This is a genomic window from Flavobacterium potami (genome assembly GCF_020026915.1).
GTDB lineage: Bacteria > Bacteroidota > Bacteroidia > Flavobacteriales > Flavobacteriaceae > Flavobacterium > Flavobacterium potami.
Window position 1 is genome coordinate 57,672 of record NZ_JAINUY010000008.1, and the last position, 57,671, is coordinate 115,342.

The following is a 57,671-nucleotide window of genomic DNA, read 5'->3' on the forward strand; positions in this document are numbered from 1 at the left end:
TTCAAAAACAAAATGTCCTACAATTCCAGTTTGTAATAAATACGCAACATTTTCATTTCCATGTTCCGCTTCAATCGGAACAAAAACATCAGGAACGATTCCGCCACCGCCGTAGACGATTTTTCCTTTTGGTGTTTTAAATTTTAATGAATCTGCCACTTTTATACTGTCTTTTGCGTACAATTCACCCGTTTTAACTCTGGCTTCAGATTCTTTAAAATATTCTTCATTCCCTTTTTTATAGGGCTTCTGAATAGACCTTCCAGTTGGAGTATAATAACGAGCAACTGTCAATCTTACTGCAGATCCGTCGTTAAAATCCATTTCTCTCTGAACGAGACCTTTTCCAAAAGAACGACGTCCAACAATAGTACCGCGATCATTGTCCTGGATTGCTCCCGCTAATATTTCGCTCGCAGAAGCACTGTTTTCATTAATTAAAACATACACTTTTCCAGTTTCAAAACTTCCTGCTTTTGTCGCATATGTTTTCTCTATTGAACCGTTTTTACTTTTTGTAAAAACAATCAACTGTTTATCTTTTAAAAATTCATCTGCAATGGCAATTGCCTCTTCCATATAACCTCCGCCGTTGTCACGAAGATCAATCACAAGAGATTGAATGCCTTTTTGCTTTAATCTTGTTAAACCCGTTTTGAATTCGTTGAAAGTAGTTTCTGCAAAACGGTTTATTTTGATGTAACCCGTTTTTTCTCCAATCACTATAGAAGCATCAACACTTTTAATTGGAATGATATCTCGTTTAACCTTAAACTTTAATTTCTTCTTTTCTGATTTTCTAAAAACTGTGAGCTCTATTTCAGAACCTTGAATTCCTTTCAGTTTCGAAAACAAACTATCTGAAGGCAATCTTCTTCCGTACAATTTTGTTTTTCCAGCAAATAGAATTCTATCTCCAGATTTTAGTCCCGCTTTCGCTGAAGGTCCGTTTTCGATTGGTTTTATAATCGCAACCGAATCTTTGTACATATAAAAATTGATTCCGATTCCAACAAAATCACCTTTCATGCTTTCGGCAACTTCGGCCTGTTCGCTTGGCGGAATATAAACAGAATGTGGATCTAATTTGGAAAGAATATTATCGACCGTAAGATTTACAATCGAATCGGTATTGACACTATCTACATATTCTGTATTGATAAAATCAATAAGTTTGTTTAGTTTGGTTTTAGAGTAATTTTTAGCCAAAAGCTGGTCACTTGCAGGAGCGTTCATAAAGCTTCCGGCAATGGTGCCAAGAGCAAAAGTTGCTCCGATTACTATTGGTAAATATTTTAAATTAAATTTCATCTTCTTCTAAAACAGGAATATGTTGTACTTCAACACCTGCTTTTATTAAAAACTGAATTCCAGAATCATCACGATAGCCATCTTTATAGACTACTCTTTTTATACCTGACTGATGAATTAACTTACTGCATTCTTTGCAAGGTGAAAGTGTAATATATAAAGTTGCACCTTCGCAAGATTGTGTTGATCTTGCTACTTTCAGAATAGCATTCGCTTCAGCGTGCAAAACATCCCAGCGTGTTAATCCGTCTTCGTCTTCGCAGCAATTTTCAAATCCTGATGGTGTACCGTTGTATCCATCAGAAATGATCATTCTGTCTTTTACGATAATCGCGCCGACTTGTTTACGTTTACAATAAGAAAGCTGACTCCACTCTTTTGCAATTCGCAGATAGGCTTTATCGTATTTATTCCCTTTTTTTACTTCCATTTAATTTATCTGTTCCAAATTGGGCTTTCGATAATCATCGGAACTACAACTCCAATAATAAAAGCCGACATTACAAGTGCCCAGTCGCGTTTTGAAAAACGAAAAACGGTCTGCACTATATATGAAATTACCAAAACAACGAAAACCACAACTAGCTGAGCAGCTTCAATTCCTAAGGCGAATTCTCCCAAAGGTAATAATTTTGAGGTTGCAGAACCTCCTAAAATTGTTTTGAAATAATTAGAAAATCCTAAACCATGAATAATTCCAAAGAATAGCGTTATAAAAAACACCAAATTTACGCCAGAATCTTTTGAGGTTTTTCCAGCAGTAAACAAATGATACAGCGCTGTCACTAAAATTGTAATCGGAATTAGAAACTCAACAATATTTACTTTTATCGCAATAATTCCGTAAACAGAAAGAATCAAAGCCAGTGTATGACCGATTGTAAAAATGGAAACCAAAAGAAAAATCTTTTTCCAATCTTTAAATAAATACGGAACGGTTAAAGCGATTAAAAAAAGAACGTGATCGTAAGCATTGATATCTAAAACGTGTTTTAATCCTATTTGAAAATAAATCCAAAATTGTGACATAGGTATACTTTAATTTATAATTAGGGGTTGTAAACTTACGATTTATTTTCAGAATTAAACTTTTATGAACCCAAATCCTTCATGAAAAATAAGTTAAATTTTATGAGAAATTTAAAATCAAAAATTTAAAAATAGGATTATATTTGTTGTTTAAAAACTAATTAATTATGCCATTTTCAGAATTATTTGATAACGAATTCAAACAAAGAAACAGAGGTCATTTCTCTGCAATTGTGCGTGTAGCTTTTGCTGACGGAAAAATAAGCCAGGAAGAACAAGAATTCCTGAATAAAATTGCTTCAACATTACAGATTTCTGAAGAGGAATATAAAGAAATCCTTTCAGATCCTTGGAAACACCCGATAAATCCTCCTTATTTATATACTCAACGTCTAGAACGTTTATACGATTTAGCAAGAATGGTTCACGTTGACCACCATTTAGGAGATTTACAAGAAGTAATGCTAAGACGTATGGGATTAGCTTTAGGATTTACTCCAGGAAACGTTAATTACATTGTCGCAAAAGCACTTTCTTTAGTAGACAAAAAAGTAGATTTGGATACTTTCTTGTTTGAAATGGAGAATATGAACAAATAAAAAAGTTTTCGGTCTCAGTGGCAGTTTTCAGTTTATGTTGGATGCTTTGAAATTGAGATTTTATAAAGAACAAAAAGCCCGACAGATTTTAAATAATCTGTCGGGTTTGTTTTTATATTTACACATCTATCCAAACCGGACAATCATTAACAATCGCACCATCCAGCCATCAACAATTAATCATCACAACCAACTGGACTGAAGTCCAGTTTGTGATATCGATTAGAAATTAGACCAATAAATCGTGTTTACATCAAATGAAAAACCCGACAGGTTTTAAAACCTGTCGGGTTTGTTTTTATAGCTTAGCCTGAAAACTGAGACTGCGACTGAAAACTCAATTAGCCTCCGCCATAAACTCCTCAGCTTTTTCTACCATATTATAGCTTCCGCAGAAAAAAGGAACTCTCTCGTGCAGTTCTGTTGGTTGAATTTCCATAATTCTTCCAAAACCGTCTGTTGCTTTTCCTCCTGCTTGTTCTGCTAAAAATGCCATTGGGTTACATTCGTATAACAAACGTAATTTTCCTTTTGGCGCTTTTGAACTTGTTGGATAAATATACACTCCACCTTTAATCATATTTCGATGAAAATCGGCTACCAAACTTCCAATATATCTAGAAGTATAAGGTCTGTTTTCTTTTTCTTCCTGGCAGTATTTAATATAATTTTTTACTCCCTGCGGAAAATGAACATAATTTCCTTCGTTTACCGAATAGATATTTCCTTCTTTAGGAAACGTCATATTTGGATGTGAAAGATAAAATGTACCGATAGCCGGATTTAACGTAAAACCATTTACACCATGTCCAGTTGTGTATACCAACATCGTCGAAGTTCCATAAATTACATAGCCTGCTGCCACTTGATTGATTCCCGGTTGTAAAAAATCCTCGCTTGTTACCGGAGTTCCGATTGGAGTAATTCTTCTAAAAACAGAAAAAATAGTTCCAACAGAAACATTTACATCAATGTTTGAAGATCCGTCTAGCGGATCCATTAAGATCACGTACTTATTATTATGACAGTTGTCGCTCCCCTGAACTGTAATAAAATCGTCGTTTTCTTCAGAAGCGATACCACAGACAATCTCACGGTTTATTAACGTCTGGATAAATACTTCGTTGGCATAGACATCTAATTTTTGCTGGTCTTCTCCCTGAATATTTTGTTCGCCGGCGGCGCCAATTATATCCACAAGCCCAGCTTGGTTTACTTTGTGATTCACAACCTTGGCTGCCAATCGAATAGAGTTGATAATTCGAGAAAGTTCTCCCGAAGAATACTGAAATGCTTTTTGGTTCTCAATAATAAACTCTCCCAGTGTTTTATTGCGTTCTTCCATTTCTAAATCGTTATAGTTTTGTTTTTAAGTCACAAATATCGTCTATTTTGTGAGAATGATTCAAAAATTATTTTGTTAGTTTGTTACTATTGTATATTTGCTAATAATCAGCGAAAAGCAACAACTAAAAAAATGCTTTTTTAGATAATAAATACTTAAAAATACAGAATACAAAAAATTGTTTCTTCTATACATCGCAAGTGCAAATCTGATAAAGGACAAAGCGATACTATAAAGGACAAAAAGTAAAAATGAATTGATTATGAATATTAGAAAAGGGAATCCTGAAGACATGAAATCGGTGTTGGGACTTATTCAGGAGCTGGCGATATTCGAAAAAGAACCTGAAGCGGTTGTCATTACAGAGGAAGATTTAATACGTGACGGTTTTGGAGAAAAACCATTATTTCACGTTTTTGTCGCAGAGATTGAAAATGACGAAAAACAGAAAGAAATTGTTGGAATCGCGCTGTATTATTACCGCTATTCTACTTGGAAAGGAAAAACAATACACCTTGAAGATTTAATTATAAAAGAAAAAATGCGCGGTACTGGTTTAGGTTCTGCACTTTATGCTGAAATTATGAAGCAAGGAAAAAGAGACAATGTTAGAAGAGTTGAATGGAATGTTTTAGACTGGAATACTCCAGCCGTAAAATTCTATGAAAATTCAGGTGCCAAAATCCTTGAGGAATGGAGAGTTGTGCAAATGGATGAAAATGGAATTAATTCGTTCTTAGAAAAATTATAAAAAATAGTTTGCCACGAATTACACTAATTCACACCAATTAATTCGTGAAAATTCGCGGAATTAGTGGCAGAAAAAAAACAAAAACAAGATTTCGCCTCAAATCTGAAATCTAAAAATCTAAAATCTATAAATTAATAATGAGAGTATTTAAATTTGGAGGAGCATCGGTAAAAGATGCAGATGGAATTAAAAACGTGTACGACGTTTTACAAAAAGTAGGTTACGAAGACGTAATTCTTGTAGTTTCGGCTATGGGAAAAACAACAAATGCTCTTGAAGTTGTCATTAAGAATTATTTTGAAAAATCAACAGAATTGAGTTCTTCTGTACAGGAGATAAAAAAATATCACAATCAGATTTTATTAGATTTGTTTGAAGATGAAAATCATGCTGTATTTGCAGCTGTAAATGCACAGTTTGCCGAATTGGAATATTTCTTGGCACACAACAAATCACCGAATTACAATTTCGTTTATGATCAGGTAGTAAGTTTTGGTGAATTGATTTCTACAAATATTTTAAGTCATTTTATGAATTTCATGGGAATTCAGACGCAATGGCTTGATGTTCGTAATTTCATTAAAACCAATGCAAACTACAGAGATGCAGAAGTAGATTGGGAAACTACTCAACAAAATATCAGCAAAAACGTTCCAAGAAAACAATTAAATATTACACAAGGTTTCTTAGGTGCAGACGAAAATAATTTCACAACAACTCTTGGCCGTGAAGGTTCTGATTATACTGCGGGAATTTTTGCTTATTGCTTAAACGCAGAAAGTGTAACAATATGGAAAGACGTTCCTGGAGTTATGAATGCCGACCCACGCTATTTTGAAAATGCAAGTTTGTTGAATCAGATTTCGTATCGTGAAGCAATCGAATTGGCATTTTATGGAGCAACGGTTATTCACCCAAAAACATTACAACCTTTACAGAAAAAAGAAATTCCGTTGTATGTAAAATCTTTTGTGAATCCATTATTAAAAGGGACTTGCGTTTCTAAAGGTGTTGACTTGGAACCACAATATCCATGTTTTATTGTAAAAAGAGAACAGCTTTTAATTTCGCTTTCTTCTATTGATTTCTCTTTCATCATGGAAGAAAACATCAGTGAGATTTTTGGATTATTCCACGAATTTAAAATCAAAGTAAACTTGATTCAGAACTCTGCAATTAGTTTCTCTGTTTGCGTGGAAGATAAATTTGGAAATTTCCCAGAATTGAATGCTATTCTTTCTAAAAAATTCAAAGTAGAATACAGCGAAAATGTAACTTTATATACAATCCGTCACTTTACAGAAGAGGCAGCAGAAACCGTTGAAGCTAACAAAGAAGTTTTATTGAAACAAGTTAGCCGCGAAACCATGCAGATTGTTACTAAAGAATTAAGTTAATATTGCTTTTAAAAGGTATTATTTAATTCAAATTATAAAAAAGGGCTTCATTTAATATGAAGCCTTTTTAATTTGTTCCTTTATTCAAATGTCTTATAATCGCTTTAAGATCTTCAATTTGTAACTCATATTGTTTTATTATCTTCCTGTAAGAACTGAGTGCTTTATTTTCCCTTTTATTTATTAGACTTTCATAAACGGCATCTCCCACTTCTTTTCTTATCAACTCTTCTGGAGTAATTGCAAACATTTTACAAATTTTACTAAAATGAATCGTCCAAGAAGTACTTTCTCCACGTTCCATCCGAGCATAAGCAGATTGTGAAATTTGCAAATGATCTGCCGCCTCTTCTTGAGACATATTTTTTGATTTTCTCAGAACTTTTAGATTATCTCCTACAATTTTATTCATAATTAACAATTAAAAAACAAATATAAACATAAGAATTATTTTACAATTATTCGAATTTAGGTTTTTAATAACCGATTTTCGACTAAGAGTTTTTAGACATCTCATATAATTTTGTCTGTATTATTAATTATTCAATCATAGAAGAAAATGAGCCTTGTTAATAATAAAGGTAAATTAACGAAAGAGGAAATGGAGAATGTTATGGCTGGGAGTACAGGAAGAAATTGCTTTCTGATGGGATTCGGAATTGGGTTTATGGGTACCGCATCTGCTATCGGTGGAAGTGTCGGATTGCTATTTGCAGATGGTGCTATTGGAGGATTTTACTCAGCTGCAACTTCTAGTTGCTTTTAACCCAAATACTATGAAAAAGGGATCAAAATTGTTTATAATTTCATTTAACATTGTTGCTTCAATATTAGTTTTTAGTAATGAGAAATTGCTTTTTCAAATAGACAATATTTGGATTCATTTTTTACTTATAATGCTTGTAATATGGAACATATTATTATTGTATATAATCTTTAAAGAAACTAAATCTTAAAATTCAAAACACAATTATGGAAACAAGAAAGATAAAAAAATTATGCCTTGACAGTAGCCAATTCCAAATCGTTTTTTCTTGCTGTTGCTTTAATCCAGATTTTAATGATTATATCTGAAAGTGTAAAAAGATAATTTTAACCATTTTTAAAAATTATAAGATGACTCGAAAAAATTTTACAATCATTCTTCTTCTTTTTATTTTTACATTCCTCTGCATCACTTTAAGTCCTGTTTTTACAAAAGATCTAAAAGACATTTCTTATTCCGATTTCCGATTAGCTATTGGACCATTTCTAAGTGGAATCGGCGTTTTTTTAAACTATATAGCAATAATTAAAAAAGAAAAAAACGTCGAGAAACAGGAGAATTTATAAATTTAAAACTCCAAATTCACTTTCCAATTTTCCCAATTATAAATACTACTTTTGACTTTTTAGAGTTAAAGTATTTATGTTGAAAAAATTACTGTTTTTGACGGTTTTCTTCTGGTTTTCTGCAGTTCAAGCGCAGGACAAGGAATCGCTGTACAAAACCAAAAAAGTAGTAGTTTCAAAAGATACTATTCGACTCGAAAAAGTCAGTATCAACTCTGGATTTTTTCAGCTTTTAAATACCAAAAACGAACCAATCGATTCGACATTTTATAAAGTCGATTTTCAAAAAGGTTTTCTGCTTTTAAATGAAAAATTCCTGTCGCCTTCAGACACTTTAATTGTCAATTATCTACAATATCCAGATTTCTTAACCAAAGAATATAGCCTCTACAAATCGGATCAAATTGTAACCAGCGATGTTGGAACCGAAAAATTGTACCGAATCGACAACAATGCCAATACTAAAAAAGTCACTCCCTTTGATGGCTTAAATACTTCCGGAAGTATTACTCGAGGCATTACTATCGGTAATAATCAGAGTACGGTTTTAAATTCCAATTTAGATTTACAGATTACGGGCAAAATTTCCGAAAAAGTAAGTTTGAGAGCTTCCCTTCAGGACAGTAATATTCCGCTACAGGATGGTGGTTATTCTCAAAAACTGGATCAGTTTGATAATATTTTCATGGAACTTTTTAGTGATGATTGGAACATTCGCGCAGGTGATGTCTTTTTAGAAAACAGGAAAACACAATTTTTAAGTTTCAATAAAAAAGTTCAAGGAATTTCTGCCAGTTTTGATTTTGATACTCAAAAAAGTAAAACCAATGTTTTTGCATCTGTTGCTTTTGTAAAAGGTCAGTACGCCAAAAGTACCTTTACGGGTCAGGAAGGAAATCAGGGACCTTATAAATTAAAAGGTCAAAATGGCGAATTGTATGTACTTGTTATTTCGGGTTCTGAGCGTGTTTATGTTAATGGTGTTTTACTAAAACGTGGCGAGAACAACGATTATGTAATTGACTATAATGCGGGTGAAATTGTTTTTACATCACTTTTTCCGATAAACTCAGAAATGCGTATTAATATTGAATACCAATATTCTGAACGAAATTACAATAGACTGGTGACTTATGCGGGCGCCACGCACGAAAACAAAAACTGGAGTTTTGGCGGTTACATTTACTCCGAAAATGATATGAAAAATCAGCCGTTACAACAAAACCTTTCACCCGAACAAGTTCAGATTCTAGCTCAGGCCGGCGATGATACTAACTTAATGAAAGCGCCATCGGCATACGAAGACAAATATGCCGACAATAAAATATTATACAAAAAGACCATAATCAATTCGGTTGAAGTTTATGAATATTCCAACAATCCTGCCGACGTTTTATACAATGTAAGATTCAGTCTCGTTGGCGCAAATGCTGGGAACTATATCATTCAAAACAATAATTCTGTTGAACGCATTTATCAATATGTTGAACCTATAGATGGTGTTTTACAAGGAAACTACGAACCAATAATACAGCTTGTTGCACCGATAAAACTTCAGGTGGCAACTTTCTTAGGAAAATACAATCCGAACGAAAAGACTTTAGTCGATTTTGAATTGGCGGTTAGCAATAACGATCAGAATTTATTTTCGGGAATTGATGATTCCAATAATGAAGGAATTGCTTTTAAAACCAAACTCAAAAAACGTCTTTTTTCTAGAAGCTGGACTTTAGATGCTTTTGCTAATTATCAATTTGTGCAGCAGGATTTTAAATCGGTTGAACGTTTGTATAATATCGAATTTAACCGTGATTGGAATTTAACGGGAACACTTTTGGGCAATCAAAGTCTTGTGGTAACTGGTTTTAATTTTGATTTATTTTCTAAAAAGAAAACTTCAAACATCGGTTTACTAACCTATCAATTTGAGAAACTAGATTTTAGCGAAAGCTATTCTGGCGCAAGACATACTACAAGCGCTTTATTCAAACTCAAAAACTGGACAATTGAAAACAATGGCAGTTTTTTGAATTCTGATGCTACTACGTCTACTTCAAAATTTATTAGAAATCAGACCAGAACCAAGTATCATTTTGACAAAAACTGGATTGGTGGAAGTATGCAATTAGAAGACAATCAGGAAAAGGACAAGATTACCAATCAGTTTTCGACTTTAAGTCAGAGATTTTCAGAATACGGTGTTTTTGCCGGACGAGGAGATAGTACCAAAGTTTTTGTTGAAATTGGTTATTTACAAAGACGCAACGATAGTTTGCAAAACGGATTATTGCAGCACGTTAATAATTCACAGACTTATTATTTAAAGTCAAAACTAATTCAGAACAAAACAACCGATTTGGCGGTTTATGCCAGTTATAGAAATTTGGATTTTACAGATCAAACCCGAAAAAACGAACCGTCTTTAAATTCAAGGGTTTTATATAATGATCGTTTTTTCAATCAGCTGATGCAAATTGAAACTACTTATGAAACCAGTTCAGGAACCATTGCCCAACAGGAATTTACTTATGTAGAAGTTCCGACAGGACAAGGTGTTTACACCTGGAATGATTATAATGGAAATGGAATTCAGGAATTGGAAGAGTTTGAAGTGGCCGTTTATCAAGACCAAGCAAGATATGTTAGAATCTTTTTGCCCAATCAAGTTTATATTAAAACCAATCAGAATAAGTTTTCTCAATCTTTGACTTTGAATCCGCTACAGTGGCAAAATGAAAAAGGATACAAAAAGGTATTGTCCTATTTTTACAATCAAACTTCTTTTATTTTAGATCGAAAGGTTAGAAACGAAGGCGAATTAGATCTTAATCCGTTTAGCTCTTCCGAAGAAAATGTCTTAGGACTGAACTCAAGTTTCAGAAACAGCTTATTTTACAATCGTGGACGACAAAAACATTCTGTCACTTATTCGTACCTGATCAATAAAGGAAAAAGCCTGCTTTCTATTGGTTCACAAAACGTTCAGAATTATTCGCATCAACTTCAATATACCCATTTGTATCAAAAAAGCTGGCTGTTTAATTTATTCACCAAAACCATTAAAACCGATTTGGTTTCTAAAGATTTTGTAGAAAAAAATTACGACATTAATGGATGGCAGATTGCACCTAAAGTGAGTTATCTGTTTTCCAAAAATACTAAACTTGATTTCTTTTACGAACTTCAAAACAAGAAAAACCAAATAGGGAATTTCGAAACTTTAGACCAAAACAGAATTGGAACTTCTTTTTCTTATGCGGGTGAAAAGAAAGTTACCGTAAACGGAGAATTTTCTTTTTATGAAAACAAATTTAACGGAAACGAATTTTCATCTGTAGGTTTTCAAATGTTGGAAGGACTTCAAGCGGGATCAAATCTGGTTTGGAAACTGCTTTTGCAAAAGAACATTACGACATTTTTGGATGTCAATTTAAATTATCAAGGACGTAAAAGTGAAACGGGAAATACAATTCACACAGGAAACATTCAACTTCGTGCATATTTTTAATGCGATGCGAAAAAGATGATCATAAATTGTTTAATTTTAATTGAAATTTAAACGTATAACCTTATGAAAAAATTATTATTGTTCTGTTTTATAGTTGTTTTCTCATCTAATTTCTACGCCCAAGAAACAACTGCAAAAGCTGCTAAAAGCAAAACAGAAACCTCAGCTAAAAAAGCCAAATCGACTGCAGACAAAGCTTCGGCTGATGCAAAAAAAGAAGCGGCAAAATCGAAAAAAGCAGCAGATGACGCCAAAGAAGCATCATCAAAAGCAAAAAAAGAAACAGCAGATAAAGCTAAAAAAACAGCTGACAAAGAAGCGACAAAAGCAAAAGCCGACGCTAAAAAAGCAACAGCAGAATCTGACAAAGCAACAAAAGCAGCAGACAAAGCTAAAGCAGACGCAAAAAAATCAACTGCAAAAGCTGACGCAGCTAAGAAAGACGCCGCAAGTGCAAAAAAATCTGCTACAAAAACTGTAAAAGAAACAAACGAAAAAGCACCTGCTGTTCCGGACAAAGTTACAGGAGAATACAATGGTAAAAAAGTATATACTGGTCCGAGAGGTGGTAAATACTATATCAATAAAAACGGTAACAAAACTTATATTCAGGATTAATGTTTTTAGGTTCTGAGGTTCTAAGTTGCTAAGGCGCTAAGCTTCTCGGCTATATTTAGAATATTCCAATCATAAGGAGCTGTCTCAAAAGGACAACTCCTTTTTTTTAAGCTTCAGCGAAGCTAAATATTTATAGAAAAAAGCGATCCAAAATATTAAGCTCCAGCGGAGCGACATTTTTCTATGTTGGTATATATCGCTCCGCTGGAGCTTGTTTATTTATCTTATTGAAATTCTATAAATATTTCACCCCGCTGGGGTTTTACCGCTCAGAAAGTTTTCTTTTTTTCAGACTGCTCATTATTTCTATTATAAACAATCTCACAAATTTCCTGATTAAGGTCATTTCAAAAAATCAAAATCGCTTAACATAGGGATAATCTTATTGACAGAAACTAAATTATTTTTAAAATACCCCTCGAAAATTCTAGTGTTTTATAAAATCTAGAGTTAATAATTTAGTAATACCCTCTAAATATCATCCAAAACATATTTCTTTATCTTCGTTTTTAAAATGTGTTAAAAAATGAGTATTGATTATTCTGCGAATAAAACTATTTTAGTAGCTCCATTAAATTGGGGTCTGGGCCATGCTACCCGATGTATTCCTATTATTAAGGCGCTTCAGGAAAACAATTACATTCCCATTATTGCTTCTGATGGTGTTGCATTGGCATTATTACGAAAAGAATTTCCTTATATACAAACTTTAGAACTGCCTTCTTATCATATTGAATATGCTAAGAATGGTAAAAATTTTAAATGGAAGCTCATTAAAAACCTTCCAAAAATGATCGCTGCCATTTTAGACGAGAAAAAAATGGTAAATGGTTGGATTAAAAAACATGGTATTGATGGAATAATTTCTGATAATAGATTAGGAGTTTTCAGCAAAAAAATACCTTCTGTTTTTATGACACATCAATTAAATGTGATGACAGGAAACACAACTTGGTTTACAAGTAAATGCCATCAGTATTTTATTAAAAAATACAATCAGTGCTGGGTTCCCGATACAAACGGCGAAGTGAATCTTACGGGAGACTTAGGTCATTTAAAAGACAACCATCTTAATCTAAAATATATCGGACCGTTGAGTCGCATGAAGAAAAAGGACACTCCAAAAGTATATGATCTTATGATTATTTTATCAGGACCTGAACCTCAGCGTACTTTTTTAGATGAAAAACTTCAGGAACAAGCGGCTAAATTTCCAGGCAAAGTGGTTTTTGTGCAAGGTCTTGTTGACAAAGCACAAGAAAAATGGGAAATTGGAAATGTTACCTATTATAATTTCATGAACTCCAAACAACTGGAACAAACTTTTAACGAAAGTGAATTTGTTTTATGCCGATCTGGTTATACAACTGTAATGGATTTGGCGAAGTTGGGTAAAAAAGCCTTTTTTATTCCAACTCCAGGACAATACGAACAAGAATATTTAGCAATCAAACTTCAAGAAGAAAATCTGGTGCCGTATGCTCTGCAAGACGATTTCAAAATTGAAGATTTATCAAAAGTAAAGTCGTTTAAAGGATTGAATCAATTTAAAAATGATATAGATTGGGATTCCTTATTTAAAGTTTTTGAAGACAAAACTGCATGATTGCACGCAGATGACATGGATTTGCTATCTTAAAAAAACGGATAAAAACTGATTTTTTCACATAAAATTAAAAACCTCCAGCTTCTAACTGGAGGTTTTTTATAGGAAAAGACAATAAATAAAATCTGTGTCTTCGCAAAAGCGAATCTGTTTTATCTGTGTCCTCTTTTCTAGAAATTAAATTGTGCCTGTAATCTAAGCACATTTCCTTGTTGTCTGTTTATTGGAAGCGCACTGTCTTCAAAAGTCCTGTCTGCAATTACATATTCTGCTGTAAGTTCGAATGCCTTGAATGGCTGCCATTCGATACCAATTTCGTAATCTCTTACTACGTAACTTCTAGCATCTTTTTCATATTTCTTTCCTCCATCATAATATTGGAATTTAGCAAAAGGATAAAGATGCTGCTTTTTTAAATCCCATTTGTAGTTTAATAAAACGTAACCTCCATTCAAATCTGTTTCGTCAACTGTATTTGTTAACGTGTTGTAACGAGGTCCTGTTCCTATATTATATTCCGTCTGGATTCCGAAAGGTCTTGGATACAAAACAAAAGTCGCTCCTACCCTTTGGTCCTTTACATATTGAGGATCATTTACAATAACTCCAGATGAAATTTCTCCAGTAAAAGCCCATTTCCCAGTATATGCCTGAATACCAGGTTCGATAATCTGACTTCCAATTACGAATGGATAACTCAATCTAGTAACAACATTCAAATCTCTATTTCCATCTAACTTATTTGCAATCTGTCCGTTATAAACTCCAAAAGCAAAAACCCCAAAATCTCCAGAACCTTTGTAACCGTCTGCAACCAGCATAGCAAAACGCTCTCTAATTTCGGCTGGAGCCCAATAAAAGAAGATTCCTAAATCACGCTCATTTAAGATTGATGAGTTAATTCCATCTGCACGATCTAATGTTAAACGCTGAGAGCTAGATTGCATATTTTCAAATCCATAAGGAATTTTACTTTGTCCAACTCGCACACGATATTCTTTTTTCTTATCGAATGAAAGATCAAAATACAAGTCACGAATTTGCACAAAATTCTGAACCCCAGTGCTTGGAGAACTTGCAAAATCGGGCTGAAAATAGAAGAATAAATTTGGATGAACTTGTCCAGAAAACACAAAACGAGCACGGCGAATAAAAAGTCCGTTGTTTGCTTTTGCATCTGGAGCTGTAGAAGTTGTTCCCCAAGATTTATCACATTGTTCGCAGGAAACTTTATCATTTGTAGAAAACAAACCATTGTATCTGATTTGTGCATACCCTCGAAGAGATATTCTATCATACCAGTGGTCTGAATTGCTAACTCCAGAATTGGTTTCTGGAAGTTTTGCTTTATTTATAGAATCTAAAATACGCATTACCTCGTTTTTTACATCCTGCTTATTTAATTCCTGCGCATTGATACCGCAACTGACTACCAATAAAACTGAAACAACTATTTTTTTTATCATTTTTTTTAATGCCCTTAATTTCAGGATGCAAAGATGGGTCACCTGTGTTAAGAAATCATTAACCAGATGTTACTATAATAAAAATTTAATGTTACGGCAGAAATCCGTATGTTTATTTATTGTTAAAAGTCACATTATACGACTTTTAGCAAAAACGAAATTACGTTTACTTAACGTCTATTTTCGTCAATTTATGTGCTTTTTCAAGTGTAAAAGAGAACTCAGAACCTATTCCAAATTCACTTTCTACATATACTTTCTCTTTGTGCGCTTCAATAATATGCTTTACAATCGCCAAACCTAAACCAGAACCACCTTCAGAGCGAGTTCCACTTTTATCAACTCTGTAAAAACGTTCAAAAAGTCTTGGAATATTTTGTTTTTCAACTCCTTCTCCATTATCACTTATACGAATTAAGACTTTTTTCTTGGTTAGATTTACAACCCCAACCTCGGTTAGACCACCTTCTTTTCCGTACTTGATAGAGTTTACAATTAGGTTTTCCAGAACCTGCTGGATTCTGTCCTGATCTCCACGAATCATAACCGACTGGATATTTTTACTTTCAAAGGCCAATTTGATTTTCTTTTTGTCGGCTTTCATTTCCAGCAATTCAAAAACATTCTGAATCAATTCAACCACATCAAAATCAGTCATATTTAAATCTAAATCTCCTGATTCTAATTTGGTAATCATATCCAAATCTTCTACTATATAAATAAGACGTTCCACACCTTTTTCGGCACGTTTTAAATATTTTTTTCGGATGTGTTTATCATCCATTGCACCGTCAAGTAAAGTAGAAACGTATCCTTGAACAGTAAATAATGGGGTTTTCAACTCGTGCGAAACGTTTCCTAAAAACTCTCTTCTATACTGTTCACGAATTTCGAGCATTTCGATTTCGAGTTTTTTATCTGTTGCAAACTTTTTCACTTCGCGCGAAAGCGTTTCCATATCCGTATTAATCGGCTGATTGATGAGTGTTGTTGATTCTAACAAAGAAACCTCATCATAGATTTTCTTAACTCTTCGATAAATAAAGCGTTCTACACGATATTGTAGAACCAAAAAAGAGAATATATAAATGACAATAATGAAAATTATTCCAAATGCTACTTGATGTTTTAACTGATTTTTATAAAACAAAGACATCAGCATAAGCACAAACGCTGTTGCAAATAAACTGATATACAATGCCGACTTAATAGCAAATTTGTATGTTTTTTTAAAATTGATTTTCATTGAAAAAATTGAACCATTAAGAAATTAAGAAAATTAAGTTTTGTTTTTAAACTGCATTCCTTTGAGTAAATCAAAAAACAAAAAATGATTAACTCAAAAACCATATAAGAAAATGAAGACCGTACGTCTTCAATTCTTATATGGTTTAAATGTATTGAATATTTTAAGATAATTTGAATATATTTAATATTGTCTAAAGTTACAGCTAAAAAAACTTAGAATCTTAGCATCTTAGGAACTCTAAAAAAAATTAAACTTCAAATTTATAACCAACTCCTTTTATAGTTTTGAAAAGGTCTTCGCCGATTTTTTCACGTAGTTTTCTGATGTGAACATCGATTGTTCTTCCTCCAACTACCACCTCGTTCCCCCAAACCTTATCTAGGATTTCATCTCTTTTAAAAACTTTTCCTGGTTTTGAAGCCAATAGATAAAACAATTCGAATTCTTTTCTTGGCAAAGCAATTTCTACATTGCCTTTTATGATTTTGTATTCCTCACGGTTAATCTCGATTCCGCCAACATTCAAAGTATCTGTAACAACTTCTTGTTCTTTTAACCTTCTTAACAAAGCCTTTACTTTAGAGACCAATAATTTTGGTTTGATTGGCTTTGTAATATAGTCGTCAGCACCAGCGTCAAAACCAGCTACTTGCGAATAATCTTCACTTCTTGCCGTAAGAAATGTTATGATAACATTATTTAATTCAGGAATTTTTCTAATATGCTCGCAAGCCTCCATTCCGTCCATTTCTGCCATCATCACGTCCATAATGATTAATTCTGGCAGCTCTTTCTGCGCCTTTGCTATCGCATCTTTTCCATTAGATGCCGTAACAATCTGGTAGCCTTCCTGAGCAAGGTTATAGCCAACGATTTCTAAGATATCTGGTTCGTCGTCAACTAATAAAATCTTAGTTTGTGTTTTTTTCATAAATAGCAAAAATTGAGATTTTTATATCGAAACTTCTTCATTTAACATTCGATATTTCTTATTTCACAGGGTAAATATACTAACAAAAGAACCTTTAAAAAATGGTGTTAACCGTAATTTAATCTCGTAACAATTTGATAATCTTAACAACACAAAAACATAACAAGTCCGTAACATGGACTTTACAGCGCGGTTCTTTCTTTGCACCAAAATAATAAACACAACACTGAACAATGAAATTCAATTTAAGATTTCTCTTTATTGCATTATTTATCTGTACGATTTCGATCGCACAAAACAAAGGTACGATTTCTGGAGTTCTAACCGACAAAGATGCGAACAACCAATCTTTACCTTTTGCAAATGTACTCATTAAAGGTACGAATATTAACGCAAACACCGACGTTGATGGAAAATATTCCTTAAGCGTAAATCCAGGAAATTATACTTTAATTTTCAGTTTCCTTGGATATGAATCTGTAGAAGCTCCAGTTACCGTAAAAGCAAACGAAACTGTAGTGATCAATCAAGCTCTTACTTCTGGAAGTTACACACTTAAAGATGTAGTTGTACAAGCAACTGCTGTGAGCAAACAAAAAGAAACGGCTTTACTTTTAGAACAAAAAAATGCCGTAGACATTAAGCAAACTATCGGTGCACAAGAACTTTCTAGAAAAGGAGTTGGAGATGTTGCTGCCGCTGTAGCAAAAACATCTGGTGTTTCTAAACAAGAAGGAAGTAACAGCGTTTACGTTAGAGGTTTGGGTGACCGATACAACTCGACTTCGATGAACGGATTGCCAATTCCATCTAATGATCCACAAAGAAAAAATATTGCTCTAGATCTTTTCTCTACTGATATTGTTGAATATATTTCTATTGACAAATCATACGGAGCAAAAATGTATGGTGACTTTGCCGGAGGAAATGTAGATATCGTATCTAAAGATTACCGTGGAAAAGGAATGTTTGAAATCTCATTAGGATCAAAAGTGAACACTAATGCAGTATCAAATTCAAGCAATTTCTTATTACAACAAGGACCAAACAAATCTGGTTTTGTTTCTTACGGAGTTCCAAAAAATCCTTTAACTAGTTTTAGTTTTGAAAACAGCTTAAATCCTAAAAAAGAATCTCCATTTGGCGGAAACTTTAACCTAAAAGCAGGTAAAACTTTCAATATTGGCGAAGAAGGAAAATTAAGCCTTTTTGCTACTGCAGGATTTAGCAACGGTTACGAATACAGAGAAGGGCTTACTCAAAGTGTAAACGCTCAAGGTGCTTCATTGAAATCTTTCAACCAAGAAAAATTCACTTACAACACCAATACTACTGGAATGTTCAATGCTAACTACCGTTTGAACAAAAACCATAAAATTGGATACAACTTTTTATATGTTAACTCATCTGAGCAAACTAGAGATACTTACCTAGGAAGTGATCGTGATTTTGACAACTCTGACGCAAGTCTTCTAGTTCAAAGAGGTACGTTTACACAAAATACCGTAATGATCAATCAGCTTTTAGGAAACAGTAAAATAACTGATAAAATTGATATGGATTGGGGTGTTTCATACAATACTGTAAAAGGTAATATGCCAGACAGAACACAAAACAAAATGTTCTACAACCCAACAACTGATATTTACACACTTGCTCAAAGAACGACAACTGATAACCAGAGATATTTTCAAGATCTAACAGAAAATGAAGCTGCTGCGAATCTTGCTTTCTCTTACAAATTACAAAATGCAGATGGCGAGCAAAAAGGAAAAATTACTGCTGGTTATAATGGTAGATTTAAAAAACGTGAATTTGAAGCTATTCAATTCAACTTCAACATTAGCCAAGCTGGTCAAAACACAAGTGTAGATCCAAACAATTTAGATGCATTCTTCAACCAAACTAACTATAGCAATGGTTTATTCTCAACTTCTTCTTTTGCAGGAATGACTCCTCAAACTTATGACGGACAACAGGATATACATGCAGGTTTTGGTAATTTCGAATACAAATTTACAGATAAATTCAGCTCTGTTATTGGTGTGAGATACGAAAGAATCTCTCAAACAGTTAACTGGAGAACACAGCTTGATGCAGGTGGAGGAACAAATACTTTTGATAGAAACGAAGTTTTACCAAGTGCTATCTTAAAATATGAATTAAACGAAAAACAAAATCTACGTTTAGCAATTAGTAAAACGTACACATTGCCACAGTTTAAAGAACGTGCATTGTTTATTTATGAAGATGTAATGGAATCTGTAATTGGTAACCCAAGTTTATATCCTTCACAAAATTACAATCTTGATTTAAAATGGGAAATGTTCCCAAAAAGCGATGAGTTATTCTCTGTTACTGCTTTTGGAAAATACATCATGGACCCAATCAACCAAATCATTATTGCTTCTTCTACAAATGATATTTCTTTTGTTAATATCGGAGATACTGGTTATGCATATGGACTTGAGTTAGAAGCAAGAAAAAATATTTTTGAAATTGAAGGAGAATACACTAACAAGCTTTCTTTCGGATTCAATGCTTCTTTAATGAAAACACATCAAGACATCGATGCAGAAAAAGTTAGAGATGAAACAGACGGAAGATTAAACATCAATACTACAGACAGCAGTTCAGGATTTACTGGAGCTTCAGATTTGATTTTAAATGCTGATTTGTCTTACACTAAAAACTTTACAACCGATTCTGGAATTATGGCAACTCTAGCTTACAACCATTATTCTGACAAACTTTATGCAATTGGAAACGAAGGAAAAGGAAATTTAGTTGATAAAGCTATGGGAACTTTAGACCTTATATTAAAAACAAAATTGACTAAAAGCTTTGGAATTGATTTTGGAGCAAGAAACTTATTGAATCCACAATTCAAAAGAGTTCAAGAAAATGCAGGTGGAGACGTATTAGTATTCAACTACAAAAAAGGTCTGACATTCGGATTGGGAATGAACTACCAATTCTAAGAAACACACAGGAAATATTGAGTTATCAATTCCTTAACGTTAGAATAAAAAACACATAACAAATAGATGACAACGGCTTAACGTTGATTAAAGCTTAAGTTCTAATCTTTGCATAAACACAAACTAATTATTAAAGTAATGAAAAAAACAATTTCAACAATTTTCGGTTTAGCGGCATTATCGCTTGCAACACTTACAACATCTTGCTCAAGCGATGACAACAAAAACGACGGACCAAAATCTGATTTCGTAGTAGTAAGAGACAACTTACAAGGAGAAATCAACAGTGGTGAGGTAGTATTAGAATCTGGAACTTATAAACTAACAGGAAAATTAGTAGTTAAAAACACTGCTAAACTTACAATCAGACCTGGAGTTATCATCGAAGCAACTGCATTACCTTCTGATCAATTAGCAGCTGTAAGATATATCGCTGTAGCACAAGGAGGACAAATTGACGTTCAAGGAACTGCAACTAGCCCAGTTATCATGACTTCAGAAACAAAAAAACCAGCTGCTTGGGGTGGTTTAGTAATCTGTGGAAAAGCACCTATCAACAAAGGAGCTTCTGCTAGTGCTGAAGTTTCTGAATTAACTTACGGTGGAACTGACGCTAATGACAACTCTGGATCAATCAAATATTTAAGAATTGAGTACCCAGGTTTCTCTTACAGCAGTGATAAAGAATTCAACGGAGTTTCTTTCTTCGGAGTTGGAAAAGGAACTGTTGTTGACTATGTACAAGTTTACGAAAGTTCAGATGACGGATTCGAGTGGTTCGGTGGAACTGTAAACGCTAATCACTTAGTAGTTTCTAACAAAGATGCTACAGCTGTAGGTGATGATTTATTTGACTGGACTGAAGGATGGAATGGAACAGGAGAAAACTTCTACGGAATTAGAACTAACGCTGGTAACAGAGGTATCGAAGCTGATAACAACTCTAACAACCACTTAGCTACTCCAATTTCTTTCCCAACTATCAAAAACTTAACTCTAATTGGAGCTGGTGTTAATGATACAAGTGCAGAATCTCAAGCATTCAAATTAAGAGTTGGTACTAAAGGTAAATTTGACAACGTTGTATTAAAAGGTTGGAAAACTGGATTTGACGTTCAACACGACGAAAGCATCGGATACGCTGGAACTGATTTAATGGCTACTAATGTTAAATTCGAAGAAGTAACTCTTAAATCTAAATCTACAACTACTGCAGGAGTTGCTAATAACGACTTTACTAAAGTTTACACAGAATCTACAACTGCAACTGGAGCAGGAAACGGATCAGGAGTTCCTACTTGGACTGCTGGATGGACAAAAGGTCTATAATCTCGTAAAACATAAAACATTTAAAAACACTCTAATTTTATTAGGGTGTTTTTTTTTGAAACCTCTCGTTTTTATTGAGATCTTCCCTAATAACTTCGGAAACAAAATGTTAAAAACATCCTAAATCTTAGTGATGTTTTTTTTTGGCGTACTTTTTGTAATTTTTTTTGTATATTTACAATAACTAAAATATTGCGATGGCAAAAAACTACTTTTATATTACTTTCTTATTGGCTTTTTTCTTTACTGTAACCAACGCTTCAGCGCAGGACAGCAAGCAATTACCAAAGACTCAGGAGATGACTTCAATTGAGGGACTTAGCTTGTACCCTAACCCTGTTACTAATGGAAAAGTCTATATCTCTACTAAAAACGATTTAGAGAAGGAAATTATTGTGTTTGATATTTTAGGAAAAAAAGTACTGCAAGCACATTTGGCCTCAAGAGAATTAAACGTCTCTGAATTGCCTCCAGGAGTCTACATCATTAAAATCAATGAACAAAACGCATCGGCAACCCGAAAACTCATTATAAGATAAAAGCTCCTTTTGGAGCTTTTTTTAGTTTTCAGTCGCAGTGACAGTTTTCAGTTATATAGTTTGTCGAGAACCGAGACTGAAAACTGAGACTGAAAACCGAGACTGAAAACCGAGACTGAAAACCGAGACTGAAAACCGAGACTGAAAACCGAGACTGAAAACCGAGACTGAAAACTGAGACTGAAAACTGAGACTGAAAACTGAGACTGAAAACCGAGACTGAAAACTGAGACTGAAAACTGAGACTGAAAACCGAGACCGAAAACTAAAAAAAAGTATCTTTGCAAAAAAAAGTTTTGATCACAGCCAACGATATATTTACCATTTCTAGTCAGAAACAATTTGAGAAAATAGCACTAAAAGTGTTTCGTTTTCAGCACGAGAATAATAAAGTTTACCGCGATTTCTGTGATTTTTTAAAAGTGAATCCGCAACAGGTAAAATCTTTGCAGCAAATTCCTTTTCTACCTATTCAATTTTTCAAAAGTCACGATGTAGTTTCTAATACAGATCCTACACAAGTTACTTTTACAAGTAGTGGAACTACCGGAATGATTACAAGCCGACATTTAGTGACCGATATTTCCCTATACGAGGAAAGTTACCGCAAAGGATTTTCTCAATTTTACGGCAACATCGAAGATTACGTTGTTTTAGCTCTTTTACCGTCTTATTTAGAACGAGAAGGCTCTTCGTTAATTTACATGGTAGAAGATTTAATAAAACTCTCTAATCAGCCTGAAAGCGGGTTTTATTTACACAATCATGACGACTTAATCAAAAAACTTCTGGAATTAGATGAAGCCGGTCAAAATGTAATCTTAATTGGTGTGACTTACGCTCTTTTAGATTTAATCGAAAAACATTCTTTCAACCTTCAAAACACCATTATTATGGAAACTGGTGGAATGAAAGGAAAACGTAAAGAAATGATTCGTGAAGAATTGCACGAACAACTTTGCAAAGGTTTTGGCGTTTCTTCCATTCATTCAGAATACGGAATGACCGAACTTTTAGCACAGGCGTATTCTTTAGGCGAAGGTGTTTTCGAATGTCCTTCTTGGATGAATATCTTAATTCGTGATCCGGAAGATGCACTTACTTATGTCGACAACGGAAAGACAGGCGGAATCAATGTTATCGATCTAGCTAATATCAATTCTTGTTCTTTTATTGCCACACAAGATTTAGGCAAAAAATATCCCAACAACTCTTTCGAAGTATTAGGACGTTTTGATAATTCTGATATTCGTGGTTGTAATTTGATGGTGCTTTAATTTGGTTTAACCGTTGATTGGGTTAATCGTTTAATCGGTCTTTTTGTTTAACCGTTAATTCGGTTAATCGTTCACAATCTCAAAAAAATAAATCACTCGGTTTATTAAATATATTTAATAAAAAACCCAATATTCTTTCGAACATTGGGTTTTTATATTTTAAGTTTAAAGTCTCTCTGTCGATTAAACAATTAACCGATTAAACAGTTAAACAACTCTTATCACAAAGTAATTTTTCTTTCCGCTTTGCAGCAACACAAACTGATTATTAATTAAATCATTTGCAGTCAGCACAAAATCTTCTTTAATTTTTTCTCTGTTTACAGAGATAGAATTTGCAGTTAACGCTCTTCTCGCTTCTCCGTTAGATTTAAAGAAACCGGTTTTTTCATTTAAAACCGTAATAATCTCCAATCCGTTTTCTAAATCAGCTTTTGCGATTTCAGCTTGAGGAACTCCATCGAAAACTTCTAAGAAAGTAGCCTCATCCAATTTTTTCAAATCTTCTGCAGTAGAATTTCCAAACAAAATATTCGAAGCCTGAATTGCTTTTTCTAATTCTTCTCTATTATGAACAAAAACAGTAATTTCTTCTGCTAATTTCTTTTGTAAAACTCTTAAATGCGGAGCTGTTTTATGCTCTTCAATTAATGCATCAATTGTATCTTTATCCAAGAAAGTAAAGATTTTAATATATTTCTCAGCATCAACATCAGTAGTGTTTACCCAAAATTGGTAAAATTTGTAAACAGAAGTTTTATCAGCATCCAACCAAACGTTTCCACCTTCCGATTTTCCGAATTTAGATCCGTCAGCTTTTGTAATTAATGGAGTTGTTAAAGCATACGCTTTTGCGTTTTCTCCACCCATTCTACGTACCAATTCTGTTCCCGTGGTAATATTACCCCATTGGTCAGAACCTCCCATTTGCAAAACGCAATTGTTGTTTTTATATAAATGATAAAAATCGTAACCTTGAATCAATTGGTATGTAAACTCTGTAAAAGACATTCCCTCACCTTCACCGCTAAATCTCTTTTTTACAGAATCTTTAGCCATCATATAATTTACGGTGATTCTTTTTCCAACTTCACGCGCAAAATCGATAAAAGAGAAATTTTTCATCCAATCGTAGTTATTTACCATTACTGGCGCATTAACTTCAGTTGAATTAAAATCTAAGAAACGAGACAAAACACTTTTGATTCCCGCTACGTTTTTAGCCAAAGCTTCTTCATCAAGCAAGTTTCTTTCATCAGATTTACCAGAAGGATCACCGATCATTCCTGTTGCTCCACCAACTAAAGCAATCGGTCTGTGCCCGAAATTCTTTAGGTGAACCAATAAAATAATCTGAACCATGCTTCCGATATGCAGTGAATCTGCCGTTGGATCAAAACCAATATACGCAGCGGTAGCTTCTTTTAGTAATTGTTCTTCCGTTCCAGGCATACTATCATGATATAACCCGCGCCATTTTAATTCTTCAACTAGATTCTTCATTTTTTTCTAAAATAATTTGCGCAAATATAATCAATGGCAATGGCAATGTCAAAAAAACAATATCAATATCAATGACAATGACAAAAGACAATTTCAAAAAATAATAAAAACTTAGAACCTTAGTATCTCAGAATCTTAGTATCTTAAAAAAACCTTTGCAACTTTGTCCCTCTGCCACTTTGCACCTTAAAAGCAAAAACTTATCTTTACAAAATGGTATTAGTAACTGGAGGAACTGGTTTAGTCGGCGCGCATTTATTACTTCATTTAATTGAAAATGGAGAAAATGTTCGGGCAATTTACAGAAGCGAAAACAATATTCAGAAAACTAAATCGGTTTTTGATTTCTATAAAAAAACAGATTTGTTTGAAAAAATCAATTGGCTTGAAGCTGATATTTTAGACGTTCCTTCGCTTGAAAATGCTTTTATCGATATTACTCACGTTTACCATTGCGCCGCTCTAATTTCATTCGACCCAAAAGAAGAGGAGAAACTTAGAAAAACCAATATTGAAGGAACGGCCAATATGGTCAATTTTTCGATTGCAAAAAGCGTTCAAAAGTTTTGCTTCATCAGTTCAATTGCCGCATTAGGCGACATTGCTTCTCACGAAACTCATATTACTGAAGAAACGGAATGGAATCCTGAAAAACCACACAGTGATTATGCCATCTCTAAATATGGAGCCGAAATGGAAGTTTGGCGCGCACAACAAGAAGGTTTAAATGTAATTATTGTAAATCCCGGAGTTATATTAGGCCCCATTCCTATGATGGATGTTTTTGAACAAGGAAGCAATGAAGTTTATAAAAAAGTTTCCAAAGGATTATCATTTTACACACTCGGAAACACAGGTTTCATTTCTATTGGTGATGTTGTAAAAACAACTTTTCAATTAATGAAAAGCGAAATCAAAAACGAACGCTTCACACTTATTGCTGACAATATTGTTTTCAGAGACATTTTGAACACAATTGCAGATACTTTAAAAGCAAAAAGGCCGCATATTCATGCAAAACCTTTTTTCATGAACTTTCTATGGATTTCAGATGCCCTATTTTCAACCATATTTTTCAGAAAAAGAAGCATTACCAAAGCAACGGCAAAAGCTTCTTACTCGACAAATTTATATAGTAATGAAAAAATAAAAACCGCTCTAGGAACGGTTTTTAGTGATATTCATCAATATATTAAAGATAGTTCTAAACTATAATTATCTTCTTTGCTGCATTTGAATTCTTTTTATAGAATCAATATTAATTTTTCTGGCAACTTTTTTTACAGAGTCTTTCGAGTCTTCTTTCAATTCCTGTTTTAAAGTATTCTTTTTCGCTTTAGCTGCTTTTTTTTCGTCAATTTTAGCCAAAGAATCTGCTGCTCTCTGATTCACAGCTATCTTTTTGTTTACTTCATCAAACATATCTTTATAATTATCGTAATCTGAAGCATAATAAATATTATTCTGAGCAAACTGAAGACTGTCTACTTTATATTTTCTGAGAATAAATTTTGTAACGTCACCGTCTACCGAATCTAAAGACAAAGGTTTTTGATATCTTATGGCCTCCAAAATTGATAAATCATACATAATATCAACCATCTTTTCTCTGTCAATAAGTTTTTCAGGCTTTTTTACAAGTTCTTTTTTACAACTTACAGAAAGAAACAAAACCAATATTATTACTATAAAATTCTTCATAGCCGCTTTTTATCTGTCAAACAATAATCTTTTTCCTGCTCTGGTATCTTTTACTTTAAAATTATTATAAACCAGTTCTCCATTCACAAAAGTGTGCGTAATTCTCGATTTGAAAGTAAAATTTTCAAAAGGAGACCATCCGCATTTGTATAATATATTATCCGGTTTTACACTCCAAGGCAAACTTGGATTCACAATTACTAAATCGGCGTGGTAACCTTCTCTAATAAAACCTCTTTTCTCTATTTTAAAAATCTTAGCTGGATTATGACACATTTTCTCCACAATTTTCTCGACACTGATTTTACCTTGATGATGTGCTTCAAACATTGCTACAACCGCATGCTGAACCAAAGGTCCTCCAGAAGGCGCATTCAAATAAGATTGCATTTTTTCTTCTTTTGTATGAGGTGCGTGATCTGTTGCAATAACATCAATTCGCCCGTCATTTAATGCCTTCCAAAGTTCTGCACGATCTTCTGCAGTTTTAACCGCAGGATTCCATTTAATGAAGTTTCCTTTTGTTTTATAATCTTCATTTGTAAACCAAAGATGGTGTACACAAACCTCAGCAGTAATTTTTTTATCTTCTAATGGGATCTTATTGGTAAATAATTCCATTTCTTTTGCAGTAGAAAGATGGAAAATATGCAATCTAGCGCCCGTTCTTTTTGCCAAAGCCACTGCTTTTGAAGAAGAAATATAACAAGCCTCTGCACTTCTGATTAAATTGTGTGCCGTCACCGGAACGTCATCACCATATTGCTCTTTAAAAGCGGCAAGATTATTTTTAATTGTCTCTTCATCTTCACAGTGAACCGCAATTAACATTGGTGTACTTGAGAAGATTTTTTCTAAAGTCTCTTCTCTGTCAACCAACATATTTCCTGTTGATGAACCTAAGAAAATCTTGATTCCAGCAACATTTTTCGGATTTGTTTTTAAAACTTCCTCCAAGTTATCATTTGTCGCTCCCATCATAAACGAATAATTCGCAAATGATTTTTCAGCGGCGATATCATATTTATCTTGTAAAATTTCCTGCGTTACTGCATTAGGAACCGTATTGGGTTGCTCGATAAAAGAAGTAATTCCGCCCGCAACTGCTGCACGCGATTCCGATTCTATATCGCCTTTATGAGTCAATCCAGGCTCTCTAAAATGCACTTGATCATCAATTGCACCAGGCATTAAGTAGTTTCCTTCTGCATCGATCACAATACAATCTGATGTTTTTAATGAAATACTATCGGCAATTTCAACGATCAAATCGTTTTCAATTAAAACATCACCTTCAAAAATTGTCCCTTCGTTTACAATTTTGGCATTTTTTATTAAAATCCTGTTCATTCTGGTTGGTTTATAATGAATTGACTAATTTTCTTAATCTTAGCGAAATTACTCCAAGTATAGCTTCTTTAATAATGGCATTACTCATTTTAGAAACTCCTTTTGTTCGGTCTGTAAAAATAATTGGGACTTCTGTAATTTGAAATTTACCGCAATAGGTTCTGTATTTCATTTCAATTTGAAACGCATATCCGACAAATTTTATTTTATTCAAATTGATTTTCTCCAGCACTTCTCTTTTGTAACATACAAAACCTGCAGTTGCATCATGAATTTTCATGCCGGTGATAAATTTAACATAAACAGATGCAAAATAAGACATCAAAACCCTACTCAATGGCCAGTTGACCACATTTACGCCGGTAACATAACGCGATCCGATAGCTAAATCGGCTCCCCCAAAATGACAAGCATCATATAATTTTTCTAAATCATTCGGGTTATGAGAAAAGTCGGCATCCATTTCAAAAATAAATTGATACTCGCGCTCCAAAGCCCATTTAAAGCCGTGAACATAAGCAGTTCCTAATCCTGATTTTTTAGCTCTTTGTTCTAAAAAAAGTTTTCCCGGAAACTCTTCCTGTAACGCAATTACTTTATTTGCGGTATGATCTGGAGAGTTATCATCAATAATCAGCAGATGAAAAGATTTATGCTGTGAAAGTACTGCTCTTACGATACTTTCTATATTTTCAATTTCGTTATAAGTGGGAATTATGACAATACTATCATTCATTTTTTCATGGTAATTTCACCGCAAAAGTAAACTTTTTATAGCATTTGATTCATAATAAATATATAATAAAACTATTGCATCAAAAAATTGCTAATTTTGTAACGCTATGATTGAACAACTTCATCCTCGAATTCTGGAAAACAAAGACTGGGCAACGCTTTTATTTGTGCTGACCTTTGCTGTTGTTGCCATGACGAAATCTGCTTACGAAACAAGATTCAGTGAGTTTAGTAAACTTATTTTTTCTGATAAATACGCTAAGATTTATCGCGACAATAATCATTTAAAAAGCAGCTTTACAGTTGGTTTGTTTTTTGTACAAATTATTTCGTATGCATTCTTCATATTGCTTACGATGAATATTTTTGGTCACGCATCAAAAACAGACTGGATTTTATTTATTCAGATTGCTACTTTCCTACTTTATTTCATTTTAGGAAAATATTTAATTGAAAAAATTGTAGCGACTTCCTTCAATATTGATGAATTTGTAGAGTTATTTAACTTACAAAAAGTGACGTATCGAACTTATATTGGCGTTTTAATTCTTCCGATTAACGCTATTTTGTTCTATTACAGCAATATTTCACAAATTGTACCCCTAGTAATCATAGGCATTTCGCTGTGTATTAGCGTATACTCTTACTTTATTTCAATTAAAACATATCAAAACGTAATTATCGGTAAGTTATTTTATTTTATTTTGTATCTTTGCGCTCTTGAAATAGCCCCTTATTATTTTCTTTATTATTGGATAACAAAAGGGAGTGCTTAGAAAATGTTTATAATATGAAAGTGAAAACAATTTTGGTGTCACAGCCTGAACCTAAAGTGGAGAATTCTCCTTACTTTGAGCTCCAACAAAAACACAAAATAAAAATTGATTTCAGACCATTTATTCATGTGGAAGGGGTTAGCGCAAAAGAGATTCGATTACAAAAAATCGATCTTAATCATTACACTGCGATCATTTTAACAAGTCGAAATGCTGTAGATCATTTTTTTAGAGTTGCTGATGAAATGCGTTACAAAGTTCCTGAAGGATTGAAATATTTCTGTCAATCTGAAGCTGTTGCGTTTTACCTTCAAAAGTATGTTGTGTATAGAAAACGTAAAATTTACGTTGGGGCAAAAGATTTTGCAGATTTATCTCCGCTAATTAAGAAGTACAAAGACGAGAAGTTTTTACTTCCAGCATCTGACCAGTTAAACGCAGATGCTCCTGTAACATTAAACAGTCTAAAAGTAGATTGGGCGCAAGCTATTTTTTACAGAACCGTAATGAGTGATTTATCTGATTTAGCAGACGTTTATTATGACGTTTTGGCTTTCTTCAGTCCAACCGGAATCAAATCATTGTTTAAAAACTTCCCAGATTTTAAACAAAATGATACCAGAATTGCTGTTTTCGGAAGCACAACTCAGAAAGAAGCTTTAGATCATGGTTTAAGAATAGATATTCTTGCTCCAACTCCTGAAACTCCTTCTATGACAATGGCTTTAGAAAAATACGTTGCAGAAGCAAACAAAGGAAAATAACCTAACCAAGAGGAAAAAATATACAAGTTTTAAAATTCCAAATTCCAACTTAATCAATTGGGATTTGGAATTTTTTGTTTTACAAATAATCAAAATGTAAAATTTGGAATTTGGAATTTAAGTATTGGAATTTTTTGTTTTACAAATAATCAAAATGTAAAATTTGGAATTTGGAATTTAAGTATTGGAATTTTCTTTTCCACAGCATTTTAACTACATTTGATTTCTATTGCAAACCCAAATCGCAAAAAACAGTTTCAAATTGTAAGTTATGAAAATCAACTCCCTATTAATTGAAATTGACGGAATCGACAAAGAAATTCTTCGTTATTTAATGGATGACGCCCGAAAACCAATTTTACAAATCGCTAATAAAATCGGAATTTCAGGTGCCGCTATTCACCAGCGACTAAAAAAACTGGAACAATCTGGCGTTATTTCAGGTTCGAAGTTTACAGTCAATCCGAAAGTTCTAGGATACAATACTATGGCTTTTGTGGGAGTTTATCTAGATAAAGCTTCTCGAAATTCTGAAGCTGTAAAAGATTTAAAGAAAATTCCAGAGGTTTTAGAATGCCATTATACCACAGGAAACTGGTCCGTTTTAATCAAAATCATTTGTCGCGACAACGAACATTTGATGCAGCTTTTAAATACTAAAATTCAAGCTATTGAAGGAGTTTCAAGAACAGAAACGTTTATTTCATTAGACCAGCAGATTGATAGACAGATTCAACTTTAGAATTAGAAAATGTGGCAATTCGATAATCTATTCAATTAGAAAATCCGGCAATTTGATAATTAGATAATTCCTAAAAAATAAAAAGCCCGACAGGTTTAAAAATCTGTCGGGTTTGCTATAAATTATCTAATTGACTAATTATCTCAATTAACTAATTAGTTCCTCCTGCTACCTGAATAAATCGATATATAGTACAACAACGTTGCTATAGATCCGATTGCGGCAACCACATATGTTCTTGCTGCCCATTTTAAAGCATCTTTTGCTCCTGCCTGTTCTTCTTGTGTGAGCATGTGCTTATTTTCTAGCCATGCCAAAGCACGGTTACTTGCATCGTACTCTACAGGAAGCGTAATAATCGAAAACAAAGTTGTTGCTGCAAAAACGATAATTCCCACCAATAATAATTGAGGAAAAACTTTAATCATCAGAATTCCGGCAATTAAAATCCATTGCACATAGTTTGAAGCAACACTTACAATTGGCACCAATTTAGAACGCATTGTCAGCCACTCGTAGCCAATTGCATGTTGAACTGCGTGCCCGCATTCGTGCGCTGCAACTGCTGCCGCAGCTGCGTTACGATGACTGTAAACCGCTTCACTTAAATTTACCGTTTTATCTGAAGGATTATAATGATCGGTTAACTGACCTGGTGTTGAAATAACACGAACATCAGTAATTCCGTTATCTGCAAGCATTTTTTCAGCGATTTCGGCACCGCTCATTCCGTTTCTTAATTGTAATTTAGAGTACAATTCAAATTTACTCTTTAGCTGAGAACTTACCAGCCAGCTGAACAACATAATAGCTCCAGCAATAATTAGATATCCAGATCCCATGTTTTTTACGTTTTTAGATTGATTTTTAAATTTACAAAAGAAACCTCAAATTACGAACCATTTTAACAAAATGCCATTTTGACATTTTTTTTTCCGAATTTGTATCAGTTCAGCATGTTATTTTTCAATAAAAAAGCGATTAATTCTGCCACATTTTTCATTTTGTATTTCTGAAGGATATTTCGGCGATGCGTTTGTACCGTCAGAAAACTCAAAAACAGATTATCAGCAATTTCCTGAGTCGATTTTCCTTGCGAAAGCAATAGGGCAATATCTCGTTCTCTTCTACTTAATCCCGGAATTCGCTCTAAATCTTCAGACAAAGGCTGACTGATTATTGTCTTTACTTCTTCACTAAAAACAATTTCGCCGTCGATGGCTTTATAAATACAATCTTTAAATTCATCAAAAGAAGCATTTTTAAGGATATAACCGTTTCCGCCATTCTGAATAAACTGCATCACAAGACTTCTTTCAGACTGACTGCTCATTCCGATAATTACGATTTTAGGATGTTTCTGTTTAATTGTTTTACAAAGATCGACTCCGTTTATAATCGGAAGAAAAATATCCATTAAAATCAAGTCTACTTTATTATCCTCGATGTAATCCAAAAGTGCCACACCAGACTCAAATTTCTCTACAATTTCAATATTTTCTAAATCGGTCAGCAAACCTGCAATACCCGAAATTACAATCGGGTGATCGTCTACTATAACTGTTCTGTATCTCATGATTTAACTTAGGGTTATACTTTCAATTCTATATAAGTAGAAGTTCCTTTATTTGGAATTGAATCAATTTCTAATTTTCCGTTCAAAAAAGCCACACGATTTTTAATATTCCTCAAACCCATTCCATCTCTTTTTTCAGCATGTTTAACATTAAACCCAACACCATTATCTTCCACCGTAATAAAAAACACATCTTTATTCTGCGAGCAGGAAACCAAGATTTGAGAAGCTTTGGCATATTTTAAAGCATTATTCAAAAGTTCCTGAATAATTCTATAAATCATAATTTTGATATGCTGAGGAAAGCTAGATTTTTTAATCAGATATTGAAATTCGATGATGGTTTCTGAAGTAGAATGCGAGGCACATAAATCTTTTAAAGCATGTTCGAGTCCTAATTTCATTAAACTTTCAGGCATTAAATTTTGCGAAATATTACGAAGCTCTTTAATCGAATCATTTAGCATTCCGTTGATATTGGGGCTGATTTCCTTATTTTCCCGATCAGCCAAATTCAGGTGCATTTTCAAACCAGAAAGCATACTTCCAAGTCCGTCGTGCAATTCTCTTGCAATTCTTTTTCTCTCAATTTCTTCTCCTTCAATTAAAGCATTTGAAATGGATAATTTCTGCTGATTTTCAAGAGCCGATAATTCTTGTTTATGATTTACCTCTTTTTGAAAACTCAGTTTCTTTTGATAATTGCTGTATAGCCACAAAAACAAAACCGTCAAAAACAATAAAAACGAAAGCACAGCCAAAAGCATCGAATTCAATCTGTCGTTATTACCTTGTAAAACCGCTTTTTCATTCTCTGACTGAAGCAAATTAATTTTCCTCTCGCTTTCTGCTTTTTTATACTTTGCTTCGAGCTCTACAATTTCACTTTTTAATTTCGCATCGGTAAGACTATCATTGATAACATTGTATTTATTGGAATAGAAATAGGCCTTTGGAAATTCTTTTGTCGCATTATAAACTTTAGACAATTCCTTGTAATAATTCTTTTTATCTACAATAAACGGCGTTTTTGCTATTAGATATTCCAAATTACTCTTTGCTTTATCGTAATTTTTAAGCTTAAAAAGCACTTCATATTCAGCAAATTTTAATCGGTTTAAAGCAATGGCATTTTGATGATTTTCGGCAGATTTAATTCCTTTTCCAAAACTCACCAATGCTTCACTGTGTTTATTCTGTTTGGCAAAATAAATTCCTTCCGAATAAAAATAAGAATCATTTAAGTTCGATTCTGGATATTTCTCTAAAGTAGCATACGCTTTATCTAGAATTTCTTTAGCATCATAAAAGTGCTTCAATTCCACTAAATTTTCCGCATTTATAATATAGGTTTCCATCTTAGACTCTGCTAAAGTTGCAGACTTCTTGGTGGTATTTTCAATATATTTTTGCGCTTGATCCAGATATTCTGCAGCTTTTTCGCGCTCGTTATTGTTCATGAATATAATGGCGACTGCTTTATTTAACGCACTGATGAGCTCATAATCTCCACTTTTTTTCGCAATCGGAATTGCCTCGTTTACCAGCAGTTTCATATAAGCATTTTCATTATTCTTGCGTTGCTGCATAATCCCATAATTCTGAAGAATGACAGCACGAAGTTTATAAGCTTCTTTATTACGATACTTTTTCAATTTGGTATTAGCTTCGAGCAAAGCTTTTTCAAAACCTTCCACATCACCTTTTACAAGAAAATCAGAGGCGTTATAAAAAATAGAAGCATCTTTCAAAAAAGGAAACTTCATTTTTAATCTATTCGCTTGCTGTAAATATTCTTTAGAACTTTTCGCATCCTGCGCCATTAAGAATAGCTTAGACAATCTGAAACTATTCAAACTTTTAACACTATCCGATTTAGTATTTTTTGTGATTTTCACAATGCTGTCAATATACACAGTATCGTCATCTAATGAAAGAATTACCTGAGAATTGGCAATTGCAGAGAAAAGTAAAAAAAACAGTAAGGCTTGGATTTTATTCATAAATATGGGGCATTTACTCAAAGTTATTAAAGCTTAATGACTTTCGAAACAAAAAAGAGCTCTTTTACCTGAAATCAGGTAAAAAAAAATACATTTTATCAGGTATTGTACTCCGCTTTATAAGCTTCTAACTTTGTTTTAATCAGATTTTAAATATAAATAATTAAAGATTTTACTCATGAAAACACAATTGAAACAAATAATGCTAATGCTGACACTTGTATTTACATTTGCTTCTTGCAGCAGCGATGACGATGATAAAGGCGCAACTAACTCAAGAGCTGTTAAATATGAAGTAACAGGAAACTTTTCTGGACAGATGGATGCTGTTTATATGGAGTCTGGAGATTCTGGACAAAGTGTAGATATCACCAAATTACCTTGGACTAAAGAATTTACTGCTGCTTCAGGTACTACTGGCGCTGCAGTCCAAGTTTCAGGGCATGGAGGTGTTGTTGATCAAACTTTAACTGTGAAAATTTACATTGGAGGAAAATTAGAAAAGGAAACAACTGCGAAAGCAAAAAGTGACGGAACAATCGTTGCAATTCCTGGAACTTATATATTTCCTCTATAATATTAAAGATTAGGATTTAATTTTTTTGTTTTTGGTAAAAGAAAGCTTCGTAATTATTTACGGAGCTTCTTTATTTTATCTTATTGCCTAAAGGTGACATATTTCTTCGAATTCCATTTTGCGATTTATTTTGCTCGCAAAGGCTCTAAGTCACAAAATTTTTTCTCAATATTGTCAGTCTGAGCGAAGTCGAAGACCCGCAATCTAAATCGCCAATCTTTGTAGCGCTGATTCGGGTAATTTTCCGCCACGAATTCACGAATTAATTGAACAAAAATTCGTGAATTCGTGGCGGAAAAAATATTACACAAAAAACAAATCCCAAACTCCAACAAAATTGGAATTTGGGATTTTAAATATTTGAAATTTAAATATTAACCAACAAGGTTAATTATTTTGCCAGGAACAATAATCACTTTATTTGGCGTTCTACCGTCTAATTGTTTTTGCGTTCTTTCGTCTTTCATTACAATTTCTTCGATTTGTTCTTTGGTTAAATCCAAAGGCAACTCGATGGTGAAACGCATTTTTCCGTTGAAAGAAACTGGATATTCTTTATTGGTTTCAACCAAATGTTTTTCTTCAAAAATTGGGAACGCAACATCAGAAATTGAAGTTGTGTGCCCTAATTGCGACCATAATTCTTCTGCAATATGAGGAGCATAAGGCGAAACCAAAATTGCTAAAGGTTCTAAAATCGCTCTTGAATGGCAATTTTGAGAAGACAATTCGTTTACGCAAATCATAAACTGAGAAACCGAAGAATTGAAAGAGAAATTCTCGATATCTTCCGCTACTTTTTTGATTGTTTTATGCAACGATTTCAAATTGTCTTTTGTTGGTTCGTCGTTGTTTACGATTAAGCCATTATCATCAAAATACAATCTCCATAATTTTTTAAGGAAACCAAAAACTCCCGAAATTCCGGCTGTATTCCAAGGTTTTGCCTGCTCTAATGGACCTAAGAACATTTCGTATAAACGTAATGTATCAGCACCGTATTCTGCACAAATATCATCTGGCGTTACCACATTATAGTATGATTTTGACATTTTTTCAACCTCACGACCTACAATGTATTTTCCGTTTTCATCAAAGATAAATTCAGCTGTATTGAAATCTTCTCTCCAAGCTTTGAACTTTTCGATATTTAATTCATCCGAAGAATTAACAAAATTAACGTCAACGCGAATTGGCTGTACTTTTTGATCTGCAATTTTATTTTTAGACACAAAAGTATTAGTTCCTTCTAATCTGTAAACATAAGCCGTTGTTCCCAAAATCATTCCCTGATTAATCAGTTTTTTGAATGGTTCTTCGGTTGGAGCTAAACCTTTATCTTTCAAGAATTTGTTCCAGAAACGAGAATACAATAAGTGACCCGTTGCGTGCTCACTTCCTCCAATGTATAAATCTACACTTTCCCAATATTTCAAAGCTTCTTTAGATGCAAATTCATTTTCATTATGCGCATCCATGTAACGCATCCAATACCATGAACTTCCCGCCCAACCTGGCATGGTGTTTAATTCTAAAGGAAAAATCGAAACATTGTCTACTAAATCTGTATTGACAACTTTATTTTGTTTGGTATCCCAAGCCCAAACTGCAGCGTTTCCTAATGGAGGCAAACCGTCTTCAGTTGGTAAATACTTCTCTACTTCTGGTAAAATAATTGGCAAATGTTGCGCATCAATCATTTTTGGAAGTCCATTCACATAATAAACCGGGAATGGCTCACCCCAATAACGCTGACGAGAGAAAACAGCATCACGCAAACGGTAGTTGGTTTTTCCAGTTCCCTGACCAATTTCCTCCAATTTTTCGATTGCTTTTTTAGTTCCCTCTTTATAATTTAATCCGTTTAAGAAATCAGAATTTGCGATTTCAACGTTGTCTTTAGAACCGTAAGCTGCTTCAGAAATATCAACATTGGCAAAAATGTTTTTAATTTCCTGCATTCCGTTCTGACCTTTAAAGAAATTAGCAAAAGCATAATCTCTTTCGTCACCGCAAGGAACCGCCATAACCGCTCCTGTTCCGTAACCTGCCAAAACATAATCTCCAATCCAAACCGGAATTGGTTCTTTTGTAAATGGATGCTCAGCATAAGCTCCTGTAAATGCACCAGAAATCGTTTTTACATCGGCCATACGCTCGCGTTCAGAACGTTTAGACGTTTTTTCGATATAGGCTTCAACTTCTGCTTTTTGCTCTGGAGTTGTAATTTTAGCAACCAAATCGTGTTCTGGCGCTAAAGTCATAAATGTCACTCCGAAGATTGTATCAGGGCGAGTTGTGAAAACTTCAATAAAATTTGTTTCAGGTTTCACGTTTAAAGTTTTCCCACTTTCCGCATCAACCTGTGACTTGGAACTTGAAACTTGAAACTTAACTAAAGCACCAACCGATTTACCAATCCAGTTTCTTTGCGATTCTTTGATCGATTCACTCCAATCGATATCATTTAAACCATCAAGCAAACGTTCGGCATAAGCAGAAATTCGCATGCTCCATTGTGTCATTTTTTTACGAATAACCGGGAATCCTCCACGCTCAGAAACTCCATTTACGATTTCGTCATTTGCCAAAACAGTTCCTAAACCTGGACACCAGTTTACTTCTGTTTCTGCCAAGTAAGTCAATCTGTATTGTAAAAGAATTTGTTCTTTACGATCTTCTGAATAAGAATTCCATTCGTCAGCTGTAAAAATTGCTACATTATCATCGCAAACAGCTTCTACCAATTCATTTCCACTTTCTTCAAAAACAACTACAAGCTCTGAAATATCAAATGCTTTTCCTTGTTTTTTGCAGTACCAAGAATTGAATAATTGGATAAAAATCCACTGAGTATGTTTGTAATAATCAGGATTTGATGTACGAACTTCACGTCCCCAATCAAAAGAAAATCCGATTTTATCTAATTGTTTTCTATAACCAGCAATTTGTTTTCCTTCTTTATCAACTCCTCCGTCAATATTTACGCGAGTTGTATCTTCCGGACGTTGACCTGTCTGAATTGCATATTGCTCAGCTGGTAATCCGAAACTATCATATCCCATTGGATGCAAAACATTGAATCCTTGGTGTCTTTTGAAACGAGAATACACATCTGAAGCAATATAACCAAGAGGATGCCCAACATGCAGTCCTGCTCCTGATGGATAAGGAAACATGTCTAAAACATAATGCTTCGGTTTTTCAGAATTGTTTTTGGCAGCAAAAGTTTGATTTTCTGCCCAATACTTCTGCCATTTGGCGTCTATTTCGTTTGGATTGTATTTCATTTTTAAGTGACTAAGATTCTAAGTGACTAAGGTTCTAAGCTTTTCACTAAATTAATTATGCCGCAAATTTACATTTATTGTGGCTTGTTCCAAAGCTATTTCTCTGACAAACAAATAATTTTACTTATTACGTATTCTTAGTTAAGTAAAAACACGTATTATTGTGATTAAAAAATACTTATTTACTACTGAGTCTATGTCTGAAAATAAGAAATATAAAGTTGAAGTCCGCGTTTGGATTGAAGGAACTGACGGCGCTTTTCTTGGAATTGGTAAAATCTGGCTTCTAGAAAATATTCAAAAAACGGGATCGATCACTAATGCTGCAAAAGAAATGAAAATGGCCTATCGACAAGCTTGGCAATTGGTTCAAGAAATGAATGAGCGTGCCGAATCTCCTCTGGTTGAAAAACTTTTAGGCGGAAAAGGTGGTGGTGGCGCGCGATTAACTGAAGCTGGCGAAAGAGCTATTGCTGTTTTTTATGAAGTTGAAAAACGAATTAAGGAATTTGCTCAGAAAGAAACTCAGAATTTGAAATTTTAAAAGGTTAACTGTGAGAAAATTTAACCGCAAAGCACGCAAAGATTTACGCAAAGAAACGCAAAGTTCTTTATAATTTAAATTTAAGCAAAGCTTTATCTACACTCAGCTTTGCGAACTTAATATTTAGATCTTACTTGCACTCAAAAAAGAAACTTTGCGTGCTTTGCATTAAAAATTCACTAACTTTTGTTACACTAAGATTTGCAAACTTTGCGTTAATAACATTAAACGTTAAAAAATCTTTGCGTTCTTTGCGATTAAATTCCAACAAGAATCAACTTTTTATTTGATATCTAATTGTACATTTATAGTATAAAAGTTCGTTAATAACTTTAAATAAAGAAATTCTTTATTATTTTTACCACATAATTTAAGCAGACTATGAGTTCTAACTTTGATAAATTTCAAAAGCGCAGGTTAATTTCCTCTTATTTTTCGGTAGTATTAAGTGTTTTTCTAGTATTATTCCTTTTGGGAGTGCTAGGATTATTCATCATTAATTCTAAAAACTTGGCAGATGATTTTAAAGAAAAAATCGCCATGACCGTTTTCTTTAAAAATGAAGCAAATGACAGCGTTGTTAAAGCATTTAATACAGAATTAAAAAGAGCACCGTTTGCGCTTTCTTATGTTTATGTTTCTAAAGAAAAAGCAGCTAAAGAACATACCGATATTATCGGAGAAGATTTCTTGACCTTTTTAGGAGAAAACCCATTATTGAACTCCTACGACATTCACTTAAAAGCTGATTATGTTGAAAGAGACAGTATCGTTAAAATCGAAAACCGTTTCCGTAAAAATGCGATGGTTTCAGATATTGTTTACGATAAACAATTGGTAAATCTGGTAAATGACAACATCAGAAAAGTAAGTATGTGGATTTTGATTATCAGCGGTTTCTTGACTGTTATTGCTGTTTTATTAATTAATAGCTCACTTCGTCTCTCTATACATTCTAATAGATTTATCATCAAAACCATGCAAATGGTTGGAGCAACAAAAGCGTTTATCCGTAAACCATTTGTAACCAGAAGTGTAAAACTAGGAATGTTGGGTGCCGGATTAGCAATTATCGCCTTGATTGCACTTTTACTTTATGTAGAAACCAATTTCCCTGGTTTAGGAATCTTAGAAGACAAAGCATTAATCGGATTGGTTTTATTGGCCGTTTTCGGATTAGGAGTTTTAATTACCTGGGTAAGTACACATTTCGCAACACAACGTTTCTTGAATTTAAGAACTGACGATCTTTATTAATTTTAGATTTTAAAAAAAAATAAAAATGAAAAACAACAATAAAGAACAACAGGTACAAGAAAGAAAACAAGAATTCCTTTTTGACGGAATCAATTACAAAATCTTATTGATTGGAATTGGTGTTATTGCATTAGGATTCATCTTAATGTCTGGCGGAGGAAGTACAGATCCTAATGTTTTTAACGAAGAAATTTTCAATTTTAGACGTATTCGTTTAGCTCCGACAACTGTTTTAATCGGTTTTGGAATCACGATTTATTCTATATTCAAAAAATCTAAATAAATAGATTAAGATTATTTTGTCACCTTAGCAAAATCGAAGGGCAATCTAAAATCTGAAATCTAAAATCTAAAATTATAAATGAACACATTACAAGCTATTGTTCTTGCCATTATTGAAGGAATTACAGAATTTCTACCTGTTTCTTCGACTGGACACATGATTATTGCCTCTTCTTTTTTTGGAATCGCACATGATGATTTCACTAAACTTTTTACCATCGTAATTCAGCTTGGTGCAATACTTTCGGTTGTAATTTTATACTTCAAACGTTTCTTTCAAACCTTTGATTTTTACTTTAAACTTTTAGTCGCTTTTATTCCTGCAGTCGTTTTTGGTTTATTATTAAGCGATTTTATTGATGGATTATTAGAAAATCCTGTAACAGTTGCGATTTCACTTTTAATTGGAGGAATTATTTTATTGAAAGTTGACGAATGGTTCAACAATCCAAACACAGCTGAAACTTCTCAGGAAATCAGTTATTTGCAAGCCTTAAAAATTGGATTATTTCAATGTCTCGCAATGATCCCTGGAGTTTCTAGAAGTGGAGCGAGTATCGTTGGTGGAATGTCTCAAAAATTATCTAGAACTACTGCAGCAGAATTTTCATTTTTCCTTGCAGTTCCAACTATGTTGGGCGCAACTGCAAAAAAATGTTACGATTATTATAAAGCAGGTTTCGAATTATCTCATGATCAAGTAAACATGCTGGTTATTGGAAACATTGTCGCTTTTGTTGTGGCACTTTTAGCTATTAAAACTTTCATCGGATTCTTAACTAAAAACGGATTTAAAGTTTTTGGATATTACAGAATCCTTGCTGGAATCATTTTATTATTGATTCACTTTTTCATTCATCCGCTTACGATTATATAATGACACCTGAAGAATATTTAGACGGACAAGTTTTATTGATTGATAAACCATTAAAATGGAGTTCGTTTCAAGCTGTCAATAAGCTAAAATACCTTTTAATTAACAAAGTCGGACTTCCTAAAAAGTTCAAAATCGGTCACGCGGGAACTTTAGATCCTTTAGCGACGGGACTTTTATTAATCTGTACTGGAAAATTCACTAAAAAAATTTCCGAACTACAAGGTCAGGCAAAAGAATATACTGGAACTTTTTATATCGGAGCCACTACTCCATCATACGATTTAGAAACGGAGATTGATCAAACTTTTCCAACCGATCACATCAACGAAGATTTGATTCACGAAACGGTAAAACAATTTTTAGGTGAGATTGATCAAAAACCACCTATTTTTTCTGCCATTAAAAAAGATGGTGTCCGTTTATACGAACACGCACGTGCGGGAGAAACTGTAGAAATTGCGAGTAGAAAAACCACAATTCACGAATTTGAAATTACCCGAATTGCTCTTCCTGAAGTAGATTTTAGAGTCGTTTGTTCTAAAGGAACTTACATTCGCTCTCTTGCTTACGATTTTGGAAAAGCAATGCATTCTGGTTCGCATCTAACCGTTTTACGTCGAACTAAAATTGGCGATTACGATGTTAAAAATGCAATCGATATTACCTTGTTTGAAGAAAGCTTTAAATAGCTAAAAAATAAAAAAGCACATTACTTTCTTATGGAGTAATGTGCCTTGTTCCTAAAGTGATAAGTAAAATTATTGCATACTTATTTCCCTGAGTTAATAATGAGGCACATTTTTTCCTCCAAATAAAAATGAAGAGAAGAAATCATAAAACCTTTCGAATAACTTTTTCATAATAGTGTACTTTTTAATTGTTAAACATTAAATAAACACCAATAAAAAGAGTAAACCTGAAAGTTATAATAGACGTGGGTTAGCAATACTAAGATACGAAATTCAATTCAAGATAAAAAGACTTTAAGATAATTTTATCAACCAAATTATTTGTTTGTCAACACATTAACCAAAACTATAGTCGATTATACTTGATATTTTCCATAATTTCTACCAACTCATTCTGTACCGAAATTCCTTTATCTGCCAAGTACCACAACTGCAAATCTGTTTTAATTTTTTCATCAATTGGCCCAACTTCTCTTTTGTGCTTCGCCATTAATTCGGAGGCTCCTTTTGGTCTTGGTCCCCAATCTGTACGCGCGATTCCGGCTTCTTTACAAATAACAATTACTTTTGGAATTGCCCTTCCGCCATTTGTCAAATAATGACTCATCAAATCTTCATTTTCATCTCGAAATGCTACTCTTAAATCGATTTTTTTATTGGAAGCCAAAGCCATTTTATTTAAAATTGGAAGAATCTGCGCCGCATCGCCACACCAGCCTTCCGAAAGAACCAACCAGATATAATGATTGTCCAAGTTTTGAAGTTTAGCCGCAACATCATAAGAAATGGTAATCGTTTTTTCTAAACGGTTCATTCTCGCTTCATTCAATTTAGAATAATTGGTCAAACTTTCCGACTGTTCGTTTCCAGTTGATTTTCCTTCAGACAACAAATCGGTTACAATCTTTCTATATTCACTATAAGGATGACTATTGAACAATGCTTTGGCTACGATGCTTTTCATATTTAATTGATTTTTAGGATAGCATAAAAATACAAATTTTTGAAATGACAGAGAAATGACATTTGTCACATTTAATAGTCTATTTTAATTTCTTTCAACAATAATTTTTAAATTGTTGTTTTTACCGCAAAGCACGCTAAGCCATTTTTATTTGGAGCGCAAGCGAGATCTAAATATTAAGTTCGCAAAGCTTTGTCAACATAAAGCTTTGCGAACTTAATAATTTCCTATTGCAACACTTAGGATAAAATTCTTAGCGTGCTTTGCGGTAAAAAAACAAATCCCTTTAAGAGACTTTATAAGTCTAAAATAGGACGTTCGATTAATTTTTTGCAAACATTATTTTTAAAAATCAGAATATGTCTATATTTGCACAAATTAACGCGACACACACATGAAATATAAAAGAATTCTTCTAAAACTTAGCGGCGAAGCGCTGATGGGTGATTTACAATATGGTATAGACCCGAAAAGATTAGCCGAATATGCAGATGAAATCAAGCAGATTCACGACAAAGGAGTAGAAATCGCCATTGTTATTGGAGGAGGAAATATATTTAGAGGCGTTGCTGGTGCAAGTGCCGGTATGGATAGAGTTCAGGGAGATTACATGGGAATGCTTGCAACCGTTATAAACGGAATGGCATTACAAGGCGCTCTTGAAGATAAAGGGATGAAAACTCGTCTTCAAACAGCATTAAAAATGGAATCTATTGCAGAACCTTACATCAAAAGAAGAGCAGATCGTCATCTTGAAAAAGGAAGAATTGTCATTTTTGGTGCAGGAACTGGAAATCCATACTTTACAACTGACACGGCAGCAGTTTTAAGAGGAATCGAAATTAATGCAGATGTTATCCTTAAAGGAACTCGTGTTGATGGTGTTTATGATTCTGATCCAGAGAAAAACGCTTCGGCAGTAAAATTCGACTTTATTACTTTTGATGATGTTCTGAAAAAAGGATTAAACGTTATGGATACCACTGCTTTTACATTAAGCCAGGAAAACAAATTACCAATTGTTGTTTTTGATATGAACAAAATCGGTAACCTTTTGAAAATCTGCGACGGCGAAAACATCGGAACTGTAGTAAATATATAGTCGTCAGTAACAGTTTACAGTCGCATGCCGACTTTTGCTGAAAACTGAGAATGAAAACTGAAAACAAAAAAAAATGACTGAAGAAATAGACTTTATTTTAGAAAGTACTGAAGAATCAATGAACGGTACTATTGCACACTTAGAGAAAGAATTTCTTAATATTCGTGCAGGAAAAGCTTCTCCGGCTATGCTTGGAGGTGTATTTGTAGATTACTATGGATCTCAAACACCGCTTTCTCAGGTATCTAAAATTAGTGTTCCAGATGCTAGAACAATTACATTACAGCCATTTGAAAAAAATATGCTGCAGGCAATCGAGAAGGCAATCTTAATCGCGAACATTGGTTTCAACCCAATGAATAACGGTGATATGGTTATTATTAGCGTACCACCATTAACAGAAGAGCGTCGTCGTGATTTGGCTAAACAAGCTAAATCTGAAGCAGAAGATGCTAAAATCGGTATTCGTAACTCTCGTAAGGATGCAAATACTGATATCAAAAAACTAGAAAAAGAAGGAACTTCTGAAGATGTTTGTAAATCTGCAGAAGAAGAAGTTCAAAACTTAACAAACGCTTACATCAAAAAAATCGATGAATTATTAGCTTTAAAAGAAGCTGAAATCATGAAAGTATAAGTAAGATTTGTGATAAAATTAAAAATCCGTTTGGTTAATGTACCAGACGGATTTTTTTATTCATACTTTTGCATACGAAAATTAAATTCTTTTCGTTTTTGAAACTATATCATTCTGTATGAAGCTATTTTGTTTTTTGACTTTGTTTTTTACGCTTACTCTTCAGGCGCAAATTCAAATAAACGGAATCATAACCGATTCAAACAATAAACCTCTTCCGTTTGCTACCATTACAACTTCTGAAAACAATAACACCATTACAGATGTTGACGGTAAATTTATTTTCAAAATCAGTGCATCGGCAAATACACTTACCGTTTCTTATATTGGTTTTCAGACCAAAACTATCGCTTTATTAAAGAATAAAACATTTTACGCCGTTTCTCTTGTACAGCAAACAGATGATTTAAAAGAAGTTGTTATTTCTAATGAAAATCCCGCTTTAGCAATAATACGAAAAGTTATTGCCAACAAATCGTTCAATGATCCGCAGAAAAAACTCAATAATTTTGAATATAAAACGTATAACAAGCTTATTGTAACAGCAAATCCGGACTCGATTGACGGTCGAATTGATTCTTCTGCCGCTTATAAAAATCTTGACAAAAAAGAAATTAATATAGATTCTTCGGATTATAAATTCAAGGAAATTATAAGCAAACAGCATTTATTTCAAACCGAAAAAGTTTCTCAGTATCAATTCGGAAATCATAAATTAAAAGAAACAGTTTTAGGAACTAAAATTGCGGGATTCAAGCAGCCGATTTACGAAGTTCTGGCTTTCAACCTACAATCTATTTCTATTTATGATTCGAAATACGAACTGTTCGAAACAAAATATGAAAACCCTATTGCAACGAATGCACCAGCGAGTTACAATTATAAATTATTGGACACTGTAAACATTCGCGGACGTGATACTTATATGGTTTATTTCAAAAACAAATCAAAAAGAAAATCATCCGGATTAGAAGGCGTACTGTATATTGACAAAGAAAATTTTGCTGTCGCGAAAGCGGTAATGCGAATCAAGGGCGTTTTGGACATCAGCGGAATTCATGAATTTGAATATATTCCAAAAGAAAAAATTTGGTTTCAAAGCAATACTACATTCAAAATTGTAAAAGGAAAAAACGACGATGATATCAGAATTTTGGGTGGAACAATTCAATTTGACGGAGATGTCGAAGATAATTTCGAACCACGAAAAAAAGTCGCTTCCGATTTTACTTACTTAATCTCTGAAAGTAATAGTTTTGACATTCGTTTCAACACCAATAATCCGATAAAAAACCCATCGCTTTATATCGAAATTAACGACGATGCCGCTAAAAAACCAGAAAATTTCTGGGAAGCTTATCGCAAAGAAAATCTAGATTTAAAAAGTCAAAAAACGTATTTATTATTGGATAGCCTTTCTGTAAGAAACAGAATTGAAAAACGCTTGGGAATTGGGCGAAAAATCATCAATGGCTTCTATCCTATTGGTCCTGTTGATTTAGATTTAAAGAAAATCATCAGTTATAATAATTACGAAGGTTTCAGACTTGGTTTGGGCGGAATCACAAACGATCGTCTTTCTAAAAACTTCAGAATTGAGGGTTATGGTGCCTACGGAACAAAAGATGGTGTTTTTAAATACAGCGCGGGTTCTGGCGTTTTATTAGACAAATATACCAACACTTGGCTGAACGGATATTATACCGATGATGTTAGAGAGATTGCGAGTACCGTTTTTGCGGTGGACAAACGTGTTTTCAAAATCTACGATCCTAGACCAATTAATATAAGTACTTTTTATCATTATACGGGTTGGAAAGCCAATGTCCAGACGAAAATTATTCCAAAAACAGAAGCTATTATCGAATTGGCCAGAACGCATATTGAACCTAAATTTGATTATCTTTTTAATTACAACGGGCAATTGTACTCTAATTATATCATGACGACCGCAATGGCTTCAATTGTTTGGGCGCCTTTTAGCGATTATATGCAAACTCCAACAGGAAGAACAGAATCAGAAAAGAGATTTCCTAGGTTTACATTTCAATTTACGCAATCTTTGCCAAATGTTTTGGAAAATGATTTCAAGTTCAGCAAAATAGATTTTAAAACAGAGTACGAGAAAAAATACTTAAACGGTCAAAAGACCAGTTTACTTTTGCAAGGCGGTTATGCAACTGGAGATGTTCCTATTACGCATTTGTATAATACGATGCCGAACAACCTAACAAAAGAAACTGTAATTCAACGTATTACTTTTGCAGGAAGAAACAGTTTTGAAACCATGTTTTTCAATGAATTTTTCTCAAGCCAATATTTGTTCTTTCAGATTAAACATGGTTTTGACAGAATTAAAATAATGAAGAAAGTTCGTCCTTCTTTGGTCTTAGTAACCAGAATGGCTTGGGGACATATGGAAAATCCTGAACAGCATGTCGGGCCGGAATACAAAACACTAGACAAAGGTTTCTTTGAATCGGGAATTGAATTGAATAAGATTTTTAAAGGTTTCGGTTTAGGCGGGTTTTATCGTTATGGCCCAAATCAGTTGTTGAAATTTGAAGATAATATCGCGGTTAAGATTTCTTATGTACTTGACCTTGGGCTTTAAAAAGTTTTTTTTGCCACGAATTTCACTAATTACACCAATTTACTTTGCGCAAATTTGATTGTCCAATTTCACTAATTACACACAATTAATTTGTGCAAATCTGTGCAATTTGTGGCGAAAAACTACGCAAATAAAAATGACAAATTCGTGAATTCGTGGCTAAAAAAAATCCCAAACTCCAACAATATTTGGAATTTGGGATTTAAAAAATTTGAATTTTTAAATTATTTATGGCTTAAGAATCAAAACCGAAGGCGTATTATTCAACCAAATACTTTGAGATTCAATTAATTTTTTCCAGCTGTCCAAACTAATAATCATGAGGTTTTGGCTTTCTAAAAACTCTTTTTTGATTGTTCTTTCATTCATAATCATAATATGATTTGGAGCAATTTGCTCAATCGATCGAATGGTTTCCTGAACATCACGCATGTTTTTTAATTCTCCACTCGCATCCAAAGTTGTAATTTGCGATCCGTTATTGCTGATTAGTTTTTTGGCATACTCAATTAAAAAGGCATCTTCTTTACTAAAAATCGGAATAAAAACCTGATTAACCTCATCCAAATCTTTATCAATAAAAATTCCAACTGGCATTTTAGCTTTCGAAATAATATGGCGGGTTCTTTCGTCAAACGGGTTATTTTCGAACAAACCTTCTTTTCCTGTAAACTTATCAATCAAACGATCTGGATTTACAATTCGCGTGGTGAATCCGAGAATCTTTCCTAGCAACGTGCCATCAAAAATAGATTGTCCTAACCCCACTAACAACAGGTCATATTCTCCCTGATTTGCTGTATCAATAATATCCGAATCAATATCATTTGTCACTTTGAACAAACTTATCATATTTTGATTCAAACGTTTCGATTCTTCAATAATTGGAACGAGCATTTTACGTTCGTGTTCTTTTACATCAAACGAGTGTATTTCGGTACTTAAAGACAAATGCATTGCAGTAACAATAGAATTGTCTGCTTGTTTCTTCACCAGACTGTTTGCAATTTGAAGTAATTTTTTTCCTCGTTCCGGTGTAGCAAAAGACAATAGAATTTTGAACTTGCTTTTTGTTCCAATTTCCTGCGGAACCTCTGTAATTTTATCTTTAAAAATAAATCCGATGAAATCTAAAGCAGGTCCTGTCATAAAGGTAGTTATCAAAGCCATAATGACCATCATCGTGAAAATTTCTGTAGACAAAACTCCGAGATCATAACCGATATTAAGCACTACCAATTCCATTAAACCACGAGTATTCATAAGAGCTCCAATGGCTAAACTGTCTTTCCAGTTTTGTCCCATAAATTTTGCTGCAAAGGCGCTACCAAAAAACTTACCAACTACGGCAACCAAAATGATCAAACCAGTAATTTTCCACAATTCAGGATCGTTTAACAATCCAATTTGCGTACGTAAACCTGTAAAGACAAAGAATAACGGCAATAAAACAATAATAGAAACGTCTTCTACTTTTTCGATAAATATATTTCTGAATCTGTTATTCTCAGGCATGATTGCTCCAGCCAAGAAAGCACCAAACAAAGCGTGAATTCCGATTAATTCTGATGCATATGCAGAAATCAATAAGGTGATAAAGAAAATTGCCACAACAGGTTTGTTCAAACTTTCTCTTGTCGAATTTAAATCACCTACTCTTTTTAAGAACGGACGAACAATTTTCAGCATAATAATTACATACAGAATTGCCATTCCAATTACATACAAAGAGCTTGCGAGCGAACCTGCTTTTACAATTGCAATTACAACAGCCAAAATACACCAAGCCGTAATATCGTCTGCGGCGGCGCAAGTAATCGCAATTGTTCCTAATTTGGTTTTCTGCATTCCTCTTTCCTGAACAATTCTTGCCAAGACCGGAAAAGCAGTAATACTCATTGCAATTCCCATGAATAATCCGAAGGAAGAAAACGCTACACCTAGCGGCGCAAAAGTTCCGTAGATAAAATAAGCTAGCACTAATCCTAATGCAAACGGAATAACGATACTGGCGTGACTAATAACTACCGCATCATGAGCTTTATTTTTTAAAACCTTTAAATCCAATTCCATTCCAATCACGAACATGAAAAGAATCAAACCGATTTGACTTAAAAACTGTAAATTCCCTAAAGATTCCTTTGGAAATAATAATGCCGAAAACTCTGGAAAATACATTCCGACCAAAGAGGGGCCTAATACAATTCCGGCAATCATTTCACCAATTACAGATGGTTGTCCGATTTTTCTAAAAAACCACCCAAATAATCTTGCTACCAAAATAATCGTAACGATTTGCGCCAGTAAAATTGCTAGTGGATGTTGCAGGTTTTCTGCCATTGAATGAAGAAAATCATTCCAATGATTACTTTCTATTTGTTTCTTAACAACATTGCGCCCCACTTCTAATGATGCGCCTTTTGAAATAACCCAATATATTAATGCCGTAAAGCCTCCAATGATTGTAACATAGAATAGAGAGTTCTTAATTTTATTCATAACTCGTTCTTTTTATTTAATGCGGCAAATATCAGAACTGGGCTTTACGTGAGGAAGTAAATATTAGCTTTATTTTGGCCTTATGTAACAAGTCGGGAAAAATTTGTAATAAGATCTATAATTTTACTTTCTTTAAAAAATCAGAACGATAGGTTTCGCTTAGGATTAAAGTTGTGTTTTTGCTGTTTTCTTCCAAATGATGCAGGACAATTTCGTTATGATTAAAAAACTTAATGGCCTTGACCGCTACGATTTCTTTTTTATTAACCCTACAAAAATCAGCATCTGGCAATTCATTCAAAAGCGTATCAAATTTAACATTTTTAAGATTCAAAAAACTACCATCTGTAAGCAAAACCATTTTATCACGACTATCGCTTAAAGCCGTTTTGATGTATTGAATTTTATTGAAATAAAGCAACGTTTTTCCTTTATCGGTATTCAGCTGAATAAACTTTTTAGCCGAATTCGATTTTTCAAAACGTTCTAAAGCTTTTGTAATTGCTTTTTGAAGGCGTTCTAATTTTACCGGTTTTGTAATGTAATCGACAGCATCAATATTAAAAGCTTCTGCTGCATAATCTTTATAAGCCGTACAGAAAATTACCAATTTGTCCTGCAGTTTTTCGGCCAAATGAAGTCCGTCGATTCCCGGCATTTCTATATCCGAAATCAACAAATCGAAATCTAGATTAGCAAAATCAGACAGCAATTTTTCAGGATCGTTGCAGGTTTTCACAATTTCCAGTTCCGGAATTTGTTCGCAAAGCATTTTCAAGTACGTCAATCCTGGAAGTTCATCGTCCAGAAGCAAGCATTTCAGTTTTGTATTCAAGTAAATCAATTTTTAGATGAGCTATATAAACATCGTTTTCTATAAACTTATCGAGTTTGAAATTATTCTTATAAATAATACGAAGACGATGTTCGAGTGTTTTATGACCTATACCTCCTCGTTCTTTTTTGAGCATTTTTTTATCCGAGATTTTGTTTGAAACCGTCATATAAAAGGCATTGTCTTTAAACTCAAAAACAACAGAAATAAAAGCATCTGCACTTTGAAGATCGGCGTGTTTAAAAGCATTTTCGATTAAATCAATAGAAATCAAGGGCGCCAATAAAGGTTGATCGTACAATTTGTCTTCTTGATTGATATTGGTTTTGACTTTTAATTCAAAAAGCGGACTGATTTTTATTTTATTGATTTCTATCAAATTCAATGCAAAATCAATTTCTTCTTTAGCTGTGACAAATTTCTTTTTGCTTTCGTACAAAATATAATCCAGGACATTCGCCAGTTTATCCAAAGCAAAATAAGTTTGATAGGCGTGCGACTGAATCGAATTTAGAATATTCTTAAACAAATGTGGATTTAGTTTTGATTCTAAGTTTTCGAGCTGTAAATCGTTTACTTTAGATTCTAAAGCATAAAAACTCTTTTCGGCATTTTCTTTTGCTTTTTTAGTTTGCATTAATTGATAAATCATAAAACAAATGATGACAACTAAAAGCAATAAAATTGCCAGAAAAATAAAAATAAGTGTATTGTTTTGTTGCATCGAGATATTTTATTTTTTCCAAAGTTATGCAATCGAATTTCGGTATTTCAATACAAATATGAGAAAACCTAACGGTTCTATAACAAAAACTTGAAAAATTATAGCTGTTAAAAAGCTTTCCAATTTGTGTTAACATTAAGTAAAATACAATGGATTTTTTATGATTTCGAGCTCTTTTCACTACATTTGCATCCATTTTTTAAAGATGTTATGAAAAACACTATTCAAGTTGGATTTTGGGAAAAATTGGCCCGAATCATACTTAAAAACCGAATTACGATTCTGGTTATACTTTCTGCTTTAACGCTTTTTTTTGGTTACCAATGGAAAAACCTTGCAATGACTTATACTGAAGCAAACCTGCTTCCTAAAGATCATATTGCAAATAAAGATTATCAAAAATTCCTTGATAAGTTTGGCGAAGAAGGAAATCTTATCGTTATTGGTTTTAAAGATCCTAAATTCTTTACTCCAAAAAACTACGCAGCTTGGAATGAATTGATGACAGGTTTAAAAAAATCTAAAGAAGTTGATTTGATAGTTTCTTTAAATGATTTGAAAAAATTAGAAAAAGATACGGTTAACGAAAAATTTGTTTTAGCGCCTTTTATTGATCAAAGTAAAGTTCTAGATCCTGTTTATTTAAAAGGAATTCAGCACGAATTGTTTAACAATTTGCCATTTTACGAAGGACTTTTGTTCAATAAAGAAAGCGGAAGTATTCGTTCTGCGGTTTACATCAATAAAAACTTGGTAAATACTGCGAACAGAAAAACTTTTATTCTTGAAAACCTGGTTCCGAAAATCAATAAATTCGAAAAAACAACAGGAATTGATTTGAAAGTTTCTGGAATGCCGTATATCAGAACGATCAATGCGGATAATATGAAAGGTGAAATCGGACTTTTTATTGGAGCGTCTTTATTGACCGTTTCATTGATTTTCTTTTTCTTTTTCCGTTCGTTTAGAGCTACATTTATTTCGATTTGCATCTTGATTGTTGGCGTAACTTGGTCGTTTGGAACACTTGGATTATTTGGATATAAAATCACGATTTTAACCGCTATTATTCCACCGCTAATTATCGTAATCGGAATTACAAACTGTATTTTCTTGATTAATAAATACCAGCAGGAAATTAAAATTCATAACAATCAGGCAAAAGCTTTACAACGTGTAATTTCAAAAATTGGACATTCGACTTTTATGACCAATTTAACGGCTGCCATTGGTTTTGCAACCTTGATGATTACAGGAAACGAATTGCTTTTTGAATTCGGATTAGTAACTTCTATCAACGTGCTTTCTGTTTATACTCTGACACTTTTTATCGTGCCAATTATTTACAGTTTTATGCCGTTGCCAAAAGCGAAGCATTTATATCACTTAGACAAAACTTATATTTCTACACTTTTAAATACAGTTACAACAATCGTTAAAGGCAAAAAGACAATTGTTTATTGTATTTACGCTGTTCTATTTCTTGTAAGTTTGAATGGAGTGAGACAAATGAAAGTTTCAGGAAGTTTGATTGGTGAAATGCCAAAAAGTGCTTCTTTCTTTAAAGATATTTTATTCTACGAAAAAGAGTTTAACGGAGTAATGCCTCTTGAAATTATGGTGGATACCAAAAAGAAAAAAGGTGTTATGAAGGCTTCTACAATTCGTAAAATGGATGAATTGCAGAATACAATTTCTGAAATTCCAGAATTGGCAAAACCAGTTTCTGTAGTAAACTTGGTGAAATATTCTAAACAGGCTTTCTACAACGGAAACCCGGAATATTATCAATTGCCGACTTCGCAAGAGCAGACTTTTATTTTGAGTTATGCTAAAAATGCGACTAAAAACAGCAAAGAAAATCTAATGAAAGCTTACGTTGATTCGACTGGACAATACGCACGAATCACGACTTTCATGAAAGACATTGGAACTGATGAAATGGCGAAAGTAGAAGGAAAACTTCGTAAAAAAATCGACGAGATTTTCCCAAAAGACCGTTTTGAAGTTACGATTACAGGAAAAGCATTGGTTTTCCAGAAAGGAACAACTTATTTGGCTCACAACTTAATCGAATCGTTGCTTTTTGCAATTGCAACTATTGCATTTTTGATGCTGTATTTATTCCGTTCTTTCAAAATGGTAGCGGCTTCTTTGATTACGAATATTTTACCGCTTTGTATTACTTCTGGATTAATGGGTTATTTCGGAATTCCGTTAAAACCATCAACGATTTTAGTATTTAGTATCGCTTTCGGAATCTCGGTTGATAATGCCATTCAGTTTATGGCGAAATACAAAGACGAATTGACTCAAAATAAAGGAAAAGTAAAAAAATCTGTTTTCAGCGCTTTAAGAGAAACGGGAGTAAGTACTTTCTATACTTCTATCGTTTTAATTTTAGGTTTTGCGACTTTCACACTATCAAGTTTCAGCGGAACAATTGCTTTAGGAGGATTAATTTCTTGTACTTTGGTTTTCGCTATGTTTGCTAACTTGGTAGTTTTACCATCGCTGGTTTTAACTTTCGAAAAGAAAAAAACGAAGAAAGAGGATTTGGAGAATTTGCAGAAGTAATTCTTCATCCAAAAAAATATCTGCCACGAATTCACGAATAAAACACAAATAATTCGTGAATTCGTGGCTTATAATTTACACGAACAATTATCAGAACAACAAAAGGAGCACTAAACAACTTCTCAAATTAATTAATATCGATTATATTTGCAGTTGTTCAAAATGAATATTACTTAATATCAATTATATATAAAAATGAAACACACAAAAGTTAGAGACTTATTAAACAGTACGACGACGTTACAGGAAGTGAATGCAAAAGGTTGGGTGAGAACTTTTAGAAATAATCAGTTCATCGCTTTAAATGACGGTTCTACAATTAATAATATTCAATGTGTTGTTGATTTTGAAAATACACCAGAAGAAACTTTAAAAAGAATCACTACTGGAGCTGCCGTTTCTGTAATTGGAACTTTGGTTGAAAGTAAAGGTGCTGGTCAGAAATACGAAATTCAGGTTTCTAAATTGGAAATTCTTGGAGATTCTGATGCTGAGAAATTCCCAATGCAACCTAAAAAACACTCTTTAGAATTTTTACGTGAAAACGCTCACTTGCGCGTACGTACAAATGCTTTTGGTGCGATTATGCGTGTGCGTTCGGTATTGTCTTATGCGGTTCACAGCTATTTCCAACAAAAAGGTTTCGTTTATGTAAACACGCCAATCATTACTGGAGCTGATGCTGAAGGTGCTGGAGAAATGTTCCAAGTAACATCTTTGCCACTTGACAATCTTCCTAAAAATGAAGAAGGAAACATCGATTTCAAAAAAGATTTCTTCGGAAAACATACAAACCTTACAGTTTCTGGACAATTAGAAGGTGAAACTTTTGCAATGGCTTTGGGTCAGATTTATACTTTTGGACCAACGTTTAGAGCAGAAAACTCAAACACTTCTCGTCACTTGGCAGAATTCTGGATGATCGAGCCTGAAGTTGCTTTCAACGACTTGGATGACAACATGGATTTGGCTGAAGATTTTATTCAGTATGTAATTAAATATGCTTTAGACAACTGTAAAGACGATTTAGCTTTCTTAGAAGGAAGACTTTTGGAAGAAGAAAAATCAAAACCACAGGCAGAAAGAAGCGAAATGGCATTGTTGGAAAAACTAAACTTTGTTTTAGAAAACAACTTCAAACGTGTTTCTTATACTGAAGCAATCGACATTTTAAGAGATTCAACTCCAAATAAAAAGAAGAAATTCCAATACCTAATCACAGAATGGGGAGCGGATTTACAATCAGAACACGAGCGTTATTTAGTAGAAAAACACTTTAAATGTCCGGTAATTTTATACGATTACCCAGCAAACATTAAAGCGTTTTACATGCGTTTGAACGACAACACAGAACCAGGAAGAGAAACGGTTCGTGCCATGGATATCCTTTTCCCTGGAATTGGAGAAATCGTTGGTGGTTCTGAAAGAGAAGAGCGTTACGATGTTCTAGTTCAGAAAATGGAAGCACTTGGAATTGACAAAGAAGAATTATACTGGTACTTAGATACAAGAAGATTTGGTTCTGCAACACACGCAGGTTTCGGTTTAGGATTTGAGCGTTTGGTATTGTTTGTTACAGGAATGACAAACATTAGAGACGTAATTCCTTTCCCAAGAACTCCTGGAAGCGCGGAGTTTTAATCGATTAGTTTAAAATGTTTCAAGTTTCAGGTTTCAAGTTATTGGATCTTGAACTAAAATAATAATATTTGTTTCAGGTTTCAGGTTTCGAGTTGTAGCACGTTCTTCAACTTGAAACTTGAAACTTGAAACTTTTAACAAAAACAGATGCTAAAGCAATTTTTAAATTTAAAATTATCTCAAAAATTATCTCCACAGCAAATTCAGCTGATGAAGTTAATTCAATTGCCTACGCAAGCTTTTGAACAACGTTTATTAGAAGAAATGAACGAAAATCCGGCGCTTGAAGCTGGAAAAGAAGACGAATACGAAGCTGATGAATACGCTAATGACGACTACGACGATTATGATGATAATGAATCTGACAGAATCGAAGCAGACGACATTAACATCGATGAATACTTAAGCGACGACGATACGCCTGATTATAAAACTCAGGTAAACAATTACAGTGATGACGAAGAACGCGAAACACCTTTTGCGGCTCCGATTAGTTTTCATCAGGATTTAATCAATCAGTTGAATACTTTTATTTTGAATGATGAAGAGCGCGAAATCGCTGAGTTCTTAGTAGGAAGTATCGATGACATGGGTTATATCCGCAGAAGCATTCCAGACATTGTTGACGATATGGCCTTCACTCAGGGAATTTACACTGATGAAGCAATGGTCGAAAAAATGATGACGGTAATTCACGAATTAGAGCCTTCGGGAGTTGGTGCGCGCGATTTGCAGGAATGTTTATTGCTTCAATTAAAGCACAAAACACCGACCGAATATGTTGATTTAGCAATTGACATTATCGAAAATCAGTTTGATGCTTTTACGAAGAAACATTATGATAAACTTTTACAGAAATACAGCATTTCGAACGAACAGCTTAAAAAAGCAATTCACGAAATTGAACGTTTGAATCCAAAACCAGGTGGCTCTTTTACAGGAAATAATAAAGTTACCGAAAATGTTGTCCCAGACTTCGCAATCAGAATTGTTGACGGAGAATTGGAACTGACTTTAAACGGCCGTAATGCTCCTTCTCTACACGTTTCTAAAGATTATCAGGAAATGATGCAGACGTATAAAGAATCTCGTGATAAATCGACTGCTCAAAAAGATGCGGTTCAGTTTATCAAACAAAAACTGGATTCAGCAAAATGGTTTATCGATGCGATCAGACAGCGTCAGGAAACGCTTTTTGTAACCATGAATGCGATTATGCATTATCAAGAAGAATATTTCTTAGACGGCGACGAAACCAAACTAAAACCAATGATCTTAAAAGACATTGCAGATATGGTTGGTTTGGATATTTCGACGATTTCGCGTGTGGCAAACAGCAAATATGTGGAAACTCCATACGGAACAAAACTTATTAAAGAATTCTTCTCTGAAGCAATGAAAAACGATCAAGGAGAAGATGTTTCTACTCTTGAAATCAAAAAAATTCTTCAAAATACAATTGAGGAAGAAGATAAAAGAAAACCTCTTCCAGACGATCAATTGGCCGAAATCTTAAAAGAAAAAGGATATCCAATTGCTAGAAGAACAATTGCAAAATATCGTGAACAACTTGATATTCCGGTAGCGAGAATGAGAAAGAAAATCTAATTTTCTTTTTAAACCATATAAGAAACATAAGTTCATTTAAAAGGAAACCCCGACAAATTAAATCTGTCGGGGTTCTTTTTTTTCTCTTCCTCACATCTTCCACATCTTCCACATTTTCCCTATTTCCATATTTTGATATTTCACATCCTAAACTGGACTGAAGTCCAGCCCTACAATATGGTATGTTCCTCCGGAACCAGAAAAGAGCCGGAGGCTCTATGTATATTGTAGGGCCGGACTTCAGTCCGGTTGACACCGTTGATACGGTTGACACGGATTTCACAATTTTCACGATTTACACAATTTACGTGTTCTACACGAGTTGTCTTGATTATTATGTTACCCTATTTAAATTATTCAACAAACACAAAAAAACCCGACAGGTTTTTAAAACCTGTCGGGTTAACTCTAATATCAATAAAGTCTTTATTTATATTGATCTGGCTGAATCTTCACATCAAATAAAAATGCTTTCTTTTTATCGCTGTAATGATAAATCAAATCATAATCGTTGTCTCTAAAAACCTGTAATCCTG

Annotated in this window: 48 protein-coding genes (2 of these 48 cut by a window edge); 27 read left to right on the forward strand and 21 right to left on the reverse strand. The window is 33.6% G+C overall.

The window, feature by feature from the left end:
* The 3 genes in view from K6T82_RS20850 to K6T82_RS20860 are tightly spaced (at most 5 nt apart) and all read right to left on the reverse strand, a layout consistent with a single transcriptional unit that may run on beyond the window.
* A protein-coding gene (locus tag K6T82_RS20850; RefSeq protein ID WP_223710256.1) for a S41 family peptidase crosses the window boundary here: on the reverse strand, window positions 1-1,311 show its 5' portion. Its footprint begins 267 nt before the window's first position; the window shows 1,311 of its 1,578 coding nt (coding positions 1-1,311); its start codon is at window positions 1,309-1,311; its stop codon lies beyond the left edge, outside the window.
* A complete protein-coding gene (locus K6T82_RS20855) occupies window positions 1,301-1,741 on the reverse strand; it encodes a deoxycytidylate deaminase (protein WP_223710258.1) in 441 nt (146 codons plus the stop codon). Before K6T82_RS20855 ends, K6T82_RS20850 begins: the two co-directional genes overlap by 11 nt.
* A gap of 5 nt (window positions 1,742-1,746) precedes the next feature.
* A complete protein-coding gene (locus K6T82_RS20860) occupies window positions 1,747-2,340 on the reverse strand; it encodes a HupE/UreJ family protein (protein WP_223710260.1) in 594 nt (197 codons plus the stop codon).
* Window positions 2,341-2,507: 167 nt separating this feature from the next.
* On the opposite strand from K6T82_RS20860, the gene K6T82_RS20865 reads away from it, so the two are divergent.
* Window positions 2,508-2,939, forward strand: a complete 432-nt coding sequence (locus tag K6T82_RS20865) for a tellurite resistance TerB family protein (RefSeq protein ID WP_223710263.1) — start codon at window positions 2,508-2,510, stop codon at window positions 2,937-2,939.
* Window positions 2,940-3,276: 337 nt separating this feature from the next.
* Here K6T82_RS20865 and fbp read toward each other — a convergent pair whose 3' ends face one another.
* Window positions 3,277-4,284, reverse strand: coding sequence for a class 1 fructose-bisphosphatase (gene fbp, locus K6T82_RS20870; RefSeq protein WP_223710265.1), 1,008 nt, complete (start codon window positions 4,282-4,284; stop codon window positions 3,277-3,279).
* Window positions 4,285-4,546: 262 nt separating this feature from the next.
* Here fbp and K6T82_RS20875 point away from each other — a divergent pair, with 262 nt between their 5' ends.
* Both K6T82_RS20875 and K6T82_RS20880 read left to right on the forward strand, forming a co-directional pair.
* Window positions 4,547-5,035 (forward strand): GNAT family N-acetyltransferase, encoded by a 489-nt coding sequence (locus K6T82_RS20875; RefSeq protein ID WP_223710267.1) that lies wholly within the window; start codon window positions 4,547-4,549, stop codon window positions 5,033-5,035.
* A 137-nt stretch (window positions 5,036-5,172) separates the two neighbouring features.
* Window positions 5,173-6,432, forward strand: coding sequence for an aspartate kinase (locus tag K6T82_RS20880; protein ID WP_223710269.1), 1,260 nt, complete (start codon window positions 5,173-5,175; stop codon window positions 6,430-6,432).
* A gap of 67 nt (window positions 6,433-6,499) precedes the next feature.
* Here K6T82_RS20880 and K6T82_RS20885 read toward each other — a convergent pair whose 3' ends face one another.
* Complete coding sequence (locus K6T82_RS20885; RefSeq protein ID WP_223710271.1) at window positions 6,500-6,844, reverse strand: helix-turn-helix transcriptional regulator; 345 nt, start codon at window positions 6,842-6,844, stop codon at window positions 6,500-6,502.
* A gap of 147 nt (window positions 6,845-6,991) precedes the next feature.
* Between K6T82_RS20885 and K6T82_RS20890 the strand changes: the two genes are divergently transcribed.
* From K6T82_RS20890 to K6T82_RS20905, 4 genes are all read left to right on the forward strand, one after another.
* Window positions 6,992-7,198 carry a hypothetical protein gene (locus tag K6T82_RS20890; RefSeq protein WP_223710273.1) on the forward strand — a complete coding sequence of 69 codons (207 nt, stop codon included), beginning with the start codon at window positions 6,992-6,994 and terminating at the stop codon, window positions 7,196-7,198.
* A 642-nt stretch (window positions 7,199-7,840) separates the two neighbouring features.
* Window positions 7,841-11,272: a porin family protein gene (locus K6T82_RS20895; RefSeq protein WP_223710275.1), complete on the forward strand. Its 3,432-nt coding sequence runs from the start codon at window positions 7,841-7,843 to the stop codon at window positions 11,270-11,272.
* A 63-nt stretch (window positions 11,273-11,335) separates the two neighbouring features.
* On the forward strand, window positions 11,336-11,890 hold the full coding sequence (locus K6T82_RS20900; protein ID WP_223710277.1) for a hypothetical protein: 555 nt from the start codon (window positions 11,336-11,338) through the stop codon (window positions 11,888-11,890).
* A gap of 526 nt (window positions 11,891-12,416) precedes the next feature.
* Window positions 12,417-13,496, forward strand: a complete 1,080-nt coding sequence (locus K6T82_RS20905) for a glycosyltransferase (protein ID WP_223710279.1) — start codon at window positions 12,417-12,419, stop codon at window positions 13,494-13,496.
* Between the two features lie 170 nt (window positions 13,497-13,666).
* On the opposite strand, the gene K6T82_RS20910 is transcribed toward K6T82_RS20905, so the two are convergent.
* From K6T82_RS20910 to K6T82_RS20920, 3 genes are all read right to left on the reverse strand, one after another.
* Window positions 13,667-14,962, reverse strand: a complete 1,296-nt coding sequence (locus tag K6T82_RS20910) for a porin (protein ID WP_223710281.1) — start codon at window positions 14,960-14,962, stop codon at window positions 13,667-13,669.
* A gap of 166 nt (window positions 14,963-15,128) precedes the next feature.
* Window positions 15,129-16,208 carry a sensor histidine kinase gene (locus K6T82_RS20915; protein WP_223710284.1) on the reverse strand — a complete coding sequence of 360 codons (1,080 nt, stop codon included), beginning with the start codon at window positions 16,206-16,208 and terminating at the stop codon, window positions 15,129-15,131.
* Between the two features lie 250 nt (window positions 16,209-16,458).
* Window positions 16,459-17,142 carry a response regulator transcription factor gene (locus K6T82_RS20920; RefSeq protein ID WP_008465097.1) on the reverse strand — a complete coding sequence of 228 codons (684 nt, stop codon included), beginning with the start codon at window positions 17,140-17,142 and terminating at the stop codon, window positions 16,459-16,461.
* A 233-nt stretch (window positions 17,143-17,375) separates the two neighbouring features.
* Here K6T82_RS20920 and K6T82_RS20925 point away from each other — a divergent pair, with 233 nt between their 5' ends.
* The 4 genes from K6T82_RS20925 (at window position 17,376) to K6T82_RS20940 (ending at window position 23,268) form a co-directional block, all read left to right on the forward strand.
* Entirely contained in the window at window positions 17,376-20,123 is a 2,748-nt protein-coding gene (locus tag K6T82_RS20925; RefSeq protein ID WP_223710286.1) for a TonB-dependent receptor, read from the forward strand.
* 138 nt (window positions 20,124-20,261) lie between these two features.
* Window positions 20,262-21,452 (forward strand): hypothetical protein, encoded by a 1,191-nt coding sequence (locus K6T82_RS20930; RefSeq protein ID WP_223710288.1) that lies wholly within the window; start codon window positions 20,262-20,264, stop codon window positions 21,450-21,452.
* Window positions 21,453-21,649: 197 nt separating this feature from the next.
* Window positions 21,650-21,991 (forward strand): T9SS type A sorting domain-containing protein, encoded by a 342-nt coding sequence (locus K6T82_RS20935; RefSeq protein WP_223710290.1) that lies wholly within the window; start codon window positions 21,650-21,652, stop codon window positions 21,989-21,991.
* Window positions 21,992-22,287: 296 nt separating this feature from the next.
* Window positions 22,288-23,268: a LuxE/PaaK family acyltransferase gene (locus K6T82_RS20940; protein WP_223710675.1), complete on the forward strand. Its 981-nt coding sequence runs from the start codon at window positions 22,288-22,290 to the stop codon at window positions 23,266-23,268.
* Between the two features lie 207 nt (window positions 23,269-23,475).
* On the opposite strand, the gene tyrS is transcribed toward K6T82_RS20940, so the two are convergent.
* Window positions 23,476-24,771 carry a tyrosine--tRNA ligase gene (gene tyrS / locus K6T82_RS20945; RefSeq protein WP_223710292.1) on the reverse strand — a complete coding sequence of 432 codons (1,296 nt, stop codon included), beginning with the start codon at window positions 24,769-24,771 and terminating at the stop codon, window positions 23,476-23,478.
* A gap of 213 nt (window positions 24,772-24,984) precedes the next feature.
* On the opposite strand from tyrS, the gene K6T82_RS20950 reads away from it, so the two are divergent.
* Window positions 24,985-25,986: an NAD-dependent epimerase/dehydratase family protein gene (locus tag K6T82_RS20950; RefSeq protein WP_223710294.1), complete on the forward strand. Its 1,002-nt coding sequence runs from the start codon at window positions 24,985-24,987 to the stop codon at window positions 25,984-25,986.
* On the opposite strand, the gene K6T82_RS20955 is transcribed toward K6T82_RS20950, so the two are convergent.
* The 3 genes from K6T82_RS20955 to K6T82_RS20965 are packed head-to-tail and all read right to left on the reverse strand — an operon-like array spanning window position 25,987 to window position 28,558.
* Entirely contained in the window at window positions 25,987-26,472 is a 486-nt protein-coding gene (locus K6T82_RS20955) for a DUF4296 domain-containing protein (protein WP_223710296.1), read from the reverse strand.
* A gap of 9 nt (window positions 26,473-26,481) precedes the next feature.
* The gene (locus tag K6T82_RS20960) at window positions 26,482-27,822 is read right to left on the reverse strand and encodes a dihydroorotase (protein ID WP_223710298.1); all 1,341 of its coding nucleotides are present in this window, start codon (window positions 27,820-27,822) and stop codon (window positions 26,482-26,484) included.
* A 10-nt stretch (window positions 27,823-27,832) separates the two neighbouring features.
* A complete protein-coding gene (locus tag K6T82_RS20965; RefSeq protein WP_223710300.1) occupies window positions 27,833-28,558 on the reverse strand; it encodes a polyprenol monophosphomannose synthase in 726 nt (241 codons plus the stop codon).
* Between the two features lie 106 nt (window positions 28,559-28,664).
* Between K6T82_RS20965 and K6T82_RS20970 the strand changes: the two genes are divergently transcribed.
* From K6T82_RS20970 to K6T82_RS20980, 3 genes are all read left to right on the forward strand, one after another.
* Window positions 28,665-29,333 carry a DUF4271 domain-containing protein gene (locus K6T82_RS20970; RefSeq protein WP_223710302.1) on the forward strand — a complete coding sequence of 223 codons (669 nt, stop codon included), beginning with the start codon at window positions 28,665-28,667 and terminating at the stop codon, window positions 29,331-29,333.
* Between the two features lie 14 nt (window positions 29,334-29,347).
* Window positions 29,348-30,097 carry a uroporphyrinogen-III synthase gene (locus K6T82_RS20975; RefSeq protein ID WP_109190797.1) on the forward strand — a complete coding sequence of 250 codons (750 nt, stop codon included), beginning with the start codon at window positions 29,348-29,350 and terminating at the stop codon, window positions 30,095-30,097.
* 271 nt (window positions 30,098-30,368) lie between these two features.
* Complete coding sequence (locus K6T82_RS20980) at window positions 30,369-30,839, forward strand: Lrp/AsnC family transcriptional regulator (RefSeq protein ID WP_035681816.1); 471 nt, start codon at window positions 30,369-30,371, stop codon at window positions 30,837-30,839.
* A 155-nt stretch (window positions 30,840-30,994) separates the two neighbouring features.
* Here K6T82_RS20980 and K6T82_RS20985 read toward each other — a convergent pair whose 3' ends face one another.
* The 3 genes from K6T82_RS20985 to K6T82_RS20995 all read right to left on the reverse strand — a co-directional run bounded on the left by K6T82_RS20985 (window position 30,995) and on the right by K6T82_RS20995 (window position 34,418).
* A complete protein-coding gene (locus tag K6T82_RS20985) occupies window positions 30,995-31,681 on the reverse strand; it encodes a zinc metallopeptidase (RefSeq protein ID WP_223710304.1) in 687 nt (228 codons plus the stop codon).
* Window positions 31,682-31,785: 104 nt separating this feature from the next.
* Complete coding sequence (locus K6T82_RS20990; RefSeq protein ID WP_223710306.1) at window positions 31,786-32,415, reverse strand: response regulator transcription factor; 630 nt, start codon at window positions 32,413-32,415, stop codon at window positions 31,786-31,788.
* Window positions 32,416-32,429: 14 nt separating this feature from the next.
* A complete protein-coding gene (locus K6T82_RS20995; protein ID WP_223710308.1) occupies window positions 32,430-34,418 on the reverse strand; it encodes an ATP-binding protein in 1,989 nt (662 codons plus the stop codon).
* Between the two features lie 178 nt (window positions 34,419-34,596).
* Here K6T82_RS20995 and K6T82_RS21000 point away from each other — a divergent pair, with 178 nt between their 5' ends.
* Window positions 34,597-34,995: an MmpS family transport accessory protein gene (locus tag K6T82_RS21000; protein WP_223710310.1), complete on the forward strand. Its 399-nt coding sequence runs from the start codon at window positions 34,597-34,599 to the stop codon at window positions 34,993-34,995.
* 374 nt (window positions 34,996-35,369) lie between these two features.
* On the opposite strand, the gene leuS is transcribed toward K6T82_RS21000, so the two are convergent.
* A complete protein-coding gene (gene leuS, locus K6T82_RS21005) occupies window positions 35,370-38,285 on the reverse strand; it encodes a leucine--tRNA ligase (protein ID WP_223710312.1) in 2,916 nt (971 codons plus the stop codon).
* Between the two features lie 163 nt (window positions 38,286-38,448).
* Between leuS and K6T82_RS21010 the strand changes: the two genes are divergently transcribed.
* From K6T82_RS21010 to truB, 5 genes are all read left to right on the forward strand, one after another.
* Window positions 38,449-38,829: a winged helix-turn-helix domain-containing protein gene (locus K6T82_RS21010; protein ID WP_223710314.1), complete on the forward strand. Its 381-nt coding sequence runs from the start codon at window positions 38,449-38,451 to the stop codon at window positions 38,827-38,829.
* Between the two features lie 381 nt (window positions 38,830-39,210).
* Entirely contained in the window at window positions 39,211-40,086 is an 876-nt protein-coding gene (locus K6T82_RS21015; RefSeq protein WP_223710316.1) for a cell division protein FtsX, read from the forward strand.
* Between the two features lie 25 nt (window positions 40,087-40,111).
* On the forward strand, window positions 40,112-40,369 hold the full coding sequence (locus K6T82_RS21020) for a DUF3098 domain-containing protein (RefSeq protein WP_223710319.1): 258 nt from the start codon (window positions 40,112-40,114) through the stop codon (window positions 40,367-40,369).
* A gap of 78 nt (window positions 40,370-40,447) precedes the next feature.
* Window positions 40,448-41,245 carry an undecaprenyl-diphosphate phosphatase gene (locus K6T82_RS21025; protein ID WP_223710322.1) on the forward strand — a complete coding sequence of 266 codons (798 nt, stop codon included), beginning with the start codon at window positions 40,448-40,450 and terminating at the stop codon, window positions 41,243-41,245.
* The gene (gene truB, locus K6T82_RS21030; RefSeq protein WP_223710324.1) at window positions 41,245-41,934 is read left to right on the forward strand and encodes a tRNA pseudouridine(55) synthase TruB; all 690 of its coding nucleotides are present in this window, start codon (window positions 41,245-41,247) and stop codon (window positions 41,932-41,934) included. The genes K6T82_RS21025 and truB overlap by 1 nt, the downstream gene beginning before the upstream one ends.
* 346 nt (window positions 41,935-42,280) lie before the next feature.
* Here truB and K6T82_RS21035 read toward each other — a convergent pair whose 3' ends face one another.
* Window positions 42,281-42,898, reverse strand: coding sequence for a thioredoxin family protein (locus K6T82_RS21035; protein WP_223710327.1), 618 nt, complete (start codon window positions 42,896-42,898; stop codon window positions 42,281-42,283).
* Window positions 42,899-43,292: 394 nt separating this feature from the next.
* Between K6T82_RS21035 and pyrH the strand changes: the two genes are divergently transcribed.
* From pyrH to K6T82_RS21050, 3 genes are all read left to right on the forward strand, one after another.
* A complete protein-coding gene (gene pyrH, locus K6T82_RS21040; RefSeq protein WP_223710329.1) occupies window positions 43,293-44,000 on the forward strand; it encodes a UMP kinase in 708 nt (235 codons plus the stop codon).
* A 73-nt stretch (window positions 44,001-44,073) separates the two neighbouring features.
* Entirely contained in the window at window positions 44,074-44,637 is a 564-nt protein-coding gene (gene frr, locus K6T82_RS21045; RefSeq protein ID WP_184159515.1) for a ribosome recycling factor, read from the forward strand.
* Between the two features lie 118 nt (window positions 44,638-44,755).
* Complete coding sequence (locus tag K6T82_RS21050) at window positions 44,756-47,251, forward strand: DUF5686 family protein (protein ID WP_223710331.1); 2,496 nt, start codon at window positions 44,756-44,758, stop codon at window positions 47,249-47,251.
* Between the two features lie 228 nt (window positions 47,252-47,479).
* Here K6T82_RS21050 and K6T82_RS21055 read toward each other — a convergent pair whose 3' ends face one another.
* From K6T82_RS21055 to K6T82_RS21065, 3 genes are all read right to left on the reverse strand, one after another.
* Entirely contained in the window at window positions 47,480-49,750 is a 2,271-nt protein-coding gene (locus K6T82_RS21055) for a cation:proton antiporter (RefSeq protein ID WP_223710333.1), read from the reverse strand.
* 115 nt (window positions 49,751-49,865) lie between these two features.
* The gene (locus tag K6T82_RS21060; protein WP_223710335.1) at window positions 49,866-50,585 is read right to left on the reverse strand and encodes a LytR/AlgR family response regulator transcription factor; all 720 of its coding nucleotides are present in this window, start codon (window positions 50,583-50,585) and stop codon (window positions 49,866-49,868) included.
* Window positions 50,548-51,309, reverse strand: a complete 762-nt coding sequence (locus tag K6T82_RS21065) for a sensor histidine kinase (protein ID WP_223710337.1) — start codon at window positions 51,307-51,309, stop codon at window positions 50,548-50,550. Before K6T82_RS21065 ends, K6T82_RS21060 begins: the two co-directional genes overlap by 38 nt.
* Before the next feature lie 210 nt (window positions 51,310-51,519).
* Between K6T82_RS21065 and K6T82_RS21070 the strand changes: the two genes are divergently transcribed.
* From K6T82_RS21070 to rpoN, 3 genes are all read left to right on the forward strand, one after another.
* Window positions 51,520-53,886 carry an efflux RND transporter permease subunit gene (locus K6T82_RS21070; protein ID WP_223710339.1) on the forward strand — a complete coding sequence of 789 codons (2,367 nt, stop codon included), beginning with the start codon at window positions 51,520-51,522 and terminating at the stop codon, window positions 53,884-53,886.
* Between the two features lie 195 nt (window positions 53,887-54,081).
* Window positions 54,082-55,527: an asparagine--tRNA ligase gene (gene asnS, locus K6T82_RS21075; RefSeq protein ID WP_223710341.1), complete on the forward strand. Its 1,446-nt coding sequence runs from the start codon at window positions 54,082-54,084 to the stop codon at window positions 55,525-55,527.
* Between the two features lie 147 nt (window positions 55,528-55,674).
* Window positions 55,675-57,135 carry an RNA polymerase factor sigma-54 gene (gene rpoN / locus K6T82_RS21080; protein WP_223710343.1) on the forward strand — a complete coding sequence of 487 codons (1,461 nt, stop codon included), beginning with the start codon at window positions 55,675-55,677 and terminating at the stop codon, window positions 57,133-57,135.
* Between the two features lie 426 nt (window positions 57,136-57,561).
* Here the strand turns inward: rpoN and K6T82_RS21085 are convergent, their stop codons facing one another.
* Window positions 57,562-57,671: the end of a hypothetical protein gene (locus K6T82_RS21085; RefSeq protein WP_223710345.1), read on the reverse strand. It continues 310 nt past the right edge of the window; 110 of the gene's 420 nt are visible here — the last part of the coding sequence; its start codon lies beyond the right edge, outside the window — the gene reads right to left on this strand; it ends in the stop codon at window positions 57,562-57,564.

Coding starts and splice junctions, on each gene's coding strand:
- K6T82_RS20855 (WP_223710258.1), bottom strand. CDS start 1,741: ATGGAAGTAAAAAAAGGGAATAAATACGATAAAGCCTATCTGCGAATT.
- K6T82_RS20860 (WP_223710260.1), bottom strand. CDS start 2,340: ATGTCACAATTTTGGATTTATTTTCAAATAGGATTAAAACACGTTTTA.
- K6T82_RS20865 (WP_223710263.1), top strand. CDS start 2,508: ATGCCATTTTCAGAATTATTTGATAACGAATTCAAACAAAGAAACAGA.
- fbp (WP_223710265.1), bottom strand. CDS start 4,284: ATGGAAGAACGCAATAAAACACTGGGAGAGTTTATTATTGAGAACCAA.
- K6T82_RS20875 (WP_223710267.1), top strand. CDS start 4,547: ATGAATATTAGAAAAGGGAATCCTGAAGACATGAAATCGGTGTTGGGA.
- K6T82_RS20880 (WP_223710269.1), top strand. CDS start 5,173: ATGAGAGTATTTAAATTTGGAGGAGCATCGGTAAAAGATGCAGATGGA.
- K6T82_RS20885 (WP_223710271.1), bottom strand. CDS start 6,844: ATGAATAAAATTGTAGGAGATAATCTAAAAGTTCTGAGAAAATCAAAA.
- K6T82_RS20890 (WP_223710273.1), top strand. CDS start 6,992: ATGAGCCTTGTTAATAATAAAGGTAAATTAACGAAAGAGGAAATGGAG.
- K6T82_RS20895 (WP_223710275.1), top strand. CDS start 7,841: ATGTTGAAAAAATTACTGTTTTTGACGGTTTTCTTCTGGTTTTCTGCA.
- K6T82_RS20900 (WP_223710277.1), top strand. CDS start 11,336: ATGAAAAAATTATTATTGTTCTGTTTTATAGTTGTTTTCTCATCTAAT.
- K6T82_RS20905 (WP_223710279.1), top strand. CDS start 12,417: ATGAGTATTGATTATTCTGCGAATAAAACTATTTTAGTAGCTCCATTA.
- K6T82_RS20910 (WP_223710281.1), bottom strand. CDS start 14,962: ATGATAAAAAAAATAGTTGTTTCAGTTTTATTGGTAGTCAGTTGCGGT.
- K6T82_RS20915 (WP_223710284.1), bottom strand. CDS start 16,208: ATGAAAATCAATTTTAAAAAAACATACAAATTTGCTATTAAGTCGGCA.
- K6T82_RS20920 (WP_008465097.1), bottom strand. CDS start 17,142: ATGAAAAAAACACAAACTAAGATTTTATTAGTTGACGACGAACCAGAT.
- K6T82_RS20925 (WP_223710286.1), top strand. CDS start 17,376: ATGAAATTCAATTTAAGATTTCTCTTTATTGCATTATTTATCTGTACG.
- K6T82_RS20930 (WP_223710288.1), top strand. CDS start 20,262: ATGAAAAAAACAATTTCAACAATTTTCGGTTTAGCGGCATTATCGCTT.
- K6T82_RS20935 (WP_223710290.1), top strand. CDS start 21,650: ATGGCAAAAAACTACTTTTATATTACTTTCTTATTGGCTTTTTTCTTT.
- tyrS (WP_223710292.1), bottom strand. CDS start 24,771: ATGAAGAATCTAGTTGAAGAATTAAAATGGCGCGGGTTATATCATGAT.
- K6T82_RS20950 (WP_223710294.1), top strand. CDS start 24,985: ATGGTATTAGTAACTGGAGGAACTGGTTTAGTCGGCGCGCATTTATTA.
- K6T82_RS20955 (WP_223710296.1), bottom strand. CDS start 26,472: ATGAAGAATTTTATAGTAATAATATTGGTTTTGTTTCTTTCTGTAAGT.
- K6T82_RS20960 (WP_223710298.1), bottom strand. CDS start 27,822: ATGAACAGGATTTTAATAAAAAATGCCAAAATTGTAAACGAAGGGACA.
- K6T82_RS20965 (WP_223710300.1), bottom strand. CDS start 28,558: ATGAATGATAGTATTGTCATAATTCCCACTTATAACGAAATTGAAAAT.
- K6T82_RS20970 (WP_223710302.1), top strand. CDS start 28,665: ATGATTGAACAACTTCATCCTCGAATTCTGGAAAACAAAGACTGGGCA.
- K6T82_RS20975 (WP_109190797.1), top strand. CDS start 29,348: ATGAAAGTGAAAACAATTTTGGTGTCACAGCCTGAACCTAAAGTGGAG.
- K6T82_RS20980 (WP_035681816.1), top strand. CDS start 30,369: ATGAAAATCAACTCCCTATTAATTGAAATTGACGGAATCGACAAAGAA.
- K6T82_RS20985 (WP_223710304.1), bottom strand. CDS start 31,681: ATGGGATCTGGATATCTAATTATTGCTGGAGCTATTATGTTGTTCAGC.
- K6T82_RS20990 (WP_223710306.1), bottom strand. CDS start 32,415: ATGAGATACAGAACAGTTATAGTAGACGATCACCCGATTGTAATTTCG.
- K6T82_RS20995 (WP_223710308.1), bottom strand. CDS start 34,418: ATGAATAAAATCCAAGCCTTACTGTTTTTTTTACTTTTCTCTGCAATT.
- K6T82_RS21000 (WP_223710310.1), top strand. CDS start 34,597: ATGAAAACACAATTGAAACAAATAATGCTAATGCTGACACTTGTATTT.
- leuS (WP_223710312.1), bottom strand. CDS start 38,285: ATGAAATACAATCCAAACGAAATAGACGCCAAATGGCAGAAGTATTGG.
- K6T82_RS21015 (WP_223710316.1), top strand. CDS start 39,211: ATGAGTTCTAACTTTGATAAATTTCAAAAGCGCAGGTTAATTTCCTCT.
- K6T82_RS21020 (WP_223710319.1), top strand. CDS start 40,112: ATGAAAAACAACAATAAAGAACAACAGGTACAAGAAAGAAAACAAGAA.
- K6T82_RS21025 (WP_223710322.1), top strand. CDS start 40,448: ATGAACACATTACAAGCTATTGTTCTTGCCATTATTGAAGGAATTACA.
- truB (WP_223710324.1), top strand. CDS start 41,245: ATGACACCTGAAGAATATTTAGACGGACAAGTTTTATTGATTGATAAA.
- K6T82_RS21035 (WP_223710327.1), bottom strand. CDS start 42,898: ATGAAAAGCATCGTAGCCAAAGCATTGTTCAATAGTCATCCTTATAGT.
- pyrH (WP_223710329.1), top strand. CDS start 43,293: ATGAAATATAAAAGAATTCTTCTAAAACTTAGCGGCGAAGCGCTGATG.
- frr (WP_184159515.1), top strand. CDS start 44,074: ATGACTGAAGAAATAGACTTTATTTTAGAAAGTACTGAAGAATCAATG.
- K6T82_RS21050 (WP_223710331.1), top strand. CDS start 44,756: ATGAAGCTATTTTGTTTTTTGACTTTGTTTTTTACGCTTACTCTTCAG.
- K6T82_RS21055 (WP_223710333.1), bottom strand. CDS start 49,750: ATGAATAAAATTAAGAACTCTCTATTCTATGTTACAATCATTGGAGGC.
- K6T82_RS21065 (WP_223710337.1), bottom strand. CDS start 51,309: ATGCAACAAAACAATACACTTATTTTTATTTTTCTGGCAATTTTATTG.
- K6T82_RS21070 (WP_223710339.1), top strand. CDS start 51,520: ATGAAAAACACTATTCAAGTTGGATTTTGGGAAAAATTGGCCCGAATC.
- asnS (WP_223710341.1), top strand. CDS start 54,082: ATGAAACACACAAAAGTTAGAGACTTATTAAACAGTACGACGACGTTA.
- rpoN (WP_223710343.1), top strand. CDS start 55,675: ATGCTAAAGCAATTTTTAAATTTAAAATTATCTCAAAAATTATCTCCA.